Origin of the sequence: Atlanticothrix silvestris CENA357, from assembly GCF_016056295.1 — a bacterium.
Lineage (GTDB): Bacteria > Cyanobacteriota > Cyanobacteriia > Cyanobacteriales > Nostocaceae > Atlanticothrix > Atlanticothrix silvestris.
This window is the reverse complement of the sequence record NZ_JAECZB010000003.1, coordinates 115343-173013: the sequence shown is the minus strand read 5'-3', so window position 1 is coordinate 173013 and position 57671 is coordinate 115343. Positions and strand designations below refer to the sequence as shown.

Annotated in this window: 45 protein-coding genes and 5 pseudogenes (2 of these 50 running past the window's edge); 22 read left to right on the top strand and 28 right to left on the bottom strand. The window is 40.3% G+C overall.

Annotated features, from left to right (window positions below; translation table 11 throughout):
- Positions 1-1456 carry the start of a response regulator gene (locus tag I8751_RS02945; RefSeq protein WP_214437666.1) on the bottom strand. It extends 2057 nt beyond the left edge of the window, so only the first 1456 of its 3513 coding nucleotides appear in the window; its start codon is at positions 1454-1456; the stop codon falls past the left edge of the window.
- Positions 1457-2590: 1134 nt separating this feature from the next.
- Here I8751_RS02945 and I8751_RS02940 point away from each other — a divergent pair.
- Together I8751_RS02940 and I8751_RS02935 are read left to right on the top strand one after the other, a co-directional pair.
- Positions 2591-3199, top strand: coding sequence for a GNAT family N-acetyltransferase (locus I8751_RS02940; protein ID WP_214437665.1), 609 nt, complete (start codon positions 2591-2593; stop codon positions 3197-3199).
- 863 nt (positions 3200-4062) lie between these two features.
- Positions 4063-4617: a hypothetical protein gene (locus tag I8751_RS02935; RefSeq protein ID WP_214437664.1), complete on the top strand. Its 555-nt coding sequence runs from the start codon at positions 4063-4065 to the stop codon at positions 4615-4617.
- Between the two features lie 83 nt (positions 4618-4700).
- On the opposite strand, the gene I8751_RS02930 is transcribed toward I8751_RS02935, so the two are convergent.
- The 3 genes from I8751_RS02930 to I8751_RS02920 form a co-directional block, all read right to left on the bottom strand.
- Positions 4701-5849, bottom strand: coding sequence for a histidinol-phosphate transaminase (locus I8751_RS02930; RefSeq protein ID WP_214437663.1), 1149 nt, complete (start codon positions 5847-5849; stop codon positions 4701-4703).
- Positions 5850-6031: 182 nt separating this feature from the next.
- Positions 6032-6667, bottom strand: a complete 636-nt coding sequence (locus tag I8751_RS02925) for a YqiA/YcfP family alpha/beta fold hydrolase (RefSeq protein WP_214437662.1) — start codon at positions 6665-6667, stop codon at positions 6032-6034.
- Positions 6668-6732: 65 nt separating this feature from the next.
- Positions 6733-7992, bottom strand: a complete 1260-nt coding sequence (locus I8751_RS02920) for a FecR family protein (RefSeq protein WP_214437661.1) — start codon at positions 7990-7992, stop codon at positions 6733-6735.
- A gap of 571 nt (positions 7993-8563) precedes the next feature.
- Between I8751_RS02920 and I8751_RS02915 the strand changes: the two genes are divergently transcribed.
- Positions 8564-9868: a hypothetical protein gene (locus tag I8751_RS02915; protein ID WP_214437660.1), complete on the top strand. Its 1305-nt coding sequence runs from the start codon at positions 8564-8566 to the stop codon at positions 9866-9868.
- A gap of 24 nt (positions 9869-9892) precedes the next feature.
- Here I8751_RS02915 and I8751_RS02910 read toward each other — a convergent pair whose 3' ends face one another.
- Entirely contained in the window at positions 9893-10711 is an 819-nt protein-coding gene (locus I8751_RS02910; RefSeq protein ID WP_214437659.1) for a sulfurtransferase, read from the bottom strand.
- A gap of 26 nt (positions 10712-10737) precedes the next feature.
- Here I8751_RS02910 and I8751_RS02905 point away from each other — a divergent pair, with 26 nt between their 5' ends.
- From I8751_RS02905 to glmU, 3 genes are all read left to right on the top strand, one after another.
- Entirely contained in the window at positions 10738-11646 is a 909-nt protein-coding gene (locus tag I8751_RS02905) for a tRNA (5-methylaminomethyl-2-thiouridine)(34)-methyltransferase MnmD (RefSeq protein ID WP_214437658.1), read from the top strand.
- Between the two features lie 589 nt (positions 11647-12235).
- The gene (locus I8751_RS02900; RefSeq protein ID WP_214437657.1) at positions 12236-13468 is read left to right on the top strand and encodes an HD domain-containing phosphohydrolase; all 1233 of its coding nucleotides are present in this window, start codon (positions 12236-12238) and stop codon (positions 13466-13468) included.
- Positions 13469-13595: 127 nt separating this feature from the next.
- On the top strand, positions 13596-14963 hold the full coding sequence (glmU, locus tag I8751_RS02895; protein ID WP_214437656.1) for a bifunctional UDP-N-acetylglucosamine diphosphorylase/glucosamine-1-phosphate N-acetyltransferase GlmU: 1368 nt from the start codon (positions 13596-13598) through the stop codon (positions 14961-14963).
- A 114-nt stretch (positions 14964-15077) separates the two neighbouring features.
- Here the strand turns inward: glmU and I8751_RS02890 are convergent, their stop codons facing one another.
- Both I8751_RS02890 and I8751_RS02885 read right to left on the bottom strand, forming a co-directional pair.
- Positions 15078-16034: an isoaspartyl peptidase/L-asparaginase gene (locus I8751_RS02890; RefSeq protein WP_214437655.1), complete on the bottom strand. Its 957-nt coding sequence runs from the start codon at positions 16032-16034 to the stop codon at positions 15078-15080.
- Positions 16035-16125: 91 nt separating this feature from the next.
- Positions 16126-16281 carry a DUF2256 domain-containing protein gene (locus tag I8751_RS02885; RefSeq protein ID WP_214437654.1) on the bottom strand — a complete coding sequence of 52 codons (156 nt, stop codon included), beginning with the start codon at positions 16279-16281 and terminating at the stop codon, positions 16126-16128.
- 682 nt (positions 16282-16963) lie between these two features.
- Between I8751_RS02885 and I8751_RS02880 the strand changes: the two genes are divergently transcribed.
- Positions 16964-18052 carry an NF038130 family PEP-CTERM protein gene (locus I8751_RS02880; protein ID WP_214437653.1) on the top strand — a complete coding sequence of 363 codons (1089 nt, stop codon included), beginning with the start codon at positions 16964-16966 and terminating at the stop codon, positions 18050-18052.
- A gap of 97 nt (positions 18053-18149) precedes the next feature.
- Here I8751_RS02880 and thyX read toward each other — a convergent pair.
- The 3 pseudogenes from thyX to I8751_RS30175 form a co-directional block, all read right to left on the bottom strand.
- Positions 18150-18584 (bottom strand): annotated as a pseudogene (gene thyX / locus I8751_RS30185) (FAD-dependent thymidylate synthase); the annotation flags it as partial.
- A 3-nt stretch (positions 18585-18587) separates the two neighbouring features.
- Positions 18588-19214: pseudogene (locus tag I8751_RS30180) on the bottom strand (hypothetical protein); the annotation flags it as partial.
- A gap of 21 nt (positions 19215-19235) precedes the next feature.
- Positions 19236-19523: pseudogene (locus tag I8751_RS30175) on the bottom strand (FAD-dependent thymidylate synthase); the annotation flags it as partial.
- A gap of 137 nt (positions 19524-19660) precedes the next feature.
- On the opposite strand from I8751_RS30175, the gene I8751_RS02870 reads away from it, so the two are divergent.
- Positions 19661-19876, top strand: coding sequence for a chlorophyll a/b-binding protein (locus I8751_RS02870; RefSeq protein WP_214437651.1), 216 nt, complete (start codon positions 19661-19663; stop codon positions 19874-19876).
- 130 nt (positions 19877-20006) lie between these two features.
- Entirely contained in the window at positions 20007-20588 is a 582-nt protein-coding gene (locus tag I8751_RS02865; RefSeq protein WP_214437650.1) for a thioredoxin family protein, read from the top strand.
- Between the two features lie 138 nt (positions 20589-20726).
- Here I8751_RS02865 and I8751_RS02860 read toward each other — a convergent pair whose 3' ends face one another.
- Positions 20727-21239: a hypothetical protein gene (locus I8751_RS02860; RefSeq protein WP_214437649.1), complete on the bottom strand. Its 513-nt coding sequence runs from the start codon at positions 21237-21239 to the stop codon at positions 20727-20729.
- Between the two features lie 451 nt (positions 21240-21690).
- Here I8751_RS02860 and aroA point away from each other — a divergent pair, with 451 nt between their 5' ends.
- The gene (gene aroA / locus I8751_RS02855; protein WP_214437648.1) at positions 21691-23040 is read left to right on the top strand and encodes a 3-phosphoshikimate 1-carboxyvinyltransferase; all 1350 of its coding nucleotides are present in this window, start codon (positions 21691-21693) and stop codon (positions 23038-23040) included.
- 202 nt (positions 23041-23242) lie between these two features.
- Here the strand turns inward: aroA and I8751_RS02850 are convergent, their stop codons facing one another.
- From I8751_RS02850 to I8751_RS02835, 4 genes are all read right to left on the bottom strand, one after another.
- Complete coding sequence (locus tag I8751_RS02850) at positions 23243-24211, bottom strand: glutathione S-transferase family protein (protein ID WP_214437647.1); 969 nt, start codon at positions 24209-24211, stop codon at positions 23243-23245.
- 41 nt (positions 24212-24252) lie between these two features.
- A complete protein-coding gene (gene gatC, locus I8751_RS02845; RefSeq protein WP_214437646.1) occupies positions 24253-24543 on the bottom strand; it encodes an Asp-tRNA(Asn)/Glu-tRNA(Gln) amidotransferase subunit GatC in 291 nt (96 codons plus the stop codon).
- 70 nt (positions 24544-24613) lie between these two features.
- Positions 24614-25135 carry a photosystem I assembly protein Ycf3 gene (locus tag I8751_RS02840; protein ID WP_214437645.1) on the bottom strand — a complete coding sequence of 174 codons (522 nt, stop codon included), beginning with the start codon at positions 25133-25135 and terminating at the stop codon, positions 24614-24616.
- 140 nt (positions 25136-25275) lie between these two features.
- Positions 25276-25977, bottom strand: coding sequence for an SOS response-associated peptidase (locus I8751_RS02835; RefSeq protein WP_214437644.1), 702 nt, complete (start codon positions 25975-25977; stop codon positions 25276-25278).
- A gap of 203 nt (positions 25978-26180) precedes the next feature.
- Here I8751_RS02835 and I8751_RS02830 point away from each other — a divergent pair, with 203 nt between their 5' ends.
- Complete coding sequence (locus I8751_RS02830; protein WP_214437643.1) at positions 26181-26795, top strand: glutathione S-transferase family protein; 615 nt, start codon at positions 26181-26183, stop codon at positions 26793-26795.
- 101 nt (positions 26796-26896) lie between these two features.
- Here the strand turns inward: I8751_RS02830 and I8751_RS02825 are convergent, their stop codons facing one another.
- From I8751_RS02825 to I8751_RS02810, 4 genes are all read right to left on the bottom strand, one after another.
- Positions 26897-27124, bottom strand: coding sequence for a DUF167 domain-containing protein (locus tag I8751_RS02825; protein WP_214437642.1), 228 nt, complete (start codon positions 27122-27124; stop codon positions 26897-26899).
- Complete coding sequence (locus I8751_RS02820; protein WP_214437641.1) at positions 27108-27518, bottom strand: ribosomal maturation YjgA family protein; 411 nt, start codon at positions 27516-27518, stop codon at positions 27108-27110. Before I8751_RS02820 ends, I8751_RS02825 begins: the two co-directional genes overlap by 17 nt.
- Positions 27519-27658: 140 nt before the next feature.
- On the bottom strand, positions 27659-28213 hold the full coding sequence (locus I8751_RS02815) for a DUF2231 domain-containing protein (protein ID WP_214437640.1): 555 nt from the start codon (positions 28211-28213) through the stop codon (positions 27659-27661).
- Positions 28214-28230: 17 nt separating this feature from the next.
- Complete coding sequence (locus tag I8751_RS02810; protein ID WP_214437639.1) at positions 28231-28971, bottom strand: LmeA family phospholipid-binding protein; 741 nt, start codon at positions 28969-28971, stop codon at positions 28231-28233.
- 257 nt (positions 28972-29228) lie between these two features.
- Between I8751_RS02810 and I8751_RS02805 the strand changes: the two genes are divergently transcribed.
- Positions 29229-30275: a hemerythrin domain-containing protein gene (locus I8751_RS02805; RefSeq protein ID WP_214437638.1), complete on the top strand. Its 1047-nt coding sequence runs from the start codon at positions 29229-29231 to the stop codon at positions 30273-30275.
- A gap of 171 nt (positions 30276-30446) precedes the next feature.
- On the opposite strand, the gene metK is transcribed toward I8751_RS02805, so the two are convergent.
- From metK to I8751_RS02790, 3 genes are all read right to left on the bottom strand, one after another.
- Positions 30447-31631 carry a methionine adenosyltransferase gene (gene metK / locus I8751_RS02800; RefSeq protein WP_214437637.1) on the bottom strand — a complete coding sequence of 395 codons (1185 nt, stop codon included), beginning with the start codon at positions 31629-31631 and terminating at the stop codon, positions 30447-30449.
- A 41-nt stretch (positions 31632-31672) separates the two neighbouring features.
- A complete protein-coding gene (locus I8751_RS02795; protein ID WP_214437636.1) occupies positions 31673-34687 on the bottom strand; it encodes a cation-translocating P-type ATPase in 3015 nt (1004 codons plus the stop codon).
- A 147-nt stretch (positions 34688-34834) separates the two neighbouring features.
- Positions 34835-35356: a DUF5132 domain-containing protein gene (locus I8751_RS02790; RefSeq protein WP_214437635.1), complete on the bottom strand. Its 522-nt coding sequence runs from the start codon at positions 35354-35356 to the stop codon at positions 34835-34837.
- A 206-nt stretch (positions 35357-35562) separates the two neighbouring features.
- Here I8751_RS02790 and I8751_RS29425 point away from each other — a divergent pair.
- A pseudogene (locus tag I8751_RS29425) lies at positions 35563-35784 on the top strand (IS701 family transposase); the annotation flags it as partial.
- Positions 35785-36069: 285 nt separating this feature from the next.
- On the opposite strand, the gene I8751_RS02780 reads toward I8751_RS29425, so the two are convergent.
- The gene (locus tag I8751_RS02780; RefSeq protein ID WP_214437633.1) at positions 36070-36579 is read right to left on the bottom strand and encodes a pentapeptide repeat-containing protein; all 510 of its coding nucleotides are present in this window, start codon (positions 36577-36579) and stop codon (positions 36070-36072) included.
- A gap of 189 nt (positions 36580-36768) precedes the next feature.
- A pseudogene (locus I8751_RS02775) lies at positions 36769-37104 on the bottom strand (IS1 family transposase); the annotation flags it as partial.
- A 448-nt stretch (positions 37105-37552) separates the two neighbouring features.
- On the opposite strand from I8751_RS02775, the gene I8751_RS02770 reads away from it, so the two are divergent.
- Positions 37553-43270: an alpha-2-macroglobulin family protein gene (locus I8751_RS02770; protein WP_214437632.1), complete on the top strand. Its 5718-nt coding sequence runs from the start codon at positions 37553-37555 to the stop codon at positions 43268-43270.
- Between the two features lie 94 nt (positions 43271-43364).
- Here I8751_RS02770 and I8751_RS02765 read toward each other — a convergent pair whose 3' ends face one another.
- Positions 43365-43697, bottom strand: a complete 333-nt coding sequence (locus tag I8751_RS02765) for a hypothetical protein (RefSeq protein WP_214437631.1) — start codon at positions 43695-43697, stop codon at positions 43365-43367.
- Positions 43698-44422: 725 nt separating this feature from the next.
- On the opposite strand from I8751_RS02765, the gene I8751_RS02760 reads away from it, so the two are divergent.
- A complete protein-coding gene (locus tag I8751_RS02760) occupies positions 44423-45610 on the top strand; it encodes a DUF7453 family protein (protein WP_214437630.1) in 1188 nt (395 codons plus the stop codon).
- A 389-nt stretch (positions 45611-45999) separates the two neighbouring features.
- Positions 46000-46329: a hypothetical protein gene (locus I8751_RS02755; RefSeq protein WP_214437629.1), complete on the top strand. Its 330-nt coding sequence runs from the start codon at positions 46000-46002 to the stop codon at positions 46327-46329.
- A gap of 52 nt (positions 46330-46381) precedes the next feature.
- On the opposite strand, the gene I8751_RS02750 is transcribed toward I8751_RS02755, so the two are convergent.
- Complete coding sequence (locus tag I8751_RS02750; protein WP_214437628.1) at positions 46382-47398, bottom strand: sulfate/molybdate ABC transporter ATP-binding protein; 1017 nt, start codon at positions 47396-47398, stop codon at positions 46382-46384.
- A 415-nt stretch (positions 47399-47813) separates the two neighbouring features.
- Between I8751_RS02750 and I8751_RS02745 the strand changes: the two genes are divergently transcribed.
- Positions 47814-49640, top strand: coding sequence for a WD40 repeat domain-containing protein (locus I8751_RS02745; RefSeq protein WP_225893913.1), 1827 nt, complete (start codon positions 47814-47816; stop codon positions 49638-49640).
- Between the two features lie 207 nt (positions 49641-49847).
- Here the strand turns inward: I8751_RS02745 and I8751_RS02740 are convergent, their stop codons facing one another.
- Positions 49848-50009 carry a hypothetical protein gene (locus I8751_RS02740; protein WP_214437627.1) on the bottom strand — a complete coding sequence of 54 codons (162 nt, stop codon included), beginning with the start codon at positions 50007-50009 and terminating at the stop codon, positions 49848-49850.
- A 156-nt stretch (positions 50010-50165) separates the two neighbouring features.
- Here I8751_RS02740 and I8751_RS02735 point away from each other — a divergent pair, with 156 nt between their 5' ends.
- The 5 genes from I8751_RS02735 to I8751_RS02715 all read left to right on the top strand — a co-directional run bounded on the left by I8751_RS02735 (position 50166) and on the right by I8751_RS02715 (position 55802).
- Positions 50166-53591 carry a pentapeptide repeat-containing protein gene (locus I8751_RS02735; RefSeq protein ID WP_214437626.1) on the top strand — a complete coding sequence of 1142 codons (3426 nt, stop codon included), beginning with the start codon at positions 50166-50168 and terminating at the stop codon, positions 53589-53591.
- A gap of 284 nt (positions 53592-53875) precedes the next feature.
- Positions 53876-54436 (top strand): Uma2 family endonuclease, encoded by a 561-nt coding sequence (locus I8751_RS02730; RefSeq protein WP_214437625.1) that lies wholly within the window; start codon positions 53876-53878, stop codon positions 54434-54436.
- Positions 54437-54515: 79 nt separating this feature from the next.
- Positions 54516-55076, top strand: coding sequence for a Uma2 family endonuclease (locus I8751_RS02725; protein ID WP_214437624.1), 561 nt, complete (start codon positions 54516-54518; stop codon positions 55074-55076).
- 54 nt (positions 55077-55130) lie between these two features.
- A complete protein-coding gene (locus I8751_RS02720) occupies positions 55131-55457 on the top strand; it encodes a DUF433 domain-containing protein (RefSeq protein WP_214437623.1) in 327 nt (108 codons plus the stop codon).
- 3 nt (positions 55458-55460) lie between these two features.
- Positions 55461-55802: a DUF5615 family PIN-like protein gene (locus I8751_RS02715; protein WP_214437622.1), complete on the top strand. Its 342-nt coding sequence runs from the start codon at positions 55461-55463 to the stop codon at positions 55800-55802.
- A 137-nt stretch (positions 55803-55939) separates the two neighbouring features.
- Here the strand turns inward: I8751_RS02715 and ftsH are convergent, their stop codons facing one another.
- Positions 55940-57671 carry the 3' portion of an ATP-dependent zinc metalloprotease FtsH gene (gene ftsH / locus I8751_RS02710; RefSeq protein ID WP_214437621.1) on the bottom strand. Its footprint extends 206 nt past the window's final position, so 1732 of the gene's 1938 nt are visible here — the last part of the coding sequence; its start codon lies beyond the right edge, outside the window; the stop codon is at positions 55940-55942.

Here is a 57671-nt window from a genome sequence, read left to right as displayed (position 1 = left end):
TTCCTTGCCGCAGAGTAATACTACCAATGCATTTGGCATCAGCCAATAAGGGGACGACCATGAGCGATCGCGCTGGCATTTTTAAAGGCAAATCAAACCCTTTAATTGCTGAGGAACAATTACTCATATCAGCAATTACCACCGGCTCATGTGTTTGCAAAATCTCTTGCAGGATGGGATTTTCCTTTATAGGTGCTTGAGAATGGGGTAATTCTTGAGTTACAATATCATGATTGCTACTTAAATTTTTCTTTTGGGCTGGCGCTTGGGTATTCTCAAAATGTTGAGAACTGTCATATAAGCCCACACAATGGACAAACTCATCTTCTTCTGTCCATAAAGACAATATACAGCCATCTACTTGTAAAGCTTGTCCCAGTTGATGAGTAATAGCCGCAAAAATATCTTCAGGATCTAGGCTAGAGCGAATTGCAGTAGTAATTGTATTAATTAAACCTTCTCGCTTGGCAAGGGCACGTACCTGTTCGTAGGCATAAGCTTGAGACAAAGCTAAAGCAGCTTGATCCGCTACCATCAATACTAATTGCACTTCCTCCTTGCCCCAAATGCGTGGCTGGTAGCATTGGTGCAATGCCAACACTGCCATCAATTCTTGTTGACAAATTAGGGGTACAACTAAACTAGAGTAGATATTAGCGATAGTAAAAGCTGCTGCTCGTTGACGTAATTCGGGCGTTTCGCCTTGGAGGCGATCGTCACCTATTACTTCATGAATTACCTGAACTTCGCGGGTTTCCCAAACTGTTTGAGCTAGCAAAGAAGAAGAAGGAAAAATAGATGAAGAAGATGTTACTTCCCTATCTTCCTCTACTCCTTCTACCGTCTCCTTGTAAACCTTCTGGTAAATGAATCCTTCATCCACCAACTGTTCATCTTGAAAGGGACGTAAAAGGCAGACATCTACTTCCAACATGTGACCGACTGTATCAACAATTGCTTGCAAAATTTGTCGATAGTCTAAGGCACTGCGAATTGTATTTGTAACGGTATTCAGCAGTGATTCCTGGCGTAGTGTGCGGGTCAACTCACGGGTACGGGCTTTAAGGACATTGTGGGTATCTAAAGCTTGGCGTACAACACCTTTGAGTTCCTCTGCTTCCCACGGTTTTGTTACATATTTGAATACTTTACCAGCGTTGATTGCTTCCACTAAATCTTCGACATCAGTGTAGCCAGTTAAAATAATTCGGATAATATCGGGATATTGAGTAGCTGTCAGGCTCAAAAATTCTGTACCGCTCATGATTGGCATCCGCTGATCAGAGATGATCACTGAAACCTCTCCTTCTTGCGCCAGTAAATCCAGTGCTGCGGGGCCAGAGGTTGCCCTCAGCACCTGATAGTCGCGATAAAAGGTGCGGTAAAGCAAGTCAAGGTTGTCTGGTTCATCATCAACAACCAAAATTTTGGGCTTACTGTTTACTTGGGATTTCATGCACCGCTTTCCTGCTGCAACAGCAGTTGGGTAAAGAATAATCTGATCAGGTGGGAATGTTTCTGAGTCAGGTAAGAGCAGAGCATTTCGGCCAATAAGGCTGTTTGGTTACATGACTGCTGAGTGTAAAAGCATTTACTCACAGTGATTTGCCTCAATGGCTTGTACTGATTGTCAATTGCTCTAGTAAAGGGCAATTGAGATCAAAATCAGTTTCCGTTTTATAAAGCTGGTACTTGCTTGCCAAATCTCTCCTCACTTCCGGCGATAACTGTTCAATAAGGTACACAGCCTTTAAGACTGGCTGAAAAAACCACATAAAGCTGCATATTAAGTTTTCCCGTTGCAGCTGTTGCACTAACACTTTCTGGTGAATTTTATTTATGGCATTCATTTGGTATAGTCAGCAATATAACAACAATCAGATTTAAAGCCAAAGTATACTATTAGACAAGTACCCCTTTCCAATTTAGCAACTAGAAATATGAGTGATAGCAGTGGCACGAGCTAGGAAATTGGGAATTTTTACCTCAATACCAGATTTATCCGAAACTCAGTAAATTGCTAGAGCATCGAAACTGGTATTAGTGTAGCGGCAATTTCCGAAATCATTAAGGACTGCAACAGAGAACGTTTAAGAGGGATTGGATACCGAGTATTGGAAAAATAATGAGCTTCAAGGATGTCAGCAAAAAAAGCCGGGGAGCAGGCAAGATAAACCCAAACCTAAAGGCGGTGGCTTAGGGTAAAGACAAGACATTTTATTTATCTTACTGACTCATCTAAAAACAAATTTTTCCCTTTTTTCCATGCTCCTATACCTGTTTAAATCAAGAGGATGTCTTTGAGTAGGTTTTAGCAACAGGAGCAGAACAGCCAGTAGCGATATTGCCCGTCTCTATAATGCTTATAAAATAAAGAAATAGACTTAAAGCTCTTGAAAAGAAGCTTATAGGTTTTTGGAGTGCAACCTACCAACTCTTGTACTCTGTTGGTTTTGCTAAACCAACTGCTAAATTTTAATGCTACTGTAATTTCAATGTTTTAGGCTGATTTTAGTTTTCATATAGCTCATGCAATGTTCTAGGATATTTGAAAATATTTTCGTTGAATTTCATCAATACTGAACTAATCTTGACATCCTGGTTTTTTGATCCATATTACCAAGAGCGAGTGGCAGCTGCCGAACAAGCTCCTTGCGAATTCCAAATTCGTGCGGCTACACCTGCTGATTTTAATGGTGTTGCTCAAATCATTGCTGAAAGCTTTCACTCCCAAGATGGTTTGTGGGGATGGGCTTTTCCCTTACTACGTTTAGGAATTTACGAAGACCTCAGACATCGCCTGTTATCACCAGCACCCCATCAAGTTTGCTTGGTAGCTGTTGATATTACTAACACGACTCACAAATTACTAGGAACTGTAGAACTAGGTGTGCGCTTTACTGATTCGTGGATGCAAGTTGGCAGAAGTTTTCCTTATATTTCTAATTTAGCTGTTCACCCTAAATATCGTAGGCATGGTGTGGCCTCAGGATTACTTACTAGCTGCCAACAGGTCTCCCAAGAATGGGGGTTTCACGACTTGTATCTACATGTTTTAGAAAATAACTGTCAGGCACGACAGCTTTATTTCAAGCTGGGATATAAGGTAGATAAAGTAGAGTCTAATTGGAATCCCTTCCTTCTCAGACGCTCTCGTCAGATATTACTACATAAGCCTTTGAGTGCCGAGTCGATTTAAGAATAGAGCCAAACTCAGCTTTTAAAGTATTTTCTAATGCTAAATCAGTGTTGCAATCACTCTTAAGGCTAACTACTAAGTTAATTCCTATGAATTATTTTATCATTACCTTGCCTAGATATACAATTTACAGCTTGGACAATCTGGGCAATACAGTATATGAATTTATTTAATTTTAAAAAAAGAATAAAACTATAGGTAAATAAAAACTATCATCTATTTTTTAGCTTAATTATTGAAGCTATGATGTCAAACCTCCTTGGTTTGATTATTGCCCCTCATTACTTCACTCAATAATCTTACTTCATGCTTAGCTATGCGGCGTTTACCTGAAGCTTCTATCTGTTAAAATCCTTAATATAAGTCGGTTTAGCTATTCAACCAATGTTTTGTGTCTCACCTTCATAGTCTTCATATAATTATCCTTACAAAATATAAAAAATATAGTCTGCTCAAATATTTTGACTCTTCCATAACATATTATGTTGATTTATTTAAATGGCTAAAAATGTAAATTTTTCAAATGATTAAGAATAGACTATAATAAAGTTATTCAGTAGAAATACACTGGATAAAAAATTAATTCCTCATGATAACTTTGTATTTAAGATATTCGTCTTTATAAAAACTTTAATAAAATTAAACTTTAATTTGGAGACAAATCCGATTAGATCTCATAAAATATGATTACTCAATAATAATTGCCTAAATTACTTGGGAGATGCCTATTTATTTATGTGTCAGTTCAAATTGACCGATAAATTCTTGATAATAAGGCAAATTAAAAATCTGGATTTAATTTAATAGCAACCACCCTTTGTAAGTGCATAAGACTACCAAATTACTCAAAAATTTAAGAAAACATGGATAGCGAAAAGCGCCAACGCTATCGAACCGCTATGGTATCAACTTATTACCCTGACACAAGTTTCCTTCATCATCTTGTCATGCCAGATGGAACTGAGCAATCACCTGGCTCGGATATACTTACAACTCTGCACAGTGGAAAAATTTTCATTGTCAATAGTCGTAAACGTAATGGGTTAATACTTTTTAAGCGCTACCATGCAGAATTTGCTGGGCCAGGAGCTGCGGTTGGCGGAGATTACGATTGTGATTGCCAAAGGGTGTTGTCTATAGGAAACCTATCTTTGTTGACTCCCGAATCTTATGAGGAGCGCCAAAAGGCTTACTTGATTAGGCGACAATGGATTCGGTTGATTAAACAAATTACAGAAAACCCTATTCCCCAGCAGAGAGTTCAGAAAATTTTAGATCAATTTGAACAATACTTCCCGCCAGAAATTGTGGCTAATCTTCCTGATGCTGCCTTTGCCCTTTTAGTTGGTGTACTACCACAAACCGTGGGATTAGTTCGTCGTATAGGCAACGATGTAAACTGTAGGCTTAATTACTAACTACATTCCTAAGAGTTTATGGCTCAAGTAATTATTACAATTGTTTAGAGTGTATTAATTTAACTTGACATTATAAATAAAATTTAAGATTTCAAATTTGCCAAAACAGCTTGTACTCGATTCAGGGTACGAGTGTTCTCCTCAGGCGCACCAACTGTAATTCGTAATCCTCCGCTAATCTCGCGTACAAGAGTACCAAGTTGCCTGAGTTGAGAGTGAATATTTTTCACAGTAGCATCTTTGGGGTGAGAGATATTTAATTTAAGACGCAGGAAAATAAAGTTAGCAGCACTTTGGGTGAGTTGTAATGTTGGGTCATCTGATAAAACTTTGATGAGCTTGGCTCGTTCATTCAGGATTTGGGGAATTGACTCAAGCAAAAGTTGGCGGTTTTGCAAAGCAACTAAGGCTGCGGCTATTGAGAAGCTAGGAAGATTATAGGGTAAGCGGACTTTTTCTAAAATAGCGATCGCTTCTGGATGGGCAACACAATAGCCAACTCGAAGAGCAGCTAACCGGAAAGCTTTAGAAAAAGTACGTAGTATTACCCAATTCGGATGCTGTATTAATTCTCCAACTAAGGTATTTTGGCTAAATTCAAAGTAAGCTTCATCAATTACCACCAAAATCTCTGCGCTTAGACTTTTTAACCATGCTAACTCTGCCGCTGTGAGAGCATTAGCAGTAGGAGAATTAGGATGCACAACGAAAACCACCCGTATTGGAGGATTTTGAGTTTGTTCTATGGCAGATTGTGCAGCCTTTAAGTCAATTTCAAAATTTTCTTCATTTCTACCCACCCCTATGACAGGAATACCCAAAGTTTTGGCCAAAATTCCGTACATAGAGAAAGTAGGATTGGCAACTAAAATTGAACCTTCTCCCCCTAAACAAGTAGCGATTAATAAAGAGCGAATCAGTTCATCTGAACCATTGCCAACAGAAATATTCGCAGCAGTAAAAGAAGATGCTAAAAGAGCAGCTGACTCATTAACGTATTCAGCGATCGCATCTTTAAGTGTCTCATGTCCACCATCGGGATAACGATTTGTTTCAATTACCTGCTGATATGTCCAGGCCAGCTTTTCTTTTAACTGAGGTGGCAAATCATAGGGGCTTTCATTCGTATCTAGTCGATCTAGTTGCGTGGGAACTGGTTCGGCGTTATCGCTGCTAGGGTGGGGCTTATAAGCTGTTAATTGAGCTAAATCTGAGCGAATGAAAGGAAGCATAGTAATTAATTGTCAGTTGTCAGTTGTCAGTTGTTAGTTGTCAGCGATGCACTGACTTGTACTGAGCGCAGCCGAAGTAGCTTGCGTTGCCCTGAGCTTTGCCGAAGGGTCGAAGTGTTGTCAGTTGTTTATGTTTGACTACTGACTAAGGACATTAGTTTAGAATTTCACATTTTACAGCTTCAATGTAACTGACAAAAGAGGCAAATTGCTTGCCAAATTTCTTCCATAACATTACCCAAACCATGATCACTATCGAGTTCAACTAATTCTACCCAAGGACGTGATCTCGCAAAGTCTCGACTGGCTACAATCGGAATCACCTCGTCTTGTTTTCCATGCAAAATTAAGGTGGGAATGGGAAGTTGTAAAATTTTCTCTTTGTATTGAGTCGCATCTGTTACGAAATTGTAACTTAGAGGCAGCGATCGCCTTTCCCCATAGTGGTAGATCATGAGATGCTTTTCTTGTTGCCAACGCTGCAACTCTTCATCTTTTAGCTTAGGCAACCAATGGGATAAAAAGCCAAAAGCTGGTGCTAGCAGCACAAGACGTTGTACTTGCGGGTATTTTTGCCCCAAATAAACAGAAGTTAAACCACCCAAACTTGAACCAATTAGCGTTACTGGTAGAGAATCATCAGGAAACTCTAATGCAACTTGAGTTAGCTGACGAGTAATAGTCAATTGAGAAAAGTCGCCAGCGTTTAAATCGGGAATTTTTAGTTTTGTCTGTATTTTAGCAAAGCGATCGCCTATGTCTTGCGCTTTGGCAGATTTAGGGCTGGAAGCAAAGCCGTGGAGATAAATGTATTGCAAGGCTGTAGATAGTTAGTAATAAGTGCTGATAAAAGTCTTTTTTGGTTGCACTTTTTTTGCATAATTTAAGGTGCTGGTGCTGGTGCTGGTGCTGGTGCTGGTTCTGGCTCTGGTTCTGGTTCTGGTTCTGGTGCTGGTTCTGGTGCTGGCTCTGGTTCTGGCTCTGGTTCTGGTTCTGGTTCTGGTGCTGGTTCTGGTTCTGGTTCTGGTTGTGGTTCTGGTTCTGGTTGTGGCTTTGGTTCTGGTTCTGGTGCTGGCTCTGGTTCTGGTTGTGGCTCTGGTGCTGGCGCTGGTTCTGGTGCTGGTTGTGGTAATGGTTTCGGCTGTGGCTGTGGTTCTGGTTCTAGTGTTGGAGTTGGTTCCGGCGTTGGGGTTTTACTAAAATCACTATCAACTTTATTGTTTTGGGTATTTACTTTGTTATCGTTGCTAATATCAGCATCATTTATCGGTTTACTAGTAGTATTTGACAGGACTTGTCCTGTTTCTACAAAAGAGCCTACTGAAGAATTATTTTTAATGGAATCTGTGGAAGAATTGTATGTGCTCGCAGAGTTTGAGGAACTAGTAGATAACTGTAAAAAAGATGGGTTTTCAATTACTCCTTTACCAGTGACTGGCGACTGTGCTGCGACAGCTGCGGCGGTTTCAGCTTGAACACTCGCGATCGCTGGATCTGTTGTAGATGAAATATTTTGCCTAGTTAAATCCAGTCCCTGTACTAGATCGCTCGTTTCATAAAAATTCCTCAGATCAAAATTATATAAGCCTTGAAATTTGCCCTCCACTATAACCATCAACTGTCCTGCTTTCAGCACCTGATTTTGAGAAGCTGTTTCGTTAGAAACTTCAATGCCGCTATTTGTTAACGCACCTACAATTGTGGTGTCTGTTTGTTGGTCGTAGCGCACAAATAAAGCTGAACCGCGAATTGCTGCGGCGGCACTCGGTGTTTGTATACGTGTTTGCCCTCTTCCAGGTGGAATAAGCAGCAACACAGTTCCGTTTGACAGTCTAAAATTCCGAGTTTTGGGCAAAAATCGAAATATTGCCTGTTCCCCAATCCTTGCTAAAGAGCCATCGTTGAAGCGCAAATCTGCTAAAGAAGCCCGGCCAGTAGCAAGTCCATCCCCAGGAATCATTGCATCTAATTTGCGGGCTGGACGCTTATTTTTAGTGTTTTTGGGAATCAGTTGTACTAAGTTACGGAGGTTTTGAATTTCGGCGCGAGTTAGAGGAGTCAGGGCATTTGCCTGATGTGATAAAGGCAGCACTATCAGCCCCGATAAACCAATAGCCAAAAGTGGGAATAATTTAGCAGACATAGTTGCAATTTTAAGAAAATTTAACTGATACCAAAGTGGTTGAACCCATTTCTTTATGAAGATGTGCATAATTTGCCTGCTTCTAAAAGCTTTGTTTTTGACCCGCTAGCTTTAGTCTTCTAGCAATGCCGTACAAAGTATGTGTGTATAAAGCACAGCTTCACATAGAATTGGCATGACAATAAAATCTGAATATTTAACTTTCGATTTGGTTAATTTTATAGCCAAGCTTTAAGTAAATTCATTTATGAATTGTCCAAAAATATTTTCATAAGCTCAACTTATTTATTTGAAATTGATGGATTTACATTAACTGATGAAACTAAACTTCTATAGTATATAGAGTCTACGTGATGAATCATCAATTTTATAAATAATAAAATCTAATAATTATAATTATTTATATAATAAAATATATATGCTACGTGCATAGATAAGTGTTTATTTCCTGTTTTTATAACGATTAGACACATTTAGAGACGAATATAAGAGGAGTTTAATATTACTTATTCCAACTTCTATATACAGCTTGTGGGTCTAAGTTTGCCAAACTTAATTAACGCTATTAAAGATGCAAATCAAGGGTTGGAAAAATGTGTTGTTGGTGATTTTGCTAACTTCTAGTGGTGCAAATATATGTTGCTTCAGGTTAGATGCTGCTTGGGCTACAAGTATAGATGAGTGGGATTCTCAAAATAAGCTAGTATCAAAAAAATCTTTGGCAATAATACAGAAAACTCATCAGTCAAGTGATCAGGGTAAACAAAAGGCAATTAATTCGCGATCGCAACAGTTATATTTATTAGAGTTAGCAGGCACAGAACAAATACCATTAAATGTGATACTGCCAAAATCACTAGTTGCTCAATCCAATCCAGCACCACCAGAGTCACCACAGCTAGAAACGCAGCCAAGTGATTTTCCTGAATCTTCTCCAAAACCTATAGAACCATTATTGGAGCAATCCCAGGTAGATTATGCTGAAAGGCTAGAAAGGCTGAAGCGACGGCTGCAAAAGGAAAAACAGCCCAACTCTAATGCAAATGTTCTTCCGGAACTGGGGCTTAGAGTGCAGCAACTACCCATACCACAACCACCTTTAGAACAATTACCCTTACCACCAATAGAACAACCTATACCTAAGTTGAAACCTATAGGTTTTCTTAAGGCTCGTATAGGCTATTTCCATACAAGTAATATTTTTTCGTCAAATATTGATCCTATAGAAGATGGTTTAATATTTTATGGATTAAGTTTAGCTTCTGCATATTATCCATTGGGAGCTAATACTTATTTAAATGGGTCAATTGATGGTAGTTTGATTCGTTATGTAGATCAATCAAAATATAATTACAACCAAGTCAGATTCAATCTTGGGATTTATCAACAGTTATCATCGCGAATTTATGGAGAAATCGGTTGGAGCAATCAGCATTTATTCTATGCTAACAACAGCGATCGCTTTGAAGCTGGCGATCGCTTTTTGGGTGAAAACTCTCTCAGGCTATCCTTGGGAAGGCGAGACTCACTTACTCAAAAGTTAATGCTAGATAGTTTTTACACATTTAGCGTAAATTTTGGCGAGCCAAATAATCGGAATCGTATAATCAATTATTGGTCGGTTTCTTTAGACTATTACTTACAAAAACCTCTCCGGATTGGTTTGAACTACCAATTTAATTTGTCAGACTTCACACAGCGCCAACGAGATGACAACTATCATCGATTGTTTGGGAACTTAAATTATCAAATATCTGACTCCAGCAATATAAATTTGCAGAGTGGTATTTCTTTTGGAAACTCTACAGATAATAATATTGATTTTGATGGTTGGTTTTTCAGTGTCAATTACAATTTAGAATTAGGGCGATTTTAAAATTAGTCAATGGTGGAATTTTGACTAATAACTAATCCAGTCGCTCCAGCTACCAGCATAAAGTTTGCCTGTATGAATACCAGCTATTTCTAAAGAAAGTAAATTTACACAAGCAGTAACTCCAGAACCACAATAAACTAAAATTTCCTCTGCGTTTTGTAGCTTTTGCCATCGCAAGTTTTGCTCTGCTGGAGAAAGTAGCTGTCCTGAAGAGTTTGTAACTTCCTGCCAAGGATAGTTAACAGCACCAGGAATATGACCGGCAATTTTATCAATTGGCTCTCGTTCTCCTAGGTAGCGATCGCTTTCTCTAGAATCGACTAAAACTACCTGCGGTAAATCTTTGCGACTTTTGACAACTTCAATATCTACTAACAGTTCTGGGTTAATCTGAGGGACAAAGGTGGCTTTTTGGGGTTGAGGAATGTCACTAGTAATAGGATATCCAACTTGCTGCCATTCGGTAAAACCTCCATTCAGTACCGCTACTTGCTCATGTCCTAGATAGCGCAACAACCACCAAAGACGAGATGCAAAGGCCAGGCGAAAGTCATCATAGGCTACAACCAAAGTTTTTTGAAAATTTATCCCAATTGTTGCCAACTTGTTAGTTAAATCATTAAGGTTAGGTAAAGGATGTCTTCCACCATGTTGACCTACAGGACTGGAAAGATCTTGATTTAAATCTAAGTAATAAGAACCTTTAATATGGCTTGTTTGGTATTGTTGTTGCCCTAGTTGTGGATTAGCTAAAGAAAAACGACAATCTACAATGACGACTTGTGGATCATCGAGGTGTTCAAAAAGCCACGCTTGCGAAACAACAAATGGGTAGTTAGTCATTAGTCAATATCAATATTATTTACAAAATGTCGGACTTCAAAAATTTTCAACCTCAGCTAACAGCAGATGGTTCTTTTACCTTCGTTTCTCAAGAGTTTGGTGAATCATTTCATAGTCATTTTGGAGCTAAGCAAGAGAGTTTTCTGAAGTTTGTTGCTCCTACTCAACTAGCTACATCTGCCCACAAACCAGTTTTGCGGCTATTAGATATTTGTTATGGTCTAGGATACAACACAGCTGCTGCTTTACAGACTATTTGGGCAGTTAATCCCAGTTGTAATATTGAATTAATTGGTTTAGAACTGAATTCATCAGTACCACAAGCCGCGATCGCTCAGCACTTTTTCGACAATTGGAACTACGAATACACTGCAATTTTGACCCAACTGGCATTTGAGCAGCAAGTACAAACAGATCGCCTCAAAGCAAAACTACTAATTGGTGATGCGAGAACCTCAATTAAACTAGTGCATCAATTAGGTTTTCAAGCAGATGCAATTTTTTTAGATCCCTTTTCACCACCTCAATGCCCTCACTTGTGGACTGTGGAATTTATTAAACAAGTTTCAATGTGTTTACACGTTGATGGTATTCTCGCAACTTATTCCTGCGCTGCTGCTGTACGTACAGCACTTTTGGCAGCTGGCTTACAGATAGGTTCTACCCCACCTATGGGAAGGCGAACGCCCGGTACTGTAGCGAAGAAAGATATGGCAACAATATCCTCCTCATCTTCTTGTTCTCCTTTATCCTCAGAAGAAGAAGAACATTTGCAAACTCGTGCTGCTATTCCTTACCGCGATCCCCAATTGATCGATCCTGCCGATATGATCATAATGCGGCGACGACAAGAACAACAGTCCTGTTTACTGGAGCCGACTTCCCGTTGGCGAAAACGATGGCTGTTAGAAAAAGAAAAGATTAAAATTTTTTGAGGACTAGTTTTTAGTGATGCGGCCATAATAACTCCAAATATCATATTCAAATCCCCAATTACAGGTTAAATTTCACAATTTTGACAATTATTTGACTTTTTTGAAACTGAAGATGAAGAGTTTTTGTAATCGTAATTACAAAATGTAAATTTAGTGTTTACAGCTACATAAAACTGCGTATATTTTTTGAGTATTATGATTTACATAAATCCTGAGATAAAAATACGTAGCTGACTAGACTCGGTATAAAAACTTTAAGTTTCAATTCACCTACTTTGAGCTAGATTGAACAAATGTAGGACTTTTTGGCGCTACTATATGAGAAAATCTCAGTAAAAAACCTGATTTAACATTTGCGCGAATTCATCATACTGGAATTGAGAAGCTGGAAAACTTAGCAGCAAAATTATTGTAGTAATATACTCAGTATTCTCGTAAAACACAAAAAATTATGATGTTACTTATTTAAGTAAGCAGCCTTATGTAGCTCATAAAGCTTGCAGTCATGCCAAACGAAAATATGGTCAAACACTAAACTTATTTTTGCAGTCAAACACTGTTAACTTCTCTAAAAGATTGGGGTGCCTTTGTGATTCCATGGAGTTCCAAGAGTACAGACTCTACTGAACAAAATATTAGTGAGTCAAACCACCTAAGCGCAGTCAATAGTCTGAGTTCCAATAACGGCTTAGGATGGCAAAATTTAGACGCTTATTCCTTGGGTTTACCTAAAGAAGACTTTTTAGTTGAACAGAAACAGTCAGAGTCTTCTTGGATAAAACCTGAGATTAATTCTGGTTACGATTCATTAAGCTCTAGAATTCTCCAAGCCAAAGGTTCTACAGTGAACGGCTCTGATTTAGAACTACCGAAGGTTTTAGTGGTTGATGATCATACTGCCAGTCGGATGACTGCCGTCGCCCTCTTGTCTATGGAAGGATACGAAGTTATTGAGGCCGATTGTGGTGCAACAGCAGTTGAACTAGTTAGACAAAAACAACCGGATCTAATTTTGCTGGATGTGATGATGCCGGGAATGGATGGTTTTGAAGTGTGCCAGTTGCTCAAGCAAGATAATCATACTAGACTAATTCCGGTAATATTTATTACAGCTTTAAATGACAGGCGATCGCGAATTCGGGGAATTGAAGTTGGAGCAGATGATTTTCTCACCAAACCTTTTGACCGTGTAGAACTTGCCGCGCGTGTTAAATCTTTGGTGCGGCAAAAGCGTTTGAATGAAGATTTAGATCATACAGAACAAGTACTGTTTTCCGTTGCTAGAGCCATCGAAAGTCGTGATCCCAATACTGGTGATCACTGTGAACGACTGGTACAACTAGGGCAAGCTTTTGGTGAATACCTCAATTTATCACGCCACCAGATTCGAGATTTGATGTGGGGCGGTTATCTTCACGATATCGGCAAAGTGGGCATTCCTGACGATGTACTTCTGAAAAAAGGTAAACTTACCTCCCAAGATTGGGAAATTATGAGGCAGCATGTTGTCATAGGGGAAAAAATCTGTCAGCCGTTACGTAGTATGCGGGGTGTAGTGCCCATCATCCGCCATCACCACGAGCGCTGGGATGGTTCAGGCTACCCCGATGGACTCAAGGCAGAAGATATACCCTACTTAGCACAAGTATTTCAGATGATTGATATTTATGATGCCTTAACAAGCGAACGACCTTATAAAAGAGCTTTCAACACAAAAGAAGCATTATCTGTAATGCTAGAAGAAACTAATTTAGGTTGGCGCAATCCCCAACTAATGCAGCAGTTTGTAGATTTTATTCAGTTTTCCCAGGATAAAGGCTGAAGAATAAAGAACTATACTTTTCTATTTCATACTTCATCCTTTGCACTTCATCAGCTGGTATGATTTGAGCCTAAATCTTAAAGTACCAAGCGCGAAAGCGCAGTTCACTGACAGCTAATGGCTAATTATGGTAGTTGTAGCAATTCTAGCAGCGGGACGCGGCACACGGATGAAATCACACTTACCGAAAGTGTTACATTCATTGGGTGGGCGATCGCTAGTAGAAAGAGTTCTTGAAAGTGTAGAACCGCTTTCGCCTTCACGACGGATGGTAATTGTGGGTTATCAGGCCCAAGAAGTGAAAACAGCCATGCAGTCAATCCCTAATTTAGAGTTTGTAGAACAGACTGTACAACTGGGAACAGGTCATGCCATCCAGCAATTACTTCCCCACCTTGAAGGTTACACAGGAGATTTGCTGGTACTCAATGGTGATGTACCGTTGTTACGCACCCAAACCCTACAACAGTTATTACAAACTCACCAAGAAAACCACAATGCTGCCACTATTCTCACCGCGCACCTAAGCGAACCCAAAGGCTATGGGCGGGTTTTTTGTAACAGTGAAAATATTGTGCAACAAATTGTGGAAGAAAAAGATTGTACTACTGCTCAAAGACAAAATCATCGCATTAACGCTGGGATTTACTGCTTTCGTTGGCAGGATTTAGCAAAGATATTACCTTACTTAGAGGCAAACAATGCCCAAAAAGAATATTACCTGACGGATGCTGTCACTCAAGTCGGCAAAGTGACGGCAGTGGATGTAGAAGATGATCAAGAAATTTTGGGTATCAACGATCGCCTACAATTGGCAGCAGCCTACGAGATTTTACAGCAGCGAGTTAAGGAAAAATGGATGGTGGCTGGTGTCACTTTAATAGACCCTAGTAGCATTACGATTGATGACACTGTAAAGCTAGAAAAAGATGTGATTATTGAACCCCAAACTCACCTGCGAGGAAACACTACAATTCAAACAGGGAGCCGCATTGGGCCTGGGGCTTTAATCGAAAATAGTCAGTTAGGTGAAAATGTTACAGTAGAGTATTCTGTAGTAACGGATAGTATTGTGCAAGCGGGGAGCCGAATTGGCCCCTATGCTCATTTACGCGGTCAAGCACAAGTAGGGGCTAAATGCCGCGTGGGTAACTTTGTAGAATTGAAAAATACTCACTTAGGCGATCGCACTAACGTGGCACATTTATCGTATTTAGGCGATACCACCACAGGCAATCAGGTCAATATTGGTGCAGGTACAATTACTGCCAACTATGACGGTGTAAATAAACATCCTACTAAAATCGGCGATCGCACTAAAACTGGTTCCAATAGTGTTTTGGTAGCTCCAGTAACTTTGGGAGATGATGTTTACATAGCAGCTGGCTCCACTGTTACAGAAGATGTCCCTAATGACTCGTTGGTAGTTGCCCGTGCGCGTCAGGTAGTGAAACCCGGTTGGCGTAAGAAGCAGGAAAGTGATACTAATTCGTAATTCGTAATTCGTAATTCGTAATTCGTAATTCGTAATTAAAAAATTCAGATGCAATCTGGGTTGCCAACTTTGCATCTGTCGCATTCTTTTTTCAATATCACGCCCTGTTTTTGGTTATTCAAGACAGCCAATCTGTGTTTCAATTGGCAACTCTAATGTATCGCCAAGTTTTTCGCCGTCGTGATAAGCAGCGAGTAAGATTTCGCTGGTTTTACCCCAAGCGATCGCTCCCTTGGCATCTAAGGCGATCGCTCCGAAATCTCGCTGATTTTTATGTGCTTCGGCAAATGAGCGCTGCATGGCATCTTTGAGAGACATGCCATCGGTAACGCGTACCACAATCCGTGGTGCTAGACACTCATCGATAATATCTTCCCCAATTCCAGTACAGCTAACGGCCGCTTGGCTGTTAGCATAATTACCTGCTGGCATTGCTGAATCGCTCACACGTCCAATACGCTCAAAGCCTTTACCGCCAGTAGAAGTACCAGTAGCTAACCTCCCGTAGGCATCTAAAGCTACTACGCCGATAGTGCCGCGTCCAGCATTATTACTTTCTACTAATTCGGGTTCTGCCACCACGCCAGCCATTGTGCTTTTAAAATTATCGTGACGCTCTTGCATCCATTCTTGTAACCGCAACTCGGTTAAAGCGTTGTAGCTGGGAACTTGTAATTCTCGTGCTAGTTCAGCTGCGCCATAATCTGACAGTACGCGATCAGGCGAATTTTGTAAAAATTGCACCAACTCAATGGGATTTTTGACCCGTGACACATTAATTACGCCACTGAAACGCCCTGATGCCCCATCCATCAAGGAAGCACTCATGCGAATTTGACCATCAGATTGCAACACTGAACCAGTACCAGCATTAAAGCGGGGGTCATCTTCTAACATCTGACACCCCTGCACCACTGCTACAGAGGCAGTTGCTCCTGACAATAAAAGAGCATAGATTTCTTCTACTACTGTATAGAGCGATCGGCGCACCGCCTCCAATCCTCCTTTGCCGTGGAGAGAACTACCTGCTCCTCCATGAATAATTAATTTAGGTTGCACCTGTAACTTCATTTATCCTTTGCGCTATTTGCGTCTCAGTTGCGGTTAGTATCAATAAGGCTGATAAATTAGGCAATTTTTAATCTCCCGTATCCCGTCTCGGTTAAGTTTCGGCTTCAGAACGGCGACGACGGCAACGTTCTGAGCAGTATTTTACTTCGTCCCAGCAATCTTGCCATTTCTTACGCCAAGTGAAAGGACGTTGACATACCGGACAGATTTTTGTTGGCAAGTCAGATTTAGAACGGGCGCGTCCCATATAAATACGTTGCAGATTAGAAGTTGATTGCTGAGAGTGATGGAAGACAATTATAACCAGTTTGCTACGAAGGGAGGATACTTTTAGTGAATAAATGTGTTGTCAATCTCCCTTTAGACTTATTCTTTAGATTACCATACGAAAAAATAGGATTTTAGTCTGTTAGAAGAGTGTAATCTTCAAAACCTTTGGTGTAGAGAGATGATTTCATTACATTAACTTTCCAAGCGACATCATGGGCAACTCAGATTTTGTGTATGAACGGGAATCCGCAGATCTTTTTCCATCTGCCTAGCCTGCTGTAAAAGCCAAAGCTACCATTAAAAATGGTGAGAAAGCTAATAATATTGAGTCTTTTGATTTTAAACTTTTGCACAGCATGAATAGTCAAAGCTGCATAGGTAACGGAAAATCGTAGACGCTCAAAGGACTTGCCGTAGGCTACCACAGAGGACGCAGAGGAATAAGAGTTTCATAAAGTTATTGCATAAGTCCTAATTTTAACAAAATGACTATTCAATAGGTTATGGCTAATTACCGTAAATTTACTAAATACTGTCAGTATTTTAAGAGGTTTTATTAAACTAAAACTTTCTATAAATTCACCATAACTTTACCTAATTAGAGTAGACAAAAATTAAAGTAGCTAATGAAATAGTTAGTTTATTCACAAGTAATAAAGATGACAGGATATATCAAAAAACTGTTGATTGGTACTTCGGTAGCAGCAAGCATGAGTGCGATCGCCACAGCTCCAGCTTTCGCTGTCAATCTGACCAGACCTACTAATATTCAATTCACTACTAACGGTGTTGCTAACACCTCTGCCAATCAACCCAATATTAATACCTGGACTTATGCTCCGGGTTCTGCTGTGTATGACAGTACTGGCATCGGTGGTGTACCAAGACACGTTTTAAACGATTACAGCAATACTGGCAATATCAATAAAGCGATCGCAGCTTTAACAGATAACGATAGTGCAACCAATGTTGAACTGTTTACATCAGGTGAAGCAGTTACAGACCATGTTGGGTTTACCGCTAATCTAGACGATAAAACTATCAAGATAGAGAGTGTCACTAAAGCGGACTGGGCTAATGGAACATTAGCAACAGGATGGTTAACAGGTTTTCGTGATGCTTACAGTGGAGTAATGTCAAGCATCCCAACCACTGGTGGTTCCAGTTTGCTCAACAATTTTAATTCTAATTTTTCTTCTTTAGTCACCTATCTCAGCACTAACGGTTTCAACTCCGCGGGCGATCCAAATATTGGAGATGTTACATACAATCAAGAAACTGGGAATCTAAAAGTTGACTTAGTTGGACACTTAAATGTAACTGGCAACTATGTAGACACTCGCAAAACGATTGTCGTCAATAACAAAACTGTAGCTAACCCGAATTATCTGGGGTTTTCGCCCAACTTTAGTCGTAACTCCACAGGCAATCAGTTATTGGATTTGATGGTGTACAGTTTAGCAAAAGCAGCATTCTTGCAAAACAAACCATTCCAAATAAGTGAAATTGCCAAAGTCACTTTCAATAACGAGGTTGACTATGCTTTTAGCTTTGCAGCCATAGATTCAGGTGCGATCGCAGGTGATCGCAACAAGGCGACTGACAACACATCTCACACTGGTATCTACTCCTGGAATAAGACTTACACAATTGCATCTGTACCTGAGCCTTCTGGACTAGTTGGTTTGATGGCTGTCGGTAGTCTAGTTGTTCTCAGGCGGAAAGCTCGGAAAACTGTAACTTTCTAATAATACAAATCTATTTCATAACTTAGGTGATATTGAAAGTCGCTTGGAGGGAAACTTTGCAAGCGACTTTTATTTGTACGCAAGTGTTATCAAATGGCTAAGGCGCTAACCTGGCTTTACCGAGACGCTGCTTTTCATACCATCGTGCGATCGCTGGGGCCCAATCTTCAAAATGCGGCCACATCAATTCACACAATTTTTGAATTTCGAGCTGAGCATCTTTCTTATTTCTCAGATCGCAAAAATGTAAGAAAGACCTTAAATTGAAACTTACTACAAAATGTTGGCGGTAATCAAAAGGTACTTTACCTCTGGCGTGTTCTTCAGACATCCCAAACTCAAAATCAGCCTTGTATTTCTTAGCAGCTTCAAGACACCACTGTAAATCTGCGGCTCGTTGTTCTGGTGAATAGTAGTATTTTTTGCCTTGTCTATCAGTGTAATAATCAACGGGACGCAAGTAGAAAACATCTTCTATGTCTTTTTTTCCTTCTACTACATCAATAAATTGATTACCTGTATAACGGAATGAATTATGAACAACTACGCCATTAGCGACAAAATTGTGCCATTTTCCGTCTACTTCTAAATCGTAAGTTTTTTGCATCCCCAAATATCGCACTTGTACAACTTTCATGGGGTGCGCTTTGAGTTTTCGTCCTGCGGGTTTAGGTTTTTGAGGAAGAGCAACAATAGAAACAAAATTTTGGGCAAATTCTAGATAAATTCCGTCACCAACGATGACTCCGTTGGTCATTAAATAACAATCTGGATTATATGTAATAATTTCTCTTTTAGTGTCTGTTATTAACTCTAAAGCTTCTCCCATAGTCTGCCAACCTCGCTTAGTCAGCAGGCGATGATTTTCTGTACAGTCTAATGTCCTGCCATCTTCTAGAGTCAAGCGGTAAACAGGTTGTATTCCTTGAGCAAAAACCTCTTTAATATGGCCGAGTTCAAAAATACCCGTTTCTTCATTCAGGACACGCAGTTTCATTTTTCGCAGGCAGGTTTTACAATCTCTGCGATACGTTCCTGGTTCTTCTCCCTTACGTCCTCGAATTTTTCTTTCGCGGACTGCTTTTTGTCCATTAGTCCATAAATCGTAAAGTTCTGAAATTTTAATCTTTGTTAAACTTCCCGAAGTCTTAACAAAAGTCACCTCACTGTCTCCACTCAGACATTGAACATCAAAACTTACGCCCACGCGATGAGTACGCGCCTGCTGCATGACACTGTGGGGAAAATAGCCACAGTTGAAAATAATCTGGGGATGCTCTAAGGGCCCATAATGTCCTCTTTCACCCGCTAAAAGTCGCTTAACAATAATTTCGCCGCATTCTGACTCTGAAGGCCATGAGTCACGCTCGTCACACACGAACCCGTCGGTATAGTCTTGGTGCATCGCAGCATAAATCACCTGCTGCGGGTTTGGTGTTTTGGCAATAACCTCTACTCGGAATCGCTGCATTGGCTAAAAGTACGTATTTGTTAAACGTGGTTGTGAACCCGATTCATCATCTTATCTCTTTAGGCAGATTCATTAACTTTACAAATTTTAATATGGTTGTTACAATTTGTTACAAGATAAACAACTGGGAAAATCTTATGCGTACAAATGCTTCCATCATTGATGACCAAGGCAAGCTGAACAACTTTGCGATTGAGCCAAGGGTATATGTAGACGAGCAAGGCGATCGCACTGGGTTCACGAACTATGCAGAACTGCTCAATGGTCGTTTAGCAATGATTGGTTTTGTCTCTTTGATCGTATTAGAGGTAGTGACAGGACACGGCATCTTCGGTCTTTTGACAAGCCTTTAAGAAGGAACAAGCAATATTAACTTCTCTTCTCCATGTCCAAACTACGCTGAAAAAGAGCGTAGTTTTTTATGTTATTTTGGCAATGTATTGATAGCAAAAGCCGTTTTGAAGATAGGTTATCGGGTAAATTATGGCTTTAACTGCTTCGACAATGTTGCCTTTAGGCACAAAAGCACCAAATTTTCATCTACCAGAAGTAATATCTGGGAAGACAATTTCACTTTCTAATTTTGCAGATAAAAAAGCACTATTGGTAATGTTTATTTGTCGGCATTGCCCATTTGTGAAACATATTCAAAAAGAATTGGCGCAGTTAGGAGAAGATTACTTTACAAGTGATTTGGCGATCGCTGCTATCAGTACCAATGACGCGAAAAATTACCCAGATGATGCGCCAGAATCTTTAAAGGCAATGGCAACAGAACTAGGGTTTAAATTTCCCTTATGCTACGACGAAACTCAAGAAACAGCAAAAGCTTACACAGCAGCTTGTACTCCTGATTTTTTTCTCTTTGATAGCGATCGCAAACTTGTTTATCGCGGACAATTAGACGATAGTCGTCCTAGTAATGGTAAACCTGTAACTGGTGCAGATTTACGTGCAGCGATTGAAGCAGTATTGGCAAGTGAACCTATCGAAGGTGAACAAAAGCCGAGTGTTGGTTGCAATATCAAATGGAAGCCAGGGAACCAACCCAGTTATTTCGGTTAATTGAAATCTTGGCGATAAAAAAATAAGCACCATTATAATGAATGCTTATTTGCTGTACATCTTGCATAATGAATTTCAGGAATATCCTCCCCTGTCAGTCATATATTTTTATAGGGGAGGAGGTAAAAAATGTGATAATCAGTGCTGAATTTCCAGATTGAGGATGTAGCTTCCTAATTGGACTTTCTCTGCCCACAATTCGTACTCTACCCGCAAATGCTCTGGCAAGTGGTTTCCGTTAAGGGTTAGAGTTTTTGTAAAATTGCGTAAGCGGATAGGATTATTAGGTTGTAATGATTCAGTTGGCAACCAATAACGGCTAATGCCATAAACGCCTTGTTCCCAAAAGTGACGGTAACTGACTTGACCGTTACCTTGCATAGTCATGATTACCCTGTAAGGAGAAATCTCTAGCCATAAAATTCTGGGGCTGCTTGGGGCGTAAGCATCGCTTATTTTGGGGAGAAATGCATTTTCGGAACTGACAGAATTTGTTAGTTCGCAGGTAATTAAAGGTGGCGCAGTCAACAGTAAATGGAAGCGGTCAGTATCTTTTTGATACAGTGTCCCGGCAGTTTCAACAACAGACCAGAATGGCAGGTCAGTGGAAATAACTGATAAGCACACGGGCTTGCGGTGATGGGTCAGCATGGGAGCGATAAGGGCTAAAAGCTATTGAACAAGGTGCAGTCAACACTTAGTATCTCTAGCAGGTCAGGGTAAGTAACTAAAAGAATAAAACATGCTTAATATTAACTGAATATCCTTATTGAGGAAGCTAGGTAAATAAAAATGAAAACAAGTGAAATATTAATGTAGATATTAAAAACGATACTTTAATTTTTCTACAGAAATGTAGTAGATCAGTAAAGCTTGTGAGTCCTTGTACTTTTGTGAATAAATTAAGTGATAGCGCCGAGGAACGGAAACTATTACAGCACGACAAAACAGTAATTAAGTACCTGCTCAAAGAATAACTTTTGGTAGATTTGATTAAATTTTAGAGAGTCAAAAGGGATACGATATTAAATGGCAAGTCTTCAGTGGCAGTCAACTAAGTTACTGATAAACTTTAAATGTATTCAAAAGCCAGTGTATCCTAATGTCGGCTTCTGTTATTACCGTAGAAACGCAAGAAGACCTTTCTGATAAATTGATTATCCAACAACCTTCTGTTGGGCTATCTTTACAGGGTCGTATCCGAGTACCGGGGGATAAATCTATTTCCCATCGTGCTTTGATGTTGGGTGCTTTAGCCCAAGGTGAGACTGAAATCCAAGGTCTTCTCTTAGGGGAAGATCCCCGCAGTACTGCTAGCTGTTTTCAAGCTTTGGGTGCAGAAATTTCGGAACTCAATACGGAATTGGTAAGGGTTAAAGGTATTGGTCTGGGGAATCTGCAAGAACCAGTGGATGTGTTGAATGCTGGTAACTCTGGTACAACACTGCGACTGATGTTGGGGATTTTGGCATCTCATTCAGGACGCTTTTTTACTGTCACGGGTGATGGTTCTTTAAGATCGCGCCCTATGTCGCGTGTAGTTAAACCTTTGTTGCAAATGGGGGCCCAAATTTGGGGACGTAAGGGTAATTCTTTAGCACCCTTGGCAATTCAAGGACAAGCCCTCAAGCCCACGCACTACTTATCTCCTATCGCCTCGGCCCAAGTTAAATCTTGCATCTTACTTGCTGGTTTAATGACTGAGGGACAAACTATCGTCACAGAACCCGCCCTTTCCCGTGACCACAGCGAACGAATGCTCCGCGCTTTTGGTGCTAATCTCACTATTGAGCCGGAAACTAACAGCGTTATTGTAACTGGCCCTGCTCAATTGTATGGACAAAAAGTAATTGTACCAGGGGATATCAGTTCAGCTGCTTTTTGGTTAGTGGCTGGGGCGATCGTCCCAGGTTCGGAATTGGTAGTGGAAAATGTTGGCGTTAATCCTACGCGCACAGGCATATTGGAAGCTTTGGCGTTAATGGGAGCAGATATCCAACTGGAAAATCAGCGAGAAGTTGCTGGTGAACCAGTAGCCGATTTAAGGGTGCGTTCTAGTCGTTTAAAAAGTTGCACTATTGCGGGGGATATCATCCCTAGATTAATTGATGAAATTCCCATTTTGGCAGTAGCGGCCGTATTTGCTGAAGGTACAACCATTATTCGCGACGCTGAAGAGTTACGGGTTAAAGAAAGCGATCGCATTACTGTGATGGCGCAACAACTCAATAAAATGGGAGCGCAAGTCACCGAGTTACCCGATGGTATGGAAATTACTGGCGGTACTCCTTTAGCGGGTACTGATGTAGATAGCTATACAGATCATCGCATTGCCATGAGCTTAGCGATCGCGGCTTTGGTATCTAAGGGGATAACCACAATTCACCGCGCAGAAGCAGCTGCAATTTCTTATCCCAACTTCACGGCTACCCTACAACAAGTTTGTAGCTGAAGTTTTTGAGCATTGAAAAGGGTAATTTACTCTGGAAAGAGTGATTTTCTATATAAATTTTTCTCTCTGTGTCCTCTGTCTTGAAAAGTTTGTTACGGAGGGAAACCCTCCTGACAACTTTTCGCTGTGCCTCTGCGGTTCAAGTCTTTTATTTAACCACAGAGGCGCTGAGAACACAGAGGTAAGAGATGATCAATATTAATCACTCAAACACTTGATCGCGGTTATGAGGTGCATCGAAATCAATCACAGGCCCTTTCGGCACAATGCGTGTGGGATTTACCTGGGGATGACTTCGATAATAATGCCGTTTGATGTGATCAAGATTACAAGTTTCTCTCACTCCCGGAAATTGGTAGAGGTCTTTGAGATAATTCCATAAATTGGGATATTCTACAATTCGGTGTACATTACATTTGAAATGCACATAATAAACAGCATCGAAACGAAACAAAGTAGTGAACATACACCAATCAGCTTCAGTAATTTGATCCCCACAAATATAACGCTGGGTTGCTAATATTTTTTCCCAATAATCAAGAGCCGCAAAGAGTTCTGTTACTGCCTCATCATAAGCTGATTGACTAGTAGCAAATCCAGCCCGATACACACCATTATTAATGGGTTGATAAATTGCATCAATTGTTTCGTCAATTACTTTTTGCAGAGGTACTGGATAAAAATCAATATCTTTCTGAGCAAAGGCATTAAATTCTGTATCCAACATGCGGATAATTTCGCGGGACTCATTATTGACAATTGTCCCGGTTTGTTTATCCCATAAAACTGGGACTGTTACTCTTCCTGTGTAGTTAGGTTCGGCTTTAAGATAAATTTGCCAGAGATATTGCGTGCCGTTAACAGTATCAGGAATGCTCCCAGGCTCATCGCTAAATTCCCAACTATTTTGATCAATTTCTGCTGCAACTACTGATAAGCCAATGGCATTTTCTAGTCCTTTTAACTGGCGCATAATTGCAGTACGACACGCCCAAGGACAAGCCCAAGAAATATACAAATGATAACGTCCTGGTTCGGCTTTAAACCCACTAGAGCCATCGGCTGTAATTTGATCGCGGAAAGTAGTTGATGGACGAACAAATCTACCTTGGGAATCTTCTTGATCCCGTTTTGATATCCATTTACCATCTTTGAGGATTCCCAAACCCATATTTATCTCCTGAGTAACAGTCAACCAATTGAGATTATTGACTAATCAGCATTGAGAATTTTTGGTACTTTGAAAAACTCACCTTCTTGTTCAGGCGCACTGTTGAGGATGGCTTCACGGTCAGAATAGGGTTGCAATTCATCCTCTCGTGTCACATTGCTGACATCAATTGCCCGCGTTGTGGGAGCTACCTCACTAACATCTAGTTCATTCAGCTGTTCGATATAATCTAAAATACTTCCTAGCTGAGTGGTGAATTGCTCTTCTTCTTGTGATGTTAATTCTAAACGAGCGAGAAGGGCTACTTTACGAACTTGCTCACGATCAATCATGGTTAAATCAAGAGTTAATGGTTAACATTCCAGAGTCATTAGCCAATAGCTAATGACTAATGACTCTTGACTAAAAGAATATGTCAACTTGCGATCGCCCGGTGGTCTTTAGCCAGTTTTGGGCTTCGATGTAGTTATTGGGAGCCATGCGAATAGCTCTAATCCAATAGTCGGCTGCTTGGTCAAACAGTGCTTCGCCAGCGTCGTTATCCCCTTCTTCTTTGGCTTTTTCGCCTTGGTAATGGTAAATTACGGCGATATTGTTCAAAGCTTGAGGCAAACGTGGATTTAACTCAATTGCTTCATGATACAGTTCTAGAGCTTTTCTATGATCGCCGTTACTGGCGTAGATTAGCCCCATATTGTAGAGAATATAACCGCGATCGTTCGGGTCTTCTTCTAGTGTTAGGGCTTCTTCGTAATTATCTAGTGCTTCGGCATATTCCCCTTCTGCCTGAGCTGACATGCCATCTCGGTAATAAACAAATGCTTCTTTAGCTTTTTTGTTAGCTGGCAGGAGCTTTAGGATCAGATCCGCCATCACTGTAAAAGATTTATCAACAAAGTTATCGTTTTTCTGCGTTCTTGGCATATTTGTCTCTTATTGATTGGGGATGGAGCGTTGGGTATTGGGCATGGGGCATTGGGGATGGGGCATTGTTATTTTCTCTGTTTCCCTAGTCCCTAGCCCCTAACCCCTAGTCCCTAATCTCTAATTTCTACACTCAATAGCTAATTTAACTGATTTGAAGGGTCATTCTTCTCGCTGAGGGGCATGATACATTCTGGACTGTTGTGTTGAGATTTATTAACTAAGGTGCTGACTGGGTATCCAGTCATTGCTGTTTCTGGATAGGGCTGCAATAGCTGCTGTAGTGTTTCAGGTGTTTGTACTTGCGGGTCTAGCCACAAATCGTAATCTTTTGGAGCAATAATCACTGGCATGCGATCGTGGACTGGTTGCAGTAGTTCATTGGCTGTCGTTGTCAAAATTGTACAAGAAGTTATTTCTTCTTGTTCAGGCGTTTCCCATTTTTCCCACAATCCTGCAAAGCCAAAGGGCTGTCCATCTTGTAATCGAAAATAAAATGGCTGTTTCTTGCTTTTTTGCCGTTGCCACTCATAAAAACCATCAGCTAAGACTAAACAGCGTCGGCGTTTGAAAGCCGAACGAAAAGCAGGCTTTTCGGCAACAGTTTCGGCTCTAGCGTTGATTAGCTTTGCCCCTATGCTTGGATCTTTTGCCCATGAAGGAATTAATCCCCAACGCAACTGTTGAAATTCACGCTGATCTTTTTCAGGATTATGTAGCACTGTTGCCACAGCTTGCGTAGGTGCAATGTTATATTGAGCCGCCAAATCTGGGATTTGCTCTACATGGAAAACTTGGGCTAAAGCTGCTGCTGACTGGTTTAAAGTAAATCTTCCACACATACATTTATTTCCGCCTACTGAATAAAAATAAACCTTTAAATACAGAGATAAATAATACTATTATTTATTATTTTCTCAGATAATTCTATCTTTTAGGTAGATACATAAAATAAATAAAAATATCCTGTTATTAAAGAATAGTTTTGTAAGATATTGTATTTTAGACCCTCAATATTCAATACCTTCTTCAACATCTTGTGAGCATGGAAACGCTGCGATTGTACGATTTTTTACCCTCTGGTAATGGTTATAAGATACGTCTTTTATTGACACAAATGGGTATGCCCTTTGAAAGGATAGAGATTAACATCTTGAAGGGAGAGACTCGAACACCGGAATTTTTAAGTAAAAATCCCAACGGTAAAATCCCAGTTTTAGAAGTTGCATCTGGCAAGTACTTGGCAGAATCAAATGCTATATTAGTGTATTTGAGTGAATACACAGAATTTTTACCTTACGATCGCTTTTTAAGAGCGCAAGTGTTTCAATGGTTGTTTTTTGAACAATATAGTCATGAACCTTTTATTGCTACATCACGATTTTTGACTTCTATTTTAGGTAAAGCTAAGGAGTATCATGTAGCAATAGAGCAAAAGCGTGAACCAGGCTACGCAGCCCTAAAAGTGATGGAAAACCATTTAATCTCTCGTACCTTCTTTGTTGATGAACGGTATACTATCGCCGATATTGCCTTATTTGCTTATACTCACGTTGCTGATGAAGGTGGGTTTGATTTGGCGAAATTTCCTGCTATTCAAGCTTGGATAGAACGAGTCAAAGCTCAACCTAGTTATATAAGTATTACACAAGACAAATAAGCTGAGATGTATTTAGCTTGCATGAATCGGGAGAGGGGTACTTATTTATTTAAGAGGTAGAATATAGCAAACTCCTAACTCCTGAATTCAGACTCCCATAGTTAAATATCTGTATCAATTTCAATCAACTTTTGCCGAGAGGATAAACCTAACTTAATCCTGATATGAGATTTGGGCATATCAAATTTTTCAGATAGTAGTTTAATTAACTCTTCATTCGCTTTACCATCTACTGGTGGAGATTTTAAATGTACAATCAGGCTACCATCAGGTTGTTCTGCAATCTTTTGCTGTTTTGAGTTAGGTTTAACTTTAACTTTTTTTTGCATGACCTATTTTCTGTAACTGTCGCAGCCACAACCAACCTAAAATACAACCCAATAAATAATGAGGAAAATCCCACCAAGCAAAGGTAGTACCCAGCAACCATTTACCTATAAATGTAACGCGAATTTCTTGCAATAATGGTGGATGCCAAAGTTGCAAAAATTCTAGGATAAAGGTTATGAAAAAAACCCATATAGGAATTTGCTTTACAGCTATTCGGCTCCTAAAAAACCAAAACGCGAATAAGCACCAAAATATTTCGTAAAATATAGCTGCTCCGTAATTATTGAACCATTGATGGGCAAGACCAGTGTAGTACTTAAAGAAAAAACCCATCACTACAACGATTAGTAGAGACAGGATAATAAATATTCCTTGCTTACGGTTTGAGAGCATTATTGTCAGGCTTGAGACTAAGGAAAATTTTAATCTCTGCACTGACCTCTCTCAATAATTCGTAATCTAGTTGACGAGACGCGATAAATCGCCGTCTCTACTAAGATCTTAATTACGAATTACGAATTACGAATTACGAATTATGGATATCGTCTGCTACCAGCACCCACCACACCAATTTTGTGGCGATAAGAGAGTTCAGCGCCGAACCAACCGGAAAGGCTAGTTAGTGTACCAACAATCAGCGAAATTGCTAATCCCCAAGGTAGGATACGTGCTTCAGCGTCGCCTATACGAAGAAGAAAGTTGACGAGTGTTAAAACGAGTAGAGAAACATTAAGAATTAAATGCGCCCAACCAGCACTACGCTTGCGAACTCGTTCAATTTTCACAAAATCACTTAGGCCGATCGCTGCTGCTATCACACCTCCAGCTAATCCCAGCCCGATTAACCATAAAGAAGCCCTAGCCCAGAAAAAATCACGAGTTAACCAATAGCCGAAGTCACTTCCTAAGGCTGCGGCTAAAAAGGCTATGGGAAAAATGACACTCAGGGGGTGTAGAGGATGTCCGGCGATCGCAACTGTACTAGGTACACCAGTATCACGATACTCACTGTCGTTACTTTCAATAATTGGTGGAATATTTGGGAAAGGGGAAGAAGCCGAAGTTGTTTGTGTATCTGTAGTTTCCATTATTTAGTATCCTGTGTTTAAGCGGAGGGAATTTTTTCGACGTAAGCTTCAGCTTGCAGTGTTAGTTTGCCTGCTTCTAGCTCTAGTTTTTTAACTTGCAGGCTCATACCTTCTAAATCGAAGTTACTCAAATTCAAAATTTCGCTAGTTTGCTCGGTTAAAGCTTTTGTCAATTCTGGTGAGATTTCTTCGCTTTCGCTATATTCAATATTTTCTAGAGAAACTGTTTGTCCATTAGCATTAATACGGGGTATTGCTGAAAAGGCAACTTGTTGTGTTTCGCCTGTTTCTTGTAGAAGTATCTCGGCATTTAATGCCACTTTGTTTTCACCAGGTAGGCAAAACTCTACATGTTGGGGTGCGATGGTCACAGGTTGGCCATTGACGTTTATTTTCTGACTTTGAAGTTTTGAGCGAATATATTCAGAGTTAAAGGCACGATTAATATCAGCCTCAGTCAAAACCACTCGTGCAGTACCAGCAGTAGGTTTGGTAAGTTCAATTTTGCCGAAAGCCACGCTGAGAGGATTGATCGCAACACCACTAATTTTCATATCCATTTCCTCCATACGGAGGTCTTTTTGCATGACCAAACCGTCACCTTCAATGGTTACTGCATCTACCTCTCCTTGCATTAATTTAAGTGGATTAGTTTTAATATCTACATCTAAATTTTCTACTTCATCTAATTGGCTAGATAAACCTATTTCTGCGGCTTTATTCAGCGCCTGTTCTCCTAGATCAGGACTGTCGGGCATTATGAGTGAATCTCCTGTTTGAATATCCTTGAGTCAATGTAAGAAACTAATCTTAAAATTTTATCTATCTGGCGGTGGAGTACAGATGAAATAGGGATCTATCTAAAAGAGTAAGTATAAATGTTGATGATAAAAATGGTCGTTTTTATATCTAGAGTTACGAAGTAATCGTTCAAAAGAAAGAGGGAAATTTCATTAAAGGTATGTCAATCTTAAAAGAGCAATGATATGAACACTTTTCCGAGGAGACACTCCAAATGGTATCTACTTTAGATGATACAAAACGCAATGCTATTGCTGAAAAACTAGCGGATATTAAATTAGTTCAGCAGTTAATCATTGAAAATGAACAACTGTTTTCGAGGCAATCAACTGATAGTGAAATCTCTGATCGTATTCGGAAGATGCTCGATGATGATCAAAAGAACTTGGGCATTTTGGAAACTGTAATTGTTCAGTATGGCATCCAAAAACAGCCAAGAAATACAATTCAAGAAATGGTGGAAAAAATCCGCCAACTCATGCAAGGCTCTGAATTAAGCTTGTATGAAAAAGTATTTCAGCACGAATTGCTAAAACATCAGCAAGTAATGAGTGGAATAACTGTACATAAGGCAGCACAAAAAGTTGGTGCTGATGTGATGGCAGCAATTACCCCTTTAAATACCGTTAACTTTGAAAACCGCGCTCACCAAGAACAACTCAAAGGTATTCTAGAGATTTTGGGTGTTCGTGAATTGACTGGACAAGATGCAGATCAAGGAATTTGGGCAAGAGTCCAAGATGCTATGGCTGCATTTAGTGGTGCGGTAGGTAGCGCTGTTACCCAAGGCTCTGACAAACAGGATATGAATATCCAAGATGTTATCCGCATGGATCATAACAAAGTTAATATTCTGTTTACCGAACTGTTGCAAAGCAACGATTCCCAAAAGATTCAAGAATACTTCGGTCAAATCTACAAAGATTTAACTGCTCACGCTGAAGCTGAAGAAGAAGTGGTCTACCCAAGAGTGCGTTCTTTTTATGGTGAGAATGACACCCAAGAATTGTTTGACGAACAAGCCGAAATGAAGCGCATGTTAGAGGAGATTAAGGCTCTTAGCCCTTCTACCTCTCAATTTAAAGATAAAGTCAAACAGTTGATGGATGCTGTTGGCGATCATATTCGTCAAGAAGAAAGCACAATGTTTGCTGCAATTCGCAATAATTTAAGCTCTGATCAAACTGAGCAAATGGCTACACAATTTAAAGCTGCTAAAGCCAAAATTCAAGAGAGATTAGGTAAGCAGGCAGTTAAGTAGAATTAGTTAGTTTTTGTAAAAAATAGCTAATCGTGGGAGTGGGCGAAATGCCCATTCCCACAATGATGTTGATTAATTATTATAAATAACTTTTGAACCGCAGGAGGCGCAAAGAACGCTGAGAAAAAGAACAGATGCAGTGAGTATGAAAATGCGCCATAGTCCTAAATGTTAAAAAACATCAATTTTATCTAATTTTTCCCAAGGAAGTTCTATATCTATTCTGCCTACATGACCATAGGCAGCAAGTTTTTTATAAAAACTGCCTTGAGTTAGTGAAGGCAAATATCTTAAATTAAATTGTTTAATTATACCTGCTAGGCGAAAATCAAAATGCTTGTCTAGAAGAATCGTAATTTCTTCATCAGAAACTTTGCCTGTACCAAAAGTTTCTACCTGGATGCTCACAGGTCGAGCAAGTCCTATAGAGTAACTTAGCTGTACTTCACATTCATCAGCAAGTTTAGCAGCAACTATATTTTTAGCTGCATAACGAGCAATATAGGCTCCGACTCTGTCTATTCTAATGGGGTCTTTGCCACTTAATGCTGAACCACTATGCTTGGAGTATTCGCCATAAGTATCTATAGCGTTTTTTCGGCCAGTTAACCCGGAATGAACAGCAGGCCCTCCTTTAATAAATGGCCCATCAGGATTGATAAATATTCTTGTGTTTTTATCCGGTTTAATTTCTTCATCCTCAAAAATAGGGTAAATTACAGCTTCTTTAATATCATCTTGTAATTGCTGTAAAGCAGGTTTTGATGATTTATTTTGACTGGCAATCACTGTAATACTATGGATTCTATCAGGTCGGCGATTTTTATATTCAACTCCTACTTGGGTTTTGCCATCGGGAGTCAGATATGAGAGTATTTGTTGGGATCTAACTTGACTAATTTGTCTGGCTAATTTGTGGGCTAGCCATATTGGCATAGGCATGAGAGCAGAAGTTTGATTACACGCAAATCCAAATACCGTTGCTTGATTGGTGACAGTAATTTGCTCTATCTCTTGATCCGAAAGAGTTCTTTCATCAAATAAATGATGTTTTTTAGTAGGTAATTCTCTAAGACTAGTTAAAATGCTACAGGTTTTACCATTAAATTCTTTTTGTTTGTAACCAACTTCTTCAATTACCTGTCTCGCTACATTAGTAAAATCTACGTTGCTGTTAGGTTCAAATCTGGCAGCTATAAAAACTATGCCTGTAGATACTGCACATTCTGTAATTACCCTAGAATAAGGGTCTTGTTGCAAAAAACGATCTACGATCGCATCACTAATTTGATCGCAAAGTTTATCAGGATGTCCCTCGGTGACTGATTCAGATGTAAACATGAAGTCTTTTTTCATAATTACTCACCTTGGCTATCAAAATAGCTGACGACTACTGGCTAAGTCTGAAGTTTAGTTGGTAAAGCAAGATGTTCACTTTGGTTAATGTTCTTTGTGCTTTCATTTACAAGTAAAGGCACTAAAGCACTACCTGCAATCACAGCGCCATCTATAAAATTAAGTGGTGTAATCTTTAAAAGACTCCGAAGTGGTGGGACAATGATAGCTAGGAGTTGTATAGCAAAAGAACCTGTTACCGCAGCGTTTAAATAAGCATTATTCGGCAGTTTTGCTGAATTGAATAAGCTGTGTTTTTCTGAACGGCAGCTAATAGTATGTAGGAGTTGTCCTGATGTCAAACCCATAAAGGCAATGGTGCTGGCTTGGGGGCTAATGCCATATCTAGAAATGCCGTAACTATAAGCTGCTAAGGTGCTGACAGATAATGTGGCTGACTCAAACGCAATTCTGCCAAAATCGGAGTTTTTAATAATTGGTTCGTCAGGATTGCGGGGTGGTTGACTCAAAACGTCGGGTTCTGGTGCTTCCATAGCTAGAGACAAACCAGGGAAAATATCAGTTACCAAATTTAGCCATAAAAGTTGGATGGCGTTTAAAGGTTCACCCAAACCAACTGCGGTGGCGGTAGTCATCACCATAATTTCACTGAGATTTGTGGCTAGGAGGAAATGCACAGATTTTCTGATGTTGTTGTAGATTGTCCGTCCCCGACTGACGGCAATCATCATTGTTTCTAACCTGTCGTCTTCTAGGACGATATCTGCTACCTCCCGCGCTACATCGGTTCCTCCTTTACCCATAGCTACACCAACCTGTGCCGCTTTGAGTGCGGGTGCATCGTTGATACCATCACCAGTCATGGAGACTACTTTTCCCGCTGCTTGCAAAGCTTGGACGATTTGCAGTTTATTGCTAGGACTAATGCGGGCAAAAACGTCTACTTTGTCGCTGAGTGCTGTCAAAGCCTCCGGCGTAAGGTCGCTGAGGTTAGTGGAATCAAGAATTTCCAGTTGGGGATCTCGGTTTAATTCTAATTGTTTAGCGATCGCATAAGCAGTTGGACTTTGATCGCCGGTAATCATCACTGTGTCAATACCTGCTTGATGAAAATCAGCTATTAATTGTTTGGCACTTTTTCTAATTGGGTCTGCCATTCCCACAAGACCCAGCCAAATTAAGTCTGACTCATAATTATTGCCAGTATTCAGGTCATCAATATGACTGTAAGCTATGCCTAACACCCGCAGCGCCTTACCTGCCATGCGATCGTTTTCTATTTCAATTGCTTGCCTGTCTTCTGCTGTCAAAGGCACTATTTGCCCATTTTTGACCCAATTTTGAGATATCTGAATGACTTCTGCGGGACTACCTTTAACAGCGACAAATTGATGATTATGACTCTCATGAATCGTACTCATGAGGTTACGATTTTCTGATCGCAGGTTGGTGTGCAGCAGAGGATACTTTTGTCTGAGTTCAATTACGTTCACCCCAGCACTAATTGCCATATAAATCAAGGCATTTTCTGTGGCTGAACCTGTAACTATATATTCACCATCTTCTTGTTGGCTGACTTCACTTTCATTACACAATACCGATACATGAATCAGCTTTAATAGTTGATCAAAGGTATAGGGATTAATATTTTCTGACCCAGCAATAAATTCACCATTCAAGACTTGAATGTGGCGGGTGTCTGTCTCTATCTCCACTACAGACATTTGGTTTTCTGTCAGTGTCCCGGTTTTATCTAGGCAAATTGTTTGCACCGATCCCAAAGCTTCCACGGCGCTTAGAGTCCGAACGAGGACGTTATTTCTCCTCATGTCTCGGATACCTAAAGCCAAAGTTGTAGTTGCAATTGTTGGTAGTCCTTCAGGAACCGCAGCCACAGCCAAAGATATGGATGATTTCAGCATTTGCACTAAACCATATCCCCGCAGCAATCCCAAACTAAAGACCAGACCGCAGATTCCCATACCAATTAAAACGAGTTGACCGCCTACTTCATCTAGTTGTCTGGCTAGGGGGGTTTCTGTGGCAGTTGCTTCACCTACTAATTGCTGAATTTTGCCCATTTCGGTAAATTTACCTGTGGCTACAACTACAGCCAGTCCTTGACCACCAGTGATCAAAGTTCCCTTATAGATCATGTTCAGGCGATCGCCTAATGGCACATCTTTATCAGTCAAAGATGCAGTATTTTTAGTAATGGGGATGCTCTCACCAGTCAAAGCAGACTCATCCACACTCAAATTATCAGCTTCGATCAATCGGGCATCTGCTGCTACATAACTACCGGGTTGGAGAATTAAAACATCTCCCAAAACGACATTTTCTGTAGAGATTTCTATCTGGTTGCTATCTCTAATTACCTCAGCTGAGGTTTGCCCATGATTTTTAAGAGATTGAATAATTTTTTCTGATTGACTTTCTGTAGCATACCCAATTGCCGCATTCAGACCGACAACACCCATAATCACTACAGCATCGATTAATCCCCCGGTGAAGATGGAAACTCCAGCAGCAACACTTAATAAAGCGACTGGTAGAGATTTAAACTGATCAATGAAGATGCTTAAATCAGAGCGTGTTTTTGTTTCTGATAAAGCATTGTAACCATACTTATGCAGATTGGCTGTAGCAGATTCATGAGATAATCCTGACACTTTAGAAGTATTAAGTGCCTCTAGGGTGCTATCTGCTGCCATTAAATGCCAGTTTTCTGCTCTTTGTTCTTGTGCATGGATAACAGATTGTTTATTTGGTTTGGAAACCTTGGTTAATTTTCCTGAATTTAAGTGGATTAATTGAGATTTTTTTTTATAATCTAATACAGTCTTGTCAATTAAAAATCCAATTTCATGAATGCTAGTTTCTGGATTGAAAAAGACAAGAATATTACTGGTTAGAGGATTCGCAGAAACTTGAATAATTTCTGGATAATTCGCAAGCGATCGCTCTAAATATCTTTTCAAAGATGCTGAACGGTAAAGTTCTTCGATTTTGTATCTAGCTCTCCCTTTGACCTTGGTATGTATTGCCTGAATCACAGCGATCGTAACTCCTGTTATACCCCTGAATAACTATAAAAATTAAATCAATCTACCTTTTAATTATAGTTTTCATAGGTTTCATTTTTAATAACATTTACTATTAAGACTTCTAAAGTTCTCAATTAAGTAAATGTAGCTAATCTTTTAATAAATTGTTGGCTGTGATTCGGTTGTATTGTTAAGTTTTACAAAACTATCAAAGGCAAACCAAGCCAATATATACCAAGGGATATCTTCTAATTCTAGTCCCTTCACTAACACTTGTCGGATAGCAAGTATGCTGAGAGCTAAAGGTACTAACAAACGTAAATCTGCCATACCATTTGTCATTTGTTTGACATCTGTATTGAAATCAGACATCACATTTATCAAATCCTGAGCTACTTGCGATTTACCATCAGGGTAGGCTTGGTAAGTTCTATACCTAAATTGTTCTCGCCTTTCTCTAGTCACATCAGCCGTTACATTGTTCCAAACCTGTGTTGCTTCTGTAACTGATTCTTGATACTTTTCAGACAGAACTATACTTTCTTTGATGACATTTTGAACTAAAGGCTGTTTCATAGCTTCCGCAACCGGAAGAATTATGGGTGACAAAATTATTGCTGTCAGACCTTCGACAATTTCAGGTACATTAACTTTTTCCAAGTTGAACTGAGATGCCATCTGCAAATATCCTCACAGTAACGCTTAGGCAGTCAATGATACAAGGTTAATTAAATCTATTGCTACTTACATCAGCCTAAAGTTACAGAGAAAGTTGGAATCTTTATCACCAGCATCGGCATAAAGATTGACCTATGGCTAACCTTTCTTTTGTCACTCGGGGAAGAGTAAAATCAGAAAAGAAGTCTGAAAGGCAGGAGGGGAGGATGACACAGCCAAGAAGCCCCAAACCCAGCATAAAATTTGTGGACGAGTATTATGCAATCTACCAAAACATATTTCCAGAAGTTAGGAGTTTTGAAAATTTCCGAGATTTACATTTGGGAATGATATCAGAGATAAAAAGGAAATCTTTACCAGAAATAGCCAAGGTAGTAGGTTTAGAAAATCAGCAATCATTACACCATTTTTTAACAGAATCACCGTGGTCATACCAATTCTCTATGAAGATGCATAGAATAAAGCTTCGTGAAATAGAGCTTCAAGAATGAAGTCATAACAGGTCAAAGAGGAGATTAACTCGGAAGACATTTGAGCTAGCTCATGTTGAACCCGGTGACGCAATTTTTGTAAATTTGGAAAATCAGTTGCAACTGAGCTATTGATACTCTATTTATAAGTAGATATCTCATCTAAAAAATTAATGAACCCCCAACTACCAAGTTTAGTAATCGGGGTAAACATAGAGGAGAGGTATTCACTTGGAATATGTTTTATTGAGTTGTTAATCCTAATGGTGTAATTGCTTTTTCCAAATCAGCCCCTTGGAAATTTGCTCCCACTATATTTGCTCCAGTAAGATTGGCTTTTTCTAAATCCGCATCAAATAAGTTTGCATTCTTCAAGTTTGCGCCGATGATACTTGCCTTTCCTAAGTCAGCACCTTGAAGGTTTGCGCCTTGCAAGTTAGTTCCTTGTAAGTTAGCTCTTTCTAAATCAGCACCTTGCAAGTTTGCATTTTCTAAATTTGCATTTTGCAGGTTTGTATTTTTGAGTTTTGCTCCTATTAAGTTGCATCCAGTACACTCATTGGTTGCTATTAAATGCCTTACATTATCTGTTACAGATGTGACTGAAGTAGGTGCGGATTCTATGGATGTGGGTGGTGTTAATGATTGAGCTTTAGCACTGGGCTGTTCTAGCAGAGAAAATCCTGTTACCAGTACCAAAAACACTCCTGCTACTACCCAATTAGTTATTTTCTGAAAAATTGATTTCTGCATGAGTCTCTCGCTACTTAAGTTTACAATCTCGGCTTTACTTTTGTAGAAATTATTCATCGATTGCTTAATATTTACTGTAAATAAGTTAATTGATAAAAACAAACATTATTTTTGTTCAAATTGATAAATTATAGTGATGTAAAATCTTGTGACTTAGAAATGTTGCTCAACGGGGGGAACCCCCGCACGCAACTTTTCGCTTTTTGACCCTACGAAAGTTTCTAGTTCATCCAGTTCTCCTACTTCGGGAATTTCTTCGGTTGGTGGTGCGTCTTTTTCACCAATTTGTTTTAGCCAATAAATTACAGTTGTGTGGTGAACACTTTTGGAGCGCTCAATAGCTCGGAATCCCTCACCATTAACGTATACTTTTAAGCATTCAAGTTTAATCTCATCTGAGTATCCTTTTGGTGGACTGTATACATCTATAAATTGACGACCACAACTGACACAAATGTGATTTTGTTTACCTCTTCGTTTCCCATTTTTTCTTATCCCCGTAGACTTGCAGTATGGACAATGCACAGTAGTAAATCCTAATCATCCCTCTATTATGCAACGCCAGCGATCGCTTAAATTCCTCTGCCTGCTCTAAACCTGTAAGCTTATATTTGAAAAACTCGTACAACAGTGGATGCAATTGGTAAACTCCCTCACCTTTACGCTGGAGTAAATGCAACTTCGCCCAGCTTTTCGCCAGTTTTTTCTAAAGCTTTAGTTAAAACTATAGTAGCGATCGCAGTTGCTACAGCCGTCAAGGTTACTGGTTCCATAAGTTAGCAATCATCTTACGAGATTATACTTATGCTCCTCAGTTTAGCAATTTCTCTAGCCTTCTCAGGTGAATTTTTTTGATTTTAAGTTACATATTGCGGCTATTTTGGCATAATCTTGCCTTCGAGACATTAAACTAGAGTCCGGTAAACTTAAGCATCAGATTCATATTAATTTTGATTTTAAAAATATATTAAACATGATCATTAAATTCTTAATCCAATGCTTGCTTGTCTTCATACTTGTACTAGAAATATCAGGATGTAATCTGCTTGGTATTTCAGGCAAAGAACAACTACCAGCAGTTTCACCACTTACCCCGCCAAATTTACCAGCATGGATTGAACAAATTAGTCCCATTGGTGATGCCAAATCTCTAAATCAAATTCGCATCCGCTTTCAAGAAGCTTTAATCCCAGTTGAAAGTCTCGATAGTCCAGAACAGCAAAAATTGTTACAAAAATTTGCACTCTGGCCACCTTTACCCGGTCAATTTCGCTTTTTAACACCCCGTATGGTTGGGTTTCAAGCTGATAAAGCATTGCCAAACGCCACACGATTTCAAGTCACTTTAAAAGCAGGCTTGGCAGATTTAAAAAATCATCGATTAAATCAAGATTTAGCTTGGACTTTTAACACTGAACCAATTCAAATAACTAATTTACCAGGTGTTAACCCCATTGAAAAAGCTGACATTCAACCAATTGACTTGCAGCAAAATTTACAATTTACTTCTAATGTAGAACTGAATTTAGCTTCTGTGCAAAAACATCTCCAGCTAACGCCAGAAGGTAAAAATAAAGGTGTAGGTTTCCAAGTTGAATTAGCCAAAGAAGAAAAACCATCAGAAAATCCCGATCCTTTAGAAAAATTTGACCCTTCAGCACGCAATTGGATTTATCAACTCAAACCGCAGCAAACTCTCGCTAAAGCAACCAATTATCGCTTAGTCTTTTCTCCAGGAATCTTGCCAGCTTATGGTAATTTACCTAGTGAAAAAGAATTTGTGAGTAAGTTAACTACTTATTCTCCTTTAGCATTCCAGGGCATTAACTTTTATGGACAGCCAGATGCAGGCGGAACCTACGGACGATTTCTTAAAGGTAGTCCTCAATTAGAATTTAATAATATTTTATTGCCAGATTCAGTTAGAGAAAATATAAAAATTAATCCAGCGCCGAAAGATATTGCACGCATTTTGCAAATCAACGATGAAAATAGAATTGTTACCATCAATCCTTATGCTTTAGCACCAGATACTACTTATAAAATTACTATCGACAGCAATCTTAAAGATAAATTTGGGCAAACATTAGGTAAACCTGTTACCGTTAAATATGATACTGGAGATTTAGCAGGGGATATTTGGGTGCCATCAGATTTGCACATCTTTCCCGCAGGTAAAGACTTAAAGCTAAATATTAATACAGTAAATCTGCCAGAATCAAAATATAAAGCCGCTTATAGCGTAGTTCAACCTACAGATTTAGTTTATTTTAATTCTGCCTATCCCAAAGGTAACGGTAACGATTTACTTCCAAAACCAAGTGAATGGCAAAGCTTTAAAGTACCTACTAAGAAAAATCAATCAGTTGATGTGACTGTTCCGCTACGAGAAAAGCTAAACGGTGCTACGGGGATGTTAGCTTATGGGGTACAAGCACGGACAAATAAATATCAAGATAATGGTAAAGAACTCTGGCGGGAACCTACAACTTACGGTTTGGTTGAATTAACAAACTTAGGTGTATTTTCCCAGTGGTTTCCTGATTCAGGATTAATTCGTGTCAATCATCTCAGTGATGGTTCACCAGTTAAAGCCGCTACTATTGAAATTTATCAATCAAAATTAGCAGCGAAATTTCGTTCTGAAACTGTACCTTGTGCCACAGGTCAAACAGATGAAAATGGAAATTTCAAGCTGCAAAAAGATAACTTACAGCAATGCTTGACTGGTAAATCAAGCTTTATCAAATCGCCAGAATTATTAGTAATTGCCCGTGAAAATCAAGATTGGGCATTTACCAGAACAGAAGAATATAGCGGTGTTTATGGCTATGGAATTGATGCAGGCTGGCAAGATGGTAAGCCAGAATCGCGCGGTGTCATCTTCTCGGATAGGCAGTTATATCAACCGGGTGAAAAGGCTTGGTTGGTTGGTTTTGCCGATTACTTACAAAACGGGAATCTTCTGCAAGATAAAAATGCTGCTTACCAAATAACTTTAGTCAATCCTGATGGACAAAAAACCGATTTAGGTACAAAAAACACAAATGAATTTGGGACGTTTTCTTTAGAGTTGCCAATTAATAATACTGAGCGATTAGGCTACTATACAATCCAAGCTAAAAGCAAGAATGGGTATGAAATTTCTGGCGAGTTTCGTGTAGCGGAATTCAAACCGCCTAATTTTAAAGTTGAACTCAACTTAAATCAAGAATTTGCCTTAATTGGTGAAAAAATTGAGGCGAAAGCGACAAGTAATTATCTGTTTGGCGCGCCAGTAGAAGGAGGAGAAGCCAAATATTTTGTCACACGCCAGCAAACGAATTTTATTCCCAAAGATTGGGGACAATTTGCTTTTGGTAGACAATGGTTTTGGCCGGAAGAAAGTCCTACTGTCCCTACAGATGTCTTGCAAACTAATACCCAACTGAATGCTAATGGTAAAACTGAGCAAACAATAATAGTGGCTGAAGATTTGCCTTACCCCATGACTTACCGTGTAGATGTGCAAGTTGCAGATGTTTCTAATTTGTCTGTAGCGAATTCTCAAACTTTTACAGCCTTACCAACTAATCGTTTGATTGGTTTAAAAAGTAATTTTGTTGTTGATGCTGGGAAAGCTTTACCTGTAGAAGTTATAGTTACTGATCCCACAGGAAAAATCCTCGAAAATCAATGGGTACGTCTGGAATTACAAAAGATTAAATACAGCAGCGTCACGCGGGTAGTAGAAGGTAGCCGAACCCCAAAAAACCAAGTCGAATATCAGACAGTTGCACAAGCAGAAATTAGATCTACAAATAGTCCCCAATCTGTCAATTTGACACCGCCGGAATCAGGTTCTTATCGGATTCGAGCTAATTTTAGTGATGCCAATAATGAATTAAGCGCTACAGATTTACAAATTTGGGCGACTGGAGACAATCCCGTATTTTGGGGTTCTAGAGAACGAGATATCCTTGAGGTTAAATTAGATAAAACAGAATTTAAATCCGGTGAAACTGCTACTGCACTAATTCAATCTCCCTATCCAGAAGCAGAATTATACTTTGCTGTAATTAAAGATAAGCCCATCTATCAGCAGATTATCAAAGTTAAGGGAGGCGCGCCACAAATTCAGTTTCAAGTTACACCAGAAATGTTACCTAATGCAGCAGTACAAGCTGTATTAATCAGACAAGGCGCACCTCTTAATCAAGTAGAACCAGCAAGTTTAGATAAATTGGTCAAAATTGGCTTTACACCTTTTAAAGTAAACTTAGAAGATAAGTATTTAAAAGTGCAAGTCAAGCCAATTCAACCATCACTTTCGCCTGGTGCAGAAGAAACAATACAACTAGAACTAAAAGATAATCAAGGCAATCCCACCCCAGGACAAGTTACAGTCATGGTAGTGAATGAAGCAGTACTGCAACTTTCTGGTTATCGTCCGCCGAATTTGGTAGACACAGTTTATGCAGAACAGCCAATATCTACCCGCTTTAGCGATAATCGACCAGATGTCATATTACAAACACAAGATGTTGCTAAACCCAAAGGCTGGGGTTATGGCGGTGGGTTATCATCTGGTCTAGCAAATACTCGTGTCCGCAAAGATTTTCAAGCTTTAGCTTACTACAACGGTTCTGTGCTGACTGATACTACTGGTAATGCCCAGATAACCTTTAAATTACCAGATGACTTAACTACATGGCGAGTCATGGCTGTGGCGACTGATGGAAATCTGCGTTTCGGCAATGGAGATGCAACCTTTATCACTACAAAACCACTGCTAACTAATGCTATATTGCCACAGTTTGTCCGTCCAGGCGATCGCATCTTGGGCGGGCTATCTGTAACTAACAATACTGGTAACACCGGAAATCTTACAATTAATGGCGAACTGAGTGGCGCTGTGAAGTTTGGTGAAAAGAATCCCACCACTACTTCTTTACAAACCAAAGCTGAATCCGCTACCCATGCTTATCGTTTTCCCATGTTGGCAGAGAATGTGGGAGTTGGAAAAGTTCGCTTTACTACGCAGCTAAATAATGCAGCAGATGCCTTTGAAGTACCTTTAGATGTTAAGCCACTGGAAATTACAGAACAAATAGTTGAAACTGGTGTCACCGAGAAACAAGTAAAGATTCCTCTAAACGTCGATAAAAATGTCTTCTCGGAGGCGGGAGGTTTAGATGTACAGCTAGCTAGTACCTTAATTCCAGAAATTAAAGCACCAGCACAGCAGGTTTTAGAAAATAATGATTTACCATTCGCAGAACCGGCGGCGAGTCAATTAATCATTGCGGCTAATCTGCAAACTTTGGGTAAACAATACAATCAGACATTTGCAGAATTTAATCCTAGTCAAAAGGCAAATCAAGCAATTACACAATTGCAAAAACTCCAACTTGTAGATGGTGGTTTTGCTGCTTTCCCAGGACAGGAAAAATCAGACCCTTGGATTTCTAGCTATGCAGCAGAAGCTTTAGTTAAAGCTAATCAAATAGATTCCGCAATGCTATCTCGTGTCAAAGGATATTTGCAGAAAGTTCTAGCCAACCCAGGTCAATATGACTTCTGTAAACAGCAACTTTGTAAAAGACAACTGCAACTGCACACTTTAATTGCTTTAGCAGAATTAGGAGATCAACGCAATACCTTCTTATCGGATATTTATCAACAGCGCAACAATTTTGATGTTGTAACTCAAATTAAATTAGCGCGATATCTATCTCAATTCTCGCAATGGCAAGATGAATCACAAAAAATGATGCAGCAGTTGCAACAAAATATTTATGAAATTGGTCGCACAGCCGTTATTAGTCTGCCTCCGAGTTGGGGATGGATGAGTTCATCTACCACAGCCCAAGCCCAAGCATTAAGGCTGTTTATTGCTCAAAAAAGTCAACCAGAAGTTATAGATAAATTATTTCAAAGTCTGCTGGCACTGCGGATAGATGGCACATGGCAAACTAGTTTTGATAATGCCCAAGCTTTGACAGCTTTAGTAGAATATAGCCAACTACAACCAACACCGCCTAATTTTGTAGCTACAGTCAAATTAGCTAATCAAAAACTAGGAGAAAATCGTTTTAACGGCTATCAAAATCCTAGCTTACAGGTAAAAGTGCCAATGGCAAAATTACCCCGTGGACGACATGATTTAACTCTGCAAAAATCTGGTAATGGTACTTTACATTATTTAGTTGCCTATAATTATCGCTTGCAGGGAAATCAACCAGGGAGGTTTAATGGTTTACGAATTACAAGAGAAATTAGCCAAGTAGGTGAAGAAAAAGTTCTGCAAAAAACTGGTCTTTATGCTTTTGATAAACCATTAAGTCTACAAACAGGACAAGTCTTTGATGTTGGTTTAGAAATTATCGCCGACCATCCTGTAAATCACCTAGTCATTAAAGATCCTTTACCCGCAGGATTTGAAGCCGTAGATGAAAGTTTTCAAACAGCTACCACTGCCTTACAAGCACAAGCAGATAGTTGGCAACTTGGCTTTAAAACAATTTACCGCGATCGCATTATCGCTTACGCCGACCACCTCGAACCAGGAGTTTACAGCTTACATTACTTAGTTCGTTCTGTTACTCCCGGTACATTTAGATATCCTGGTGCAGAAGTTCACCTGCAATATACACCAGAAGAATTTGGCCGCGCTGCTGATTCTACATTGATATTGGAGGAGAAATCATAAAGGCGATCGCAGTCACGAATCTCTTCCATTTCCCTCAAATCCTCGTAAGTTTGAGGAAATGGATAGATTGGACTGTTATCATCCTCTCGGTAAGCTAATTTGCAGATGATAAACGAACTATACTGTTTACTTCTCGCATACATAATCTTATGAAATAAGTAAACCAAGTAGCAACACCTACTATTTTGAATACATCTTCTAGTCTAGAAATAGCATAAGAATGATCACCTATATCAGACACAATTGATAAAGCAAAAAATCCTATTGCAGACAATAAAATAACAAACTCGGTTGTTTTTATAACTTTGATTGTTTTTACAAAAATAAATAGTAGAATTATTGCATAAAATGCATAAACTAATTTTTCTTTGATGTTTAAATATTCCGGAAAAACAACTTCATGAAGCAGAAATAAATCGTCGATCATCAGAAAAGATGTTAACAATCCTGAAAATAATAAAAACTTAGATAAATCTCTAGAACGATTGTTATGTTTGATTATTGCATAGCTAAATAGACAAATTGCAGCACAAGAACACCATAATAATATACCAATGTTTGAAAATAATCCTATTTAAAAAGGCGTATTAGTAAGTACTGATGGATCTCTTGTTAAAATATCTAGGCTAGTATTTTTTACTAGTTTAAAAAATACAAAAATTAAAGTAACTGGTATGACTGTTAATAAAACTATTAAAGCAACAATTTTAAGTTGATTGCTGAGATCTATTTGATTTGGGTAGCTTAAATTCTTTTCAATTAAGTTTTTCATTATTATCAAAAATTATTACATTCACAATGCAATTAATACAAATCATTTATAAAAGTATGTTTGTTTAAATTGGCACATTTGATATTAACGAAATGAACGCAAAAATTCACATTTATTTAAGTAAGATTGTTTTTTGTAAGCTTTAATGTTACTTTTTTAACCATTGTTAAACTAAAACCTCACTTTGCAAGGGTTAAAGATTAAGTAAAGGTTAATTAAAAGTTAATGGGTGATTATGTATATTTACATATATACAAAAAATAATCAAGACTTTAGTGCCTTGTAGCTGGCATGACAAACCTAATATAAGGTGATGATATAAAAGCCGCAGCAAGCTTCAGCTCCCAGAAGAATCTTAGTGAGGAATCTTGACAAAAGCTATGACTGTAATTAGAAACTTAGCAGCAGCAATGGTATTGGGCATAGTTGTAAACCTGCTTCCTACAAGCAAAGCCACAGCCGCCGCCATTACTTTTAAAAAAATTGTAGATACTACCAGTAGTCCTTTTAATGGTTCCTATCCTGAGTTATTTTCTCCCGCTATTAATGACTCAGGGAGAGTAGCCTTTATTGCTGAGGATGAAACAGGTAGAGGCATTTTCACCAGTAACGGCGGCTCTGTTATTAAAATTACTGACACTATTAATAGTTCTTTTGAGACCATTGGCAATCCTGCCATCAATAATTCTGGAACAGTAGCCTTTAGAGCTGCCCTCAAAGGAGGTGTGCTAAATGGTGTCGGCCCTGGTGTTGGCATCTACACTGGCAATGGCGGGGCGCTGAACACCATTTCTTTCAATGCTAATGCTGGCAGCTTTCTCGTGTCGCAACCTTCAATCAACGACAGCGGCACGGTGGTCTTTGCAGATAATGAATCTGGCGACATCTACACTAGCAAGAATGGAAAACTTACCTTAATTGCCAACGGCAATGGTACTACTCCTGTAATCAACAATCAAGGAACAGTATCCTTGGTTTTACCAGGGGCGAGTCTCGTAACTCGCAATAATCAAGTTACTACTACCATTGCTGATACCAAAAGTTCCTTTACTTCCCTGTCTGGTGACGGTTCCCCACTTAACGATCAGGGTACTGTTGCCTTTCTGGCTTATTTAAATTCTGGAGGTCAAGGCATTTTTACTGGTAATGGTGGGTCACTCAACACCATCGCTGACACAAATGGTGCTTTTTCCACCTTTTTTGATTCTCCGGCGATTAACAACCAGAGAACAGTAGCCTTTTGGGCTTTTTTGGACTCTGGAGAAGAAGGCATTTTTACTGGGTCAGATCCAGTTAACAACAAAATCATTGCTACTGGTGATCAACTCTTTGGTTCCACAGTCACAGAAATTAATTCTTTTGGATTAGGGGGACTGAATAATCGCGGTCAAATCGCTTTCGGTGCTTCACTTGCTGATGGAACTAAGGGCATTTACGTCGCCACCCGCGCTGTACCTGAACCTTATACGGTTACAAGTTCAGGGTTAGCACTTGCGGGTTTAGTATTCTTCAAACGTCGCCGTCAAAGAAGAGGTAAAGGGGCAGGGGGCAGGGAGTATGGAGAGTAGTCTTAGTCAAAAGAGGCAGGGGAGCAGGGGGCAGGGAGCAAGGGAGAAAACTGAAACGGAGCTTGTTACTCCGCCCCAGCAAGAGCGCCCGCCAAGGGCGGGGCTTTATACCCATGTTCCGCTCTGCTCTACGGCTCCGGGCAGGGATTGCTCCCCCTGCTCCCTGCTCCCTGCCCCTTCGCTTCTTGGTAACTGCTGAAAACTTTTTATTTAATTAAAATTGCACACATTCATTAAATTTGTCGTAAATTCGTAAGCAGGGTGACTTCTCGTCAAAGTTCGTCGTGATGGCTTTAGTTACAAATCTCATTTTTATACATCATCCACTGGTGATGATTTCAAGGTTGTGAATACGAGATTAAAAAGTCTAATAGTGAGAGACTAAAAACGTGAAGTATTTCTTTCTTTCTGAGGGATGGGCTGTCGGTAGAGTGTGGGCATCTGAAGGTCTATGGCAGATAACCGCGTGGCGACGGCAGCCAGATATTCAGCGAATAAGTATTTGTTTAGTGGAAAATAACGAATTGCTGTGGCTTTATCGAGTGGAAGACGCTATTTTGACTGTGGAAGTAAAACCTACAACCTCAGCAATTACTGCTAGTAAGACAATTGGTCAAGTAGTACTGAAGCGTCTAATGAGTGCAGAACAGGTAATCGATCGCTTGAGTACAGCCGAAGCGAAGTGTCAATTGCAAAATATGCAATCGGTGGTTCAGTAGCAATAATTCAGGAGTTAGAAAATGAGATATTCTCTGTTCTAGCTCCTGTCTCCTAAATGGAATAATACAGAGGGAAAGATTTTGCATCTTTTGGTTTCACATATACCCGCTGTTGTGGTTCTATTTGTAACTCATTGAAGCGATCGCGTGTTAAATGTGCTGCTACAACTTGCCCATCGTCTAAGGTTAATTCTACCTGAATTTCCCAACCCAAATGTATTAATCGAGTCACTGTCGCAGGTGCAGTAGTACCATTGGCCTGCCTTTCAATCACTACATCTTGGGGACGCAAGAATACTTGAGGATGTTGCGAATCAAATCCACTGCTTTGGAAAATCTTTGAGGTATTGGGTAAGACGTTGACTGGCCCAATGAAGCTCATTACAAATGCCGTAGCAGGATTGTCGTAAATCTCAGCTGGTGTACCTATCTGTTCTACACGCCCTTGATTCATTACCACAACTTCATCAGAGACTTCCATTGCTTCTTCTTGGTCATGGGTGACGAAAACAGTGGTAACATGAACTTCATCATGGAGGCGGCGTAACCATGCCCGCAAGTCTTTACGGACTTTGGCATCAAGTGCGCCAAAAGGTTCATCGAGCAATAATACGCTGGGTTCTACCGCTAGTGCCCTGGCTAAGGCTACCCGTTGTCTTTGACCACCAGAAAGTTGTGATGGATAGCGATCGCCTAATCCACTCAATTGCACCAATTCTAATAACTGTTCTACCCGTCCTTTAATCTTCTTTGTTTGGGCTTTGCGAATTTCTAAGCCAAAAGCAATGTTTTGGCGCACAGTTAAATGCTTAAATAAAGCATAGTGCTGAAATACAAACCCAATATTTCGTTCTTGCACGCTTTGATATGTGGCATCTTTACCAGTGAGCAAGATTTTGCCACTATCTGGCATCTCTAAACCCGCAATTAACCGCAGCAAGGTGGATTTCCCAGATCCTGACGGCCCCAGCAAAGCAACCAAGGAACCACTCTTGATTTCCAAACTGACCTGATCGACTGCTTTAAAGCTTCCGAAATGCTTGGATACACTTTCAACTACTATGCCCACTGGTGCTGTACCTCTGCAACTAAAATCTCCGGCTCATTGCTAGGATTACCGTGCTTTTATATATACCATATAAGTAGGCAACAGGGAACAGAATTGAAAGTTTTTTGGTGTCAGGGTTTTATGATTAGTTTCTGTTCTAAACTACTTGGCGATAACTATACCAACACTTGTTGGATTAAAAGATTTTAGAGATCGAACTGTTTTCCTAGAAACAGTATCTTGCTATCTAGGTTAGCTAGAATTGACTGACATTATTTAAATCGTCTATACCTCAGTCATATCATCTGTCTAGGTTGATACTGACCAAAAATACATGTTTATAACTGTGTTCTGTGAGACTGCGATGATCACTGAATTTTTAATTAACTAGAGGTTATAAACTTGAGTAATTGTGTTGGTATAGCTTACCTTAGGTATGCAATATTTTGCCACTGGAATGCAGATGGATTGGATTAGCTTATTAAAGGCACAACAGGCTGACTTCATTCAACGTGTTAAGAAACCCAAAACTAATAACCTATCTTTACTGGGAAGCCAAGTCAAAGGTTGCCACAGTGAGATTGTGGCATTTTTGGGCGAGCCATTGGCAGAAATTTTGGAATTTTCACGCCAACAAGCTGAAATTATCGCCAAAAACCCGCCTCCTATACCGCCGGAATATCCGGAACCTCCCGACTGGGTGATCCCATTTCCTAAATACTTCCAGCAACAAGCAGAAGATTATATTGTACGAGAGCAAATTGTTGAACGAGTCATGGCTGAACGTCTGGGGAAACTAGTAAAAAAATTACCCCAAGACAGTTTGCAAAATATGGTTTTAGACGATGAGGGTAATTTACGTGGTGAAAGTAAATTTAGTTATTTGTTAACAGATAATCCTAATGTAAGTATTAAAGTTTACGTTGCTGATGGAGAAAGCTTTAACGGTATTAAGAAAGATAAAATTAGGTGGTCAGTTACTCAAGAAGATTTAAATAATCACCAAGTATTAATTTTTCTGTGTTTACTTTATCCATTTACAGGTAAATTAGGTTACGAAAAACACGTAATTATTACTGGTTTTTTACCTACTAATCAAGTTGAATCTAGTGAAGCAAAACTCTATGTCACTCCGAGTAACTTGTTGTATGCGGGGGGATTGAGTTGGTATTTAGAATCACTAAGCAATAAGAAAATTGCTGAAAAGGATGCACTGTCATTAGTTAATGCAGAAGCGATCGCTCCCATAATTCAGACTTTACCATCAGAGCATCCCCAAAAAGATATAATTGGCGATTGGGAATGCTGGCAGACATTAAAAGGGCATACTCAAGGCATTAATTGCCTAGCCTATTCTTCTAGAATCTCTACAGTCAAGAGTTCTCGGTCTAAGAATGCCAAAACATCACCCATATTAGCAAGTGGCAGTCTGGGAGAAACAAAACTCTGGGATTTAACCAAGGGTGAATTAATAGAGACATTATCAGAGTACCCTTGGGTGGTATCTGGGCTAGTAGATCAAGTTAATTCTCTAGCCTTTAGTGCAGACGGACAGACTTTAGTTAGTGGCGGTGCAGACTCCACAATTAAGATTTGGCATGTAGGCGCACTAGACTTGATCGATATTATGCACAAGCATAACGGCATGGTACGCTGCGTAGCCTTCACCCCCGATGGCAGAATGGTAGCAACTGGTGGAGATGACAGAAGAATTTTATTTTGGGATTTAATGCGTCGTCAAGTAGCGATCGCCCTTTCTCTAGATGATACAGCTGCTCATTCCCTAGTTTTAAGCAGAGATGGACAAACTCTGGTTACAGGTAGCTATCGCAAAATTAAAGTTTGGCAGACCTTACTCCCCACAAAAGCCAAAACTTTCAAAGATGCAGAACCACAGCATACCCTCATGGGTCATTCTCACATCGTTGGTTCCCTGGCTATGAGTGCCGATGCTAAATTACTCGTCAGCGGTAGTTGGGATCAGACAATTAAAATTTGGGATTTAGAGGCGGGAGAATTAATTCGCACACTTAAAGGACATACAGATAGAGTATATGCGATCGCCTTGAGTCCTGATGAGCAAATTATCGCCAGTGGTAGTGCAGATAAAACCATCAAATTGTGGCATGTACAAACAGGAGAACTGCTGGCTACCTTTACAGGCCATAGCAACATAGTTACAGCATTAGCCTTTACCGATTCCGGCGAAATGTTAGTAAGCGGCAGTTTGGATAAGACAATTAAAATCTGGCAACGGAGTTAATTCGTAATTCGTAATTCGTAATTCGTAATTATCTAGTCTTTGATACTCGTGGGCGAGTCTTTTATATTCGCGAGAGAGCTTTTAATACTCGCGGGCGAGTCTTTTATATTCGTGGGCGAGTCTTTAATACTCGTGGGCGAGCCTTTAATACTCGCGGGAGAGCCTTTTATATTCGCGGAAGAGTCTTTAATACTCGTGGGCGAGCCTTTAATACTCGCGGGCGAGTCTTTTATATTCGTGGATGAGTCTTTGATACTCGTAGCCAACAAACTCTAAAAACTCTCCGCGCCTCTGGGCTACGCCAGTTGCTACAAGTCGGCGCCGAAGGCTAGCCGCCCAACGCACTGGCTCCTCTGCGTGAGATTTCATCCTCTACCAACAGTGTTTCCCAGCTAGCGAGTGAAATTATATACAATAGCTGATCAGTTACCTACATTCAGTGATACCAAATTATTGGCTGGTTGATGCTGAATTAAGTAATACCAGGTGCATTTTTACCAAATTAATGGTGTTGTGGAGTAGTCTATGGCAATGACGAAGCTGTGGAAGTTTTGGACAAACATTCAGGAATTGAACTGGGGACAAAGCGTAGAGGTAACAAAGACTGGAGCCGAAGCAGCTAAAGCCGTGCTTGATTTGGCAAAAGCCATCGAAGAGCAACAACCCAACGTTAAAAACTTCAAACCTTATGTAGAACAGATTTCGTCGCTACTAGATGTATTTAATTCTCCTCTCGGTCAAATTACTAAAGAAGTAATTCCCTTTGCACCCATCGCCATTACTATCCTCAAGTTCATTATTGATGCAACCCACAAAGAACCAAGTTTAGAAAGCTGCGTGATTCTCGTTAGTCAAGCTGCGTATATAGATAGCTTTCAGGACATTCTCAAACAAGATGCCGCATTACTCCAGAAAATTGATTCCAACCTTCCAGCTTCTCATACTTTAGCTTTGCAGATTCAGAAATTAGGTGAGCAAGAATTTGAGCAGCGGGAAGTAAAAAAAGCCATCCTCTATTTTCACGAATCTCAACTAGCAGAATCATTTAATCAGATTTTACAGCAGCGCTTACAAGAAGCCGGATTAACTGAGACAGAAGCCAAAACCTTAACTGAACGGGTGGCGCGTCACACCGATGACAATATGCAAGACGCATTGGTAGAAGTCGGAGAGAAAGCAGACAAACTTTGGAAATGGTACAGCGCCGGAGGCAAAGAAAAGCTAGAGAAAAATCTGAATATTGAAGATTATTTGGAACAGGTAATTAAACCCAAGCCAGAAGAAACCATTTTTGAAGAAAGTGATATTACCTTTCGAGATTTGTATGTACCTTTGCAAGTCAAAGAATTAGATACCAAAGACGATGCAAATCTCGAAATTGAGGAATGGGTTAAGGCAATACTGAATGACTCAGACTCAAAACACAAACAAGTTTTGTTTATTCAGGGCGAAGCGGGACGTGGGAAAAGTGTCTTTTGCCGGATGTTTGCTGATTGGGTACAGCGCGAATTGCATCCCAGCTTTACACCAATTCTGATTCGGTTGCGAGATTTGCGCGTACTAAAAGATAACTTAACTGATACTTTAGAAAACTATTTACAACACGTTGATTTTGTCACCAGTGATTCAGGTTGGCTAACAGATAAAAATACTCGGTTTTTGTTTTTATTGGATGGGTTTGATGAGCTGTTGCTGGAAGGACGAGCCAGCGGCGGCTTAAAAGAATTTTTGGAACAGGTAGAGCAGTTTCAAAAAGACCGCCTTTGTCATCATCAGTTTTTAGTTACAGGTCGTCCTTTAGCATTACAAGGAAATGAGCGCTTTCTCTCACAAACCAAAAGCTTGAAGCGCGTCGAACTTCAGCCAATGGATGACTCACTTCGGCAAACATGGCTGAAAAAATGGGCAATTGCAGCTCAAGTTAACAAGAATGAATTTGAAGAATTTTTGCAGGCTTGCCCTGATGAAGTCAAAAATAAATTAGCACGAGAACCTTTACTACTCTATTTACTGGCACAGATGCACCGAGACAAACGTCTCAACTCCGAAATGTTTGCAGGCGCAGACGCTATTAAAGCAAAAATCCGCATCTATGATGAGTCGGTGAAGTGGGTATTAGAAAAACAGCGCGACAGTAAAAATCAAAATGATAACTACCGCTTGACTGGATTGGAGAGTGACGATTTGCGGCAGTTTCTCACTGAAGCCGCTTTGTGTGTCGTGCAGTCTGGGAATGAATCCGCGAGAGTGGCGATGTTAGAAACACGACTCAAAGATAGCAACAACCCCGCAGCAAAGTTAATTCAGCAAGCCAGACAAGGAAATGACTCGGAAAAAAATCAACAAGATAAACTACTCAATAACCTGTTGACGGCATTCTATATCAAACCAGCCTCAGGCGATAAAGGCGGTTCTGTGGAATTTGTCCACAAGAGTTTTAGCGAGTTTTTATTTGCAGAACGGTTACTAGAAAGCTTTGTAGATTGGACAACGAAGATACCCAAGCGTAAGCGCGAAGAAGACTCAGTTACTACATCCGAAATGGATAAGCAGATTTACGATTTATTCGGCTATGGGAACTTAACCCGTGAGATTGTCGAATATTTGATGGGGTTGTTGGCTGAGAGTTCAGAATTTCAAGACGTAGAACGCTTGTGTCAACTGTTTCAGCGATTGGAGTATTTCTACTTGTGTTGGTGCGATGGGGAATTTATTGATGCAGAAGATGTAAATCTGCCCCAGATGAAGAAAAAACAATTGCGGGAGCAGTTACCAGAGCGAGAAAATCACTTGGGATTGCGACAGGTGGATGTTTGTACAGGGCTGAATGTGATGATTGTGCTGTTAGAGTTGCATCGCTATGCCAAAACAAAAGACGATCTTAAAGACAAAATCAGCTTTCACCCTTGCGGTAAACTTGATAGCGATCAATTTGACTCACAACGCTTACTCCGTATTATCGGCTATAGCCATTGCTTGGGTGTCTTTGCCTTTAACGACAACTTAGGATTATTTCTCAGCGGTGCCGACCTCAGGGATACTTACCTTGGCGATACACACCTCAGACGTGCCGACCTCAGGTGGGCCGACCTCAGGCGTGCTAACCTCAGGGATACATACCTAGGTTCTGCCAACCTCAGTAATGCAGACCTCAGCGATGCAGACCTCAGCGATGCTAACCTTATCGGTGCCAACCTCAACAATGCCAACCTCAACGATGCCGACCTCAGCAATGCTAACCTTATCGGTGCCAACCTCAGCGATGCCAACCTCAGCAATGCCAACCTCAACGGTGCCAACCTCAGCGATGCCAACCTCAGCGATGCCAACCTCAACGATGCCAACCTCAGCGGTGCCAACCTCAGCGGTGCTAACCTCAACGATGCCAACCTCAACGATGCCGACCTCAGCAATGCCGACCTCAAAGCAGTTGTATGGAACAGTGACACAAAATGGCTAAACGCAAAAGGGCTGCATGAAGCAGTTGCTGTATCTCCAGAGTTGGCCCAAGACTCAGCTTTTGCAGCTGCGGCTTCCTTAAGCCAAGGCATCAGTTGGGTGGAAGAAGGCAAAATAAAAGAAGCACAGGAAGCTTTCAAGCAAGCCCAAATATTTGACCCTAGTTTGATAAATTCTGCTGAATTTTGTAATAGCATCTGCTTGGTTGGTTGTTTACATGGTTATGCTAAAAATGTTCTCCCCATATGTGAAAAAGCTGTCACTTTAGACCCTGACAATAAAAACTATCAAGACAGCCGGGGGCTGGCTAGAGTTTTGACAGGCGACTTAGTTGGGGCATTAGAAGACTTTCAGGCTGCTGTAAACAGTGGCGCAATCGATTATTCAGAAGATGTCAAGCAGCGACGGCTACGCTGGATAGAAGCACTGAAGTCAGGAAATAATCCCCTCACGCCAGAAGAATTAGAGGAATTGCGGCAAGTTGAGGGATGAATCGGGAGTGGGGAGTAAAAATAAATGCCGAACGACTAGAAGTCGCGGCTACACGAACAAAGCCTGCCTTTCCTTTCGGAACGCTACGCGAACGCAGGCTCTAAAACCCTTAATTTTTCATAGTCCGCGCAGGCGGACTTCGTTTCTTTAGCCGCGACTTCCAGTCGTTCTGGCTCATTGCAAGATGTCCGGTGCATACATAGACAAAAGTCCTCTTATACAAATTTCCCCATAAACTAAAATCAAACTAAAGCTATTGTCGAAGCGATAGAAAAAAGGCGGCTATGACGGTAACTACCTATAAATGGACAATTGAACGCTATCACCGAGCAATAGAAGCAGGGATCTTTGATGACCAACCCATTGAACTATTGCGCGGCGACCTCATAGTTATGCCCCCAGAACGAGAACCCCATGCCTACTACAATACCGAAGCAGCCGATTATCTCCGCACACTGCTTGGTGAACGAGCAAAAATCCGCGATGCCAAACCCATCACCCTACCTAACGACTCAGAACCCGTCCCCGATGTTGCTATTGTCAAACCTTTAGGCGAGGTCTACTTAGAACATCATCCTTACCCTGAAGACATATTCTGGATTATCGAATTTTCTCAGTCCACCTTGAGCAAAGACTTAGGTGATAAAAAAGACATCTATGCAGAAGCAGGCATTGCTGAATATTGGGTTGTCAATCTCAAAAATTCTCAGTTGTTGGTATTTCGAGATTTAAAAAATGGGCAATACACAACAGAACTGACATTAACCACAGGTACTATTGTCCCCCTATCTTTTCCTGATGTATCTGTCCAAGTTCAGCGCCTCATAGGTTTCCCAAAAAGATAATTTTCAGCGTCATCAGCAACCAAGGATGCGAGGCAAGCTAACGCCCATAATAAAACTATTCCCTCTATGCTATTTGCTTATGACTATTGCTAGTCAACCCCAACTAACTTTAAACGACTTCCTCAAACAGCCGGAAACTGAACCAGCATCAGATTTTATCAACGGGGAAATCATTCAAAAACCTATGCCTCAAGGTGAACATAGCCGACTACAGGCTAAATTTTGTAATGTCATTAATAACTTAACTGAAAGCCAAAAAATTGCTTACGCTTTGCCCGAATTACGCTGTACTTTTGGCGGTGCTTCTATCGTCCCTGATGCGTCTGTGTTTCGCTGGGATAGGATTCCTAAAACTCCATCTGGCAGAATTGCTAACCGCTTTGAAATTCATCCCGACTGGGCAATTGAGATTCTTTCCCCAGACCAAAGATTAAAAAAAGTGTTGAGTAAATTATTCCATTGTTCGCGCAATGGTACTGAACTCGGCTGGTTAATCAACCCAGAAGACGAAAGTGTGCTGGGCATTTTTCCTGGTCAGCGAGTGGAATTATACGAAGGTGCTGATAAATTACCCATCCTGGAGGGGATCGAATTAGAACTAACTGTAGATCAGGTTTTTGGTTGGTTGAGTTTGAGTTGAGGTAAAGATAAAATTTAAAATGTAGCCTTCTACAACATCAAATAATTTATATCCGTGACACTCAAAGATTTAAAGCTACAACTTCTTGCCCTCAGCCCTAACGAAAAGGTGCAAGCTATTGAGTTACTCGCTCAAAGTCTCGGTAGCAATTGGCAAGGAATTGAGAAAACCCCTAGAGTCTGTGGTGGAGAAGCTCGCATCGCTAATACTCGTATTCCGATCTGGGTACTTGTGGAAGCTCATCGTCTTGGATACAGTGATGCTGACATTTTGACAAGCTATCCAACTATTACCGTCACTGACTTGGCAAATGCTTGGGTATATGCAAAAGCTTACCCTGATGAAATCGAAGAGGCGATCAAACGCAATCAGGTAGCCTAGCCGATGACACGCTTTTATGCGGATGAGCAGTTTCCGTTTCCAGTTGTAGAATTATTACGTACTTTGGGACATGATGTTTTGACAGTTCAGGAAGCAGGTAATGCATATCAAGGTATATCTGATGACGAAGTACTCGCATTTGCCATCAGCCAAGAACGCTCAATATTAACTATCAACCGAGATGATTTCATCCGCTTGCATCGTGGTAACTCCAAGCACTTCGGTATTATTGTTTGCACCAATAATCGGAACTGGGAACAGTTTGCAGCACGGATAGATGAGGCTGTGACAGCAGAGGAAATTTTACAAGGAAAACTGATTCGTGTGGTACGTCCTGCCAATTGAAGAAGGTTCTGCCAACAAATGTGAAATATGAATAAATGTTTGCCAGCGTATAGTTGATAAACTGATCATCAAAAAAGCGTAGGCCAGACGCTACGCTTTTCAATCAACAAACTACAACAAAACTCTTTGCGTGAAATTTAAACCAACAGTGATTGCATCAATGGTTTATCTTCTGATAACTTACCTGTCCGTAACCATTCTGTCATTTCATCTGGTACTTTTACTTGGTTGAGGCGATCGCGCAGTTGGGAACCTTCCAGGATTTCTTTTTCTAGCAGTTCTTGTGCGGTTGACTCTAACAAGTCACGGTTATATTGCAGAATACTCAAAGCAATATGGTGAGCATTATCCAATGTCTGCTTAACTTCACGGTCAATTTCTTCAGCAACTTTAGGACTAATAGCACGGCGCGGGTTGCTATAACCTTCGAGAAACTGCTGTTGAATTTTCTCAAACGCCACTGGCCCCAGGCGATCGCTCATTCCATAAAGAGTAATGGCACGTTCTGCCAACTCAGTAGCTTTTTGAATATCATCAGCAGCACCCGTAGACACTTTACCAAAGACAGTTTCTTCGGCAGAACGTCCACCTAAAAGAGTCGCAATACGACCACGGATTTCATCTTCTAGCATTAAGAAGCGGTCTTCTTCCGGCATTTGAATTGTGTAACCCAATGCACCCACGCCACGGGGTACAACGGAGATTTTTTCGACTTTACCAGCACCAGGCATCAATGCACCGATAATAGCGTGACCAACTTCGTGATAGGCTACGGTCTTTTTCTCAGTTTCATTCAAGACGCGAGAGCGTTTTTCTAAACCAGCCACTAATCGCTCGATCGCTTCGTTAAAATCTGCCATTGTCACGGCTTGGCGATTTTGTCGAGCTGCCAACAGTGCAGCTTCATTCACCAAGTTAGCTAAATCTGCCCCAGCAAAGCCTGGAGTTCTCACAGCAATCTTGCCCAAATCAACATCATTAGCTAATTTGACGTTTCTAGCATGGACTTTGAGAATAGCCTCACGACCGATTTTATCAGGGCGATCAACGACAACTTGACGGTCAAAACGACCGGGACGGCGTAAAGCCGGATCGAGGACTTCGGGACGGTTGGTGGCGGCGATGATAATTACACCTGTGTTCGCGTCAAAGCCGTCCATCTCACTCAGTAACTGGTTGAGGGTTTGTTCGCGTTCATCATTACCACCAACAAAACCACCAACACCACCGCGAGATTTACCCAATGCGTCTAATTCATCGATAAAAACAATACAGGGAGCTTGTTGTTTGGCTTGTTCAAACAAATCGCGGACTCGTGAAGCACCCACACCTACAAATAGTTCAATAAATTCCGAACCAGAAATGCTGAAGAAAGGAACACCAACTTCACCAGCGATCGCCCTTGCCAGCAGGGTTTTACCTGTTCCTGGAGGCCCAACTAGCATCACTCCTTTGGGAATTTTCGCTCCTAATGTGGTGTATTTGCCAGCATTCCTGAGAAAATCAACAATTTCTTCTAATTCGGCTTTGGCTTCATCTACACCAGCCACATCTGAAAATTTCACCCCAGTGCTACCTTCTGAGTAGATACGGGCTTTGCTTTTACCTACAGTTAGTGCAGCAGGGCCGGCACCTTGGCGACTGATTAAAAAACCCCAAATTCCAAAGAAAATTAATGGTGGTGCAATCCAGCTGAGTAAAGTGCTAATCCAGCCATTTTCGTTTGGCGGTGGTGCAGAAAACTCTACGTTATGGTTACGGAGAATTTTAGGTAAATCTAGATCCAGCGCGACTGGCGTAGTCGTGAATACTTCTTCACTAGGTTTACTATCTAAAGTTTCATTTTTGATGGAATATTCAATGCGATTG

Bases quoted from the DNA above. Each gene is read 5' to 3' on its own strand.
- I8751_RS02905 (WP_214437658.1), top strand. From the start codon at position 10,738: ATGTCGGACTTCAAAAATTTTCAACCTCAGCTAACAGCAGATGGTTCT.
- I8751_RS02830 (WP_214437643.1), top strand. From the start codon at position 26,181: ATGGAAACGCTGCGATTGTACGATTTTTTACCCTCTGGTAATGGTTAT.
- I8751_RS02815 (WP_214437640.1), bottom strand. From the start codon at position 28,213: ATGGAAACTACAGATACACAAACAACTTCGGCTTCTTCCCCTTTCCCA.
- I8751_RS02890 (WP_214437655.1), bottom strand. From the start codon at position 16,034: ATGAAGTTACAGGTGCAACCTAAATTAATTATTCATGGAGGAGCAGGT.
- I8751_RS02765 (WP_214437631.1), bottom strand. From the start codon at position 43,697: ATGATCGACGATTTATTTCTGCTTCATGAAGTTGTTTTTCCGGAATAT.
- I8751_RS02810 (WP_214437639.1), bottom strand. From the start codon at position 28,971: ATGCCCGACAGTCCTGATCTAGGAGAACAGGCGCTGAATAAAGCCGCA.
- I8751_RS02880 (WP_214437653.1), top strand. From the start codon at position 16,964: ATGACAGGATATATCAAAAAACTGTTGATTGGTACTTCGGTAGCAGCA.
- I8751_RS02865 (WP_214437650.1), top strand. From the start codon at position 20,007: ATGGCTTTAACTGCTTCGACAATGTTGCCTTTAGGCACAAAAGCACCA.
- I8751_RS02885 (WP_214437654.1), bottom strand. From the start codon at position 16,281: ATGGGACGCGCCCGTTCTAAATCTGACTTGCCAACAAAAATCTGTCCG.
- I8751_RS02780 (WP_214437633.1), bottom strand. From the start codon at position 36,579: ATGCAGAAATCAATTTTTCAGAAAATAACTAATTGGGTAGTAGCAGGA.
- I8751_RS02735 (WP_214437626.1), top strand. From the start codon at position 50,166: ATGGCAATGACGAAGCTGTGGAAGTTTTGGACAAACATTCAGGAATTG.
- I8751_RS02770 (WP_214437632.1), top strand. From the start codon at position 37,553: ATGATCATTAAATTCTTAATCCAATGCTTGCTTGTCTTCATACTTGTA.
- aroA (WP_214437648.1), top strand. From the start codon at position 21,691: ATGTCGGCTTCTGTTATTACCGTAGAAACGCAAGAAGACCTTTCTGAT.
- I8751_RS02870 (WP_214437651.1), top strand. From the start codon at position 19,661: ATGCGTACAAATGCTTCCATCATTGATGACCAAGGCAAGCTGAACAAC.
- I8751_RS02820 (WP_214437641.1), bottom strand. From the start codon at position 27,518: ATGCTCTCAAACCGTAAGCAAGGAATATTTATTATCCTGTCTCTACTA.
- I8751_RS02910 (WP_214437659.1), bottom strand. From the start codon at position 10,711: ATGACTAACTACCCATTTGTTGTTTCGCAAGCGTGGCTTTTTGAACAC.
- I8751_RS02930 (WP_214437663.1), bottom strand. From the start codon at position 5,849: ATGCTTCCTTTCATTCGCTCAGATTTAGCTCAATTAACAGCTTATAAG.
- I8751_RS02790 (WP_214437635.1), bottom strand. From the start codon at position 35,356: ATGGCATCTCAGTTCAACTTGGAAAAAGTTAATGTACCTGAAATTGTC.
- I8751_RS02935 (WP_214437664.1), top strand. From the start codon at position 4,063: ATGGATAGCGAAAAGCGCCAACGCTATCGAACCGCTATGGTATCAACT.
- I8751_RS02840 (WP_214437645.1), bottom strand. From the start codon at position 25,135: ATGCCAAGAACGCAGAAAAACGATAACTTTGTTGATAAATCTTTTACA.
- I8751_RS02835 (WP_214437644.1), bottom strand. From the start codon at position 25,977: ATGTGTGGAAGATTTACTTTAAACCAGTCAGCAGCAGCTTTAGCCCAA.
- I8751_RS02860 (WP_214437649.1), bottom strand. From the start codon at position 21,239: ATGCTGACCCATCACCGCAAGCCCGTGTGCTTATCAGTTATTTCCACT.
- glmU (WP_214437656.1), top strand. From the start codon at position 13,596: ATGGTAGTTGTAGCAATTCTAGCAGCGGGACGCGGCACACGGATGAAA.
- I8751_RS02740 (WP_214437627.1), bottom strand. From the start codon at position 50,009: ATGAAATCTCACGCAGAGGAGCCAGTGCGTTGGGCGGCTAGCCTTCGG.
- metK (WP_214437637.1), bottom strand. From the start codon at position 31,631: ATGAAAAAAGACTTCATGTTTACATCTGAATCAGTCACCGAGGGACAT.
- I8751_RS02715 (WP_214437622.1), top strand. From the start codon at position 55,461: ATGACACGCTTTTATGCGGATGAGCAGTTTCCGTTTCCAGTTGTAGAA.
- I8751_RS02725 (WP_214437624.1), top strand. From the start codon at position 54,516: ATGACTATTGCTAGTCAACCCCAACTAACTTTAAACGACTTCCTCAAA.
- I8751_RS02915 (WP_214437660.1), top strand. From the start codon at position 8,564: ATGCAAATCAAGGGTTGGAAAAATGTGTTGTTGGTGATTTTGCTAACT.
- I8751_RS02730 (WP_214437625.1), top strand. From the start codon at position 53,876: ATGACGGTAACTACCTATAAATGGACAATTGAACGCTATCACCGAGCA.
- I8751_RS02745 (WP_225893913.1), top strand. From the start codon at position 47,814: ATGCAATATTTTGCCACTGGAATGCAGATGGATTGGATTAGCTTATTA.
- I8751_RS02760 (WP_214437630.1), top strand. From the start codon at position 44,423: ATGACTGTAATTAGAAACTTAGCAGCAGCAATGGTATTGGGCATAGTT.
- I8751_RS02825 (WP_214437642.1), bottom strand. From the start codon at position 27,124: ATGCAAAAAAAAGTTAAAGTTAAACCTAACTCAAAACAGCAAAAGATT.
- I8751_RS02920 (WP_214437661.1), bottom strand. From the start codon at position 7,992: ATGTCTGCTAAATTATTCCCACTTTTGGCTATTGGTTTATCGGGGCTG.
- I8751_RS02805 (WP_214437638.1), top strand. From the start codon at position 29,229: ATGGTATCTACTTTAGATGATACAAAACGCAATGCTATTGCTGAAAAA.
- gatC (WP_214437646.1), bottom strand. From the start codon at position 24,543: ATGATTGATCGTGAGCAAGTTCGTAAAGTAGCCCTTCTCGCTCGTTTA.
- I8751_RS02850 (WP_214437647.1), bottom strand. From the start codon at position 24,211: ATGGGTTTGGGAATCCTCAAAGATGGTAAATGGATATCAAAACGGGAT.